At 66.7% G+C, this 57,671-nt stretch carries 42 protein-coding genes and 1 pseudogene (2 of these 43 running past the window's edge); 13 read left to right on the top strand and 30 right to left on the bottom strand.

The window, feature by feature from the left end:
- The 12 genes from HMPREF1868_RS08940 to HMPREF1868_RS08885 all read right to left on the bottom strand — a co-directional run.
- A protein-coding gene (locus HMPREF1868_RS08940; RefSeq protein ID WP_062531732.1) for a hypothetical protein crosses the window boundary here: on the bottom strand, positions 1-460 show its 5' portion. 512 nt of this gene lie to the left of the window's left edge; only the first 460 of its 972 coding nucleotides appear in the window; its start codon is at positions 458-460; the stop codon falls past the left edge of the window.
- A gap of 69 nt (positions 461-529) precedes the next feature.
- The gene (locus HMPREF1868_RS08935) at positions 530-1,111 is read right to left on the bottom strand and encodes a hypothetical protein (protein ID WP_062531731.1); all 582 of its coding nucleotides are present in this window, start codon (positions 1,109-1,111) and stop codon (positions 530-532) included.
- A 16-nt stretch (positions 1,112-1,127) separates the two neighbouring features.
- Positions 1,128-1,904, bottom strand: coding sequence for an NYN domain-containing protein (locus HMPREF1868_RS08930; protein ID WP_009278563.1), 777 nt, complete (start codon positions 1,902-1,904; stop codon positions 1,128-1,130).
- Between the two features lie 206 nt (positions 1,905-2,110).
- Positions 2,111-3,151, bottom strand: coding sequence for an NAD(P)-dependent oxidoreductase (locus HMPREF1868_RS08925; RefSeq protein WP_009278562.1), 1,041 nt, complete (start codon positions 3,149-3,151; stop codon positions 2,111-2,113).
- A 77-nt stretch (positions 3,152-3,228) separates the two neighbouring features.
- A complete protein-coding gene (locus tag HMPREF1868_RS08920; protein ID WP_062531730.1) occupies positions 3,229-4,275 on the bottom strand; it encodes a DegV family protein in 1,047 nt (348 codons plus the stop codon).
- Positions 4,276-4,285: 10 nt separating this feature from the next.
- Positions 4,286-4,873 (bottom strand): ribosome hibernation-promoting factor, HPF/YfiA family, encoded by a 588-nt coding sequence (gene hpf, locus HMPREF1868_RS08915; RefSeq protein ID WP_009278560.1) that lies wholly within the window; start codon positions 4,871-4,873, stop codon positions 4,286-4,288.
- 141 nt (positions 4,874-5,014) lie between these two features.
- Complete coding sequence (locus HMPREF1868_RS08910) at positions 5,015-6,007, bottom strand: substrate-binding periplasmic protein (RefSeq protein ID WP_156439455.1); 993 nt, start codon at positions 6,005-6,007, stop codon at positions 5,015-5,017.
- 521 nt (positions 6,008-6,528) lie between these two features.
- Complete coding sequence (locus tag HMPREF1868_RS08905; protein ID WP_062531728.1) at positions 6,529-7,311, bottom strand: ComF family protein; 783 nt, start codon at positions 7,309-7,311, stop codon at positions 6,529-6,531.
- A 98-nt stretch (positions 7,312-7,409) separates the two neighbouring features.
- Positions 7,410-8,438: a TatD family hydrolase gene (locus HMPREF1868_RS08900; RefSeq protein ID WP_062531727.1), complete on the bottom strand. Its 1,029-nt coding sequence runs from the start codon at positions 8,436-8,438 to the stop codon at positions 7,410-7,412.
- Between the two features lie 218 nt (positions 8,439-8,656).
- Positions 8,657-9,667, bottom strand: a complete 1,011-nt coding sequence (rsmA, locus tag HMPREF1868_RS08895; protein WP_197414993.1) for a 16S rRNA (adenine(1518)-N(6)/adenine(1519)-N(6))-dimethyltransferase RsmA — start codon at positions 9,665-9,667, stop codon at positions 8,657-8,659.
- Between the two features lie 9 nt (positions 9,668-9,676).
- Entirely contained in the window at positions 9,677-11,281 is a 1,605-nt protein-coding gene (gene metG / locus HMPREF1868_RS08890; RefSeq protein WP_062531726.1) for a methionine--tRNA ligase, read from the bottom strand.
- A gap of 237 nt (positions 11,282-11,518) precedes the next feature.
- Complete coding sequence (locus HMPREF1868_RS08885; RefSeq protein WP_062531725.1) at positions 11,519-13,177, bottom strand: helicase HerA-like domain-containing protein; 1,659 nt, start codon at positions 13,175-13,177, stop codon at positions 11,519-11,521.
- 418 nt (positions 13,178-13,595) lie between these two features.
- Between HMPREF1868_RS08885 and HMPREF1868_RS08880 the strand changes: the two genes are divergently transcribed.
- Positions 13,596-14,723, top strand: coding sequence for a 5-methyltetrahydropteroyltriglutamate--homocysteine S-methyltransferase (locus HMPREF1868_RS08880; RefSeq protein WP_062531724.1), 1,128 nt, complete (start codon positions 13,596-13,598; stop codon positions 14,721-14,723).
- A gap of 61 nt (positions 14,724-14,784) precedes the next feature.
- Here HMPREF1868_RS08880 and rsmI read toward each other — a convergent pair whose 3' ends face one another.
- Both rsmI and HMPREF1868_RS08870 read right to left on the bottom strand, forming a co-directional pair.
- Positions 14,785-15,783 carry a 16S rRNA (cytidine(1402)-2'-O)-methyltransferase gene (gene rsmI, locus HMPREF1868_RS08875; protein ID WP_197414992.1) on the bottom strand — a complete coding sequence of 333 codons (999 nt, stop codon included), beginning with the start codon at positions 15,781-15,783 and terminating at the stop codon, positions 14,785-14,787.
- Positions 15,783-16,826 (bottom strand): glycoside hydrolase family 5 protein, encoded by a 1,044-nt coding sequence (locus HMPREF1868_RS08870; protein WP_062531722.1) that lies wholly within the window; start codon positions 16,824-16,826, stop codon positions 15,783-15,785. The genes rsmI and HMPREF1868_RS08870 overlap by 1 nt, the downstream gene beginning before the upstream one ends.
- Before the next feature lie 519 nt (positions 16,827-17,345).
- Here HMPREF1868_RS08870 and HMPREF1868_RS09630 point away from each other — a divergent pair.
- Entirely contained in the window at positions 17,346-18,758 is a 1,413-nt protein-coding gene (locus HMPREF1868_RS09630) for a glycoside hydrolase family 25 protein (RefSeq protein ID WP_156439454.1), read from the top strand.
- Between the two features lie 535 nt (positions 18,759-19,293).
- The gene (locus HMPREF1868_RS08855) at positions 19,294-21,180 is read left to right on the top strand and encodes a heavy metal translocating P-type ATPase (RefSeq protein ID WP_062531719.1); all 1,887 of its coding nucleotides are present in this window, start codon (positions 19,294-19,296) and stop codon (positions 21,178-21,180) included.
- 407 nt (positions 21,181-21,587) lie between these two features.
- Here the strand turns inward: HMPREF1868_RS08855 and HMPREF1868_RS08850 are convergent, their stop codons facing one another.
- The 8 genes from HMPREF1868_RS08850 to HMPREF1868_RS08815 all read right to left on the bottom strand — a co-directional run bounded on the left by HMPREF1868_RS08850 (position 21,588) and on the right by HMPREF1868_RS08815 (position 33,563).
- Entirely contained in the window at positions 21,588-22,331 is a 744-nt protein-coding gene (locus HMPREF1868_RS08850; RefSeq protein ID WP_062531718.1) for a hypothetical protein, read from the bottom strand.
- A complete protein-coding gene (gene srtB, locus HMPREF1868_RS08845; protein WP_062531717.1) occupies positions 22,328-23,260 on the bottom strand; it encodes a class B sortase in 933 nt (310 codons plus the stop codon). The genes HMPREF1868_RS08850 and srtB overlap by 4 nt, the downstream gene beginning before the upstream one ends.
- Positions 23,261-24,358 (bottom strand): DUF7601 domain-containing protein, encoded by a 1,098-nt coding sequence (locus HMPREF1868_RS08840; protein WP_062531716.1) that lies wholly within the window; start codon positions 24,356-24,358, stop codon positions 23,261-23,263.
- 61 nt (positions 24,359-24,419) lie between these two features.
- Positions 24,420-25,064 carry a signal peptidase I gene (gene lepB, locus HMPREF1868_RS08835; protein ID WP_009278544.1) on the bottom strand — a complete coding sequence of 215 codons (645 nt, stop codon included), beginning with the start codon at positions 25,062-25,064 and terminating at the stop codon, positions 24,420-24,422.
- Entirely contained in the window at positions 25,064-29,257 is a 4,194-nt protein-coding gene (locus HMPREF1868_RS08830) for an InlB B-repeat-containing protein (RefSeq protein ID WP_062531715.1), read from the bottom strand. Before HMPREF1868_RS08830 ends, lepB begins: the two co-directional genes overlap by 1 nt.
- 655 nt (positions 29,258-29,912) lie before the next feature.
- Positions 29,913-30,650: a copper homeostasis protein CutC gene (locus HMPREF1868_RS08825; protein WP_062531714.1), complete on the bottom strand. Its 738-nt coding sequence runs from the start codon at positions 30,648-30,650 to the stop codon at positions 29,913-29,915.
- 21 nt (positions 30,651-30,671) lie between these two features.
- The gene (gene ettA / locus HMPREF1868_RS08820) at positions 30,672-32,351 is read right to left on the bottom strand and encodes an energy-dependent translational throttle protein EttA (protein ID WP_062531713.1); all 1,680 of its coding nucleotides are present in this window, start codon (positions 32,349-32,351) and stop codon (positions 30,672-30,674) included.
- Between the two features lie 333 nt (positions 32,352-32,684).
- On the bottom strand, positions 32,685-33,563 hold the full coding sequence (locus tag HMPREF1868_RS08815; RefSeq protein ID WP_062531712.1) for a LysR family transcriptional regulator: 879 nt from the start codon (positions 33,561-33,563) through the stop codon (positions 32,685-32,687).
- 140 nt (positions 33,564-33,703) lie between these two features.
- Between HMPREF1868_RS08815 and HMPREF1868_RS08810 the strand changes: the two genes are divergently transcribed.
- From HMPREF1868_RS08810 to HMPREF1868_RS08795, 4 genes are all read left to right on the top strand, one after another.
- On the top strand, positions 33,704-34,708 hold the full coding sequence (locus tag HMPREF1868_RS08810; RefSeq protein WP_062531711.1) for a DMT family transporter: 1,005 nt from the start codon (positions 33,704-33,706) through the stop codon (positions 34,706-34,708).
- 100 nt (positions 34,709-34,808) lie between these two features.
- Positions 34,809-35,915 (top strand): asparaginase, encoded by a 1,107-nt coding sequence (locus HMPREF1868_RS08805; RefSeq protein ID WP_062531710.1) that lies wholly within the window; start codon positions 34,809-34,811, stop codon positions 35,913-35,915.
- 249 nt (positions 35,916-36,164) lie between these two features.
- Positions 36,165-38,330 carry a phage tail family protein gene (locus HMPREF1868_RS08800; RefSeq protein ID WP_062531709.1) on the top strand — a complete coding sequence of 722 codons (2,166 nt, stop codon included), beginning with the start codon at positions 36,165-36,167 and terminating at the stop codon, positions 38,328-38,330.
- A 310-nt stretch (positions 38,331-38,640) separates the two neighbouring features.
- A complete protein-coding gene (locus HMPREF1868_RS08795; protein ID WP_009278536.1) occupies positions 38,641-40,302 on the top strand; it encodes a putative manganese-dependent inorganic diphosphatase in 1,662 nt (553 codons plus the stop codon).
- Between the two features lie 468 nt (positions 40,303-40,770).
- Here the strand turns inward: HMPREF1868_RS08795 and yfbR are convergent, their stop codons facing one another.
- On the bottom strand, positions 40,771-41,385 hold the full coding sequence (gene yfbR / locus HMPREF1868_RS08790) for a 5'-deoxynucleotidase (RefSeq protein ID WP_062531708.1): 615 nt from the start codon (positions 41,383-41,385) through the stop codon (positions 40,771-40,773).
- A gap of 347 nt (positions 41,386-41,732) precedes the next feature.
- Here yfbR and HMPREF1868_RS08785 point away from each other — a divergent pair, with 347 nt between their 5' ends.
- Both HMPREF1868_RS08785 and HMPREF1868_RS08780 read left to right on the top strand, forming a co-directional pair.
- The gene (locus HMPREF1868_RS08785) at positions 41,733-42,548 is read left to right on the top strand and encodes a tRNA (guanine(46)-N(7))-methyltransferase TrmB (protein WP_062531707.1); all 816 of its coding nucleotides are present in this window, start codon (positions 41,733-41,735) and stop codon (positions 42,546-42,548) included.
- 460 nt (positions 42,549-43,008) lie between these two features.
- On the top strand, positions 43,009-44,025 hold the full coding sequence (locus HMPREF1868_RS08780; RefSeq protein WP_062531706.1) for an alpha/beta hydrolase: 1,017 nt from the start codon (positions 43,009-43,011) through the stop codon (positions 44,023-44,025).
- A gap of 47 nt (positions 44,026-44,072) precedes the next feature.
- On the opposite strand, the gene pfkB is transcribed toward HMPREF1868_RS08780, so the two are convergent.
- A complete protein-coding gene (gene pfkB, locus HMPREF1868_RS08775) occupies positions 44,073-45,005 on the bottom strand; it encodes a 1-phosphofructokinase (RefSeq protein WP_062531705.1) in 933 nt (310 codons plus the stop codon).
- A 128-nt stretch (positions 45,006-45,133) separates the two neighbouring features.
- Positions 45,134-46,837, bottom strand: coding sequence for a RecQ family ATP-dependent DNA helicase (locus HMPREF1868_RS08770; protein ID WP_062531704.1), 1,704 nt, complete (start codon positions 46,835-46,837; stop codon positions 45,134-45,136).
- A 342-nt stretch (positions 46,838-47,179) separates the two neighbouring features.
- Here HMPREF1868_RS08770 and HMPREF1868_RS08765 point away from each other — a divergent pair, with 342 nt between their 5' ends.
- Positions 47,180-47,503: a DUF1292 domain-containing protein gene (locus tag HMPREF1868_RS08765; RefSeq protein WP_062531703.1), complete on the top strand. Its 324-nt coding sequence runs from the start codon at positions 47,180-47,182 to the stop codon at positions 47,501-47,503.
- Between the two features lie 289 nt (positions 47,504-47,792).
- On the top strand, positions 47,793-50,039 hold the full coding sequence (locus tag HMPREF1868_RS08760; RefSeq protein WP_156439453.1) for a DUF3825 domain-containing protein: 2,247 nt from the start codon (positions 47,793-47,795) through the stop codon (positions 50,037-50,039).
- 136 nt (positions 50,040-50,175) lie between these two features.
- Here HMPREF1868_RS08760 and HMPREF1868_RS09625 read toward each other — a convergent pair whose 3' ends face one another.
- The 5 genes and pseudogenes from HMPREF1868_RS09625 to HMPREF1868_RS08745 all read right to left on the bottom strand — a co-directional run bounded on the left by HMPREF1868_RS09625 (position 50,176) and on the right by HMPREF1868_RS08745 (position 54,464).
- Positions 50,176-50,745, bottom strand: coding sequence for an ATP-binding protein (locus tag HMPREF1868_RS09625; RefSeq protein WP_156439452.1), 570 nt, complete (start codon positions 50,743-50,745; stop codon positions 50,176-50,178).
- A 69-nt stretch (positions 50,746-50,814) separates the two neighbouring features.
- Positions 50,815-51,615, bottom strand: coding sequence for an AlbA family DNA-binding domain-containing protein (locus HMPREF1868_RS10065; protein ID WP_082719610.1), 801 nt, complete (start codon positions 51,613-51,615; stop codon positions 50,815-50,817).
- A gap of 82 nt (positions 51,616-51,697) precedes the next feature.
- Positions 51,698-51,925, bottom strand: a pseudogene (locus HMPREF1868_RS09765) (aminotransferase class I/II-fold pyridoxal phosphate-dependent enzyme); the annotation flags it as partial.
- Positions 51,926-52,184: 259 nt separating this feature from the next.
- Positions 52,185-53,315 (bottom strand): aminotransferase, encoded by a 1,131-nt coding sequence (locus HMPREF1868_RS08750; protein ID WP_009278524.1) that lies wholly within the window; start codon positions 53,313-53,315, stop codon positions 52,185-52,187.
- Positions 53,316-53,441: 126 nt separating this feature from the next.
- A complete protein-coding gene (locus HMPREF1868_RS08745; RefSeq protein WP_062531700.1) occupies positions 53,442-54,464 on the bottom strand; it encodes an ornithine cyclodeaminase family protein in 1,023 nt (340 codons plus the stop codon).
- Positions 54,465-54,677: 213 nt separating this feature from the next.
- Between HMPREF1868_RS08745 and HMPREF1868_RS08740 the strand changes: the two genes are divergently transcribed.
- The gene (locus tag HMPREF1868_RS08740) at positions 54,678-55,955 is read left to right on the top strand and encodes a PucR family transcriptional regulator (RefSeq protein WP_062531699.1); all 1,278 of its coding nucleotides are present in this window, start codon (positions 54,678-54,680) and stop codon (positions 55,953-55,955) included.
- A 577-nt stretch (positions 55,956-56,532) separates the two neighbouring features.
- Positions 56,533-57,671, top strand: the 5' portion of a protein-coding gene (locus HMPREF1868_RS08735) for an NADP-dependent isocitrate dehydrogenase (protein ID WP_062531698.1). The gene runs 73 nt beyond the window's last position; 1,139 of the gene's 1,212 nt are visible here — the first part of the coding sequence; its start codon is at positions 56,533-56,535; its stop codon lies beyond the right edge, outside the window.

The raw sequence follows: 57,671 nt of genomic DNA, 5'->3' as shown, positions 1-57,671 counted from the left end.
TGACCTCATCGGCAAGAATCTGCGAGCGGGCTGCGGCCAGGACGTTGTCGGCGGTGGGCATCGCGTAGCTGCCGTCGTCCTTCTTAGCGGAGTCGAGCGAGGTCTGCGACGTGAGGACGTCGCGGGCGCTCAGGTCGTGGCTCTTGCCGTCGTAGACGTAGGTGGCGACGGTGGTGTCGAGCTCGGACTCCTGGAGGGTCTTCTTGCCCAGGGCGCTGCCGGAGCCCCCGCCCAGGAGGAACTTGCCCACCAGGATGCCCAGCACGACGCAGGCAACGGCGACGGCGATCCAGGCCGGGACGCCGAGGGTCGCCAGCGCCGCGGCGGGACCTGCCTGCCCCTCCGCGGCACCCGACGCGACCTTGGCGTCCTTGGCGTCCTTGGCGACCTTGGCGTCCTTGGCGTCCTTGGCGTCCTTGCCCTGCGTCTCGACGTCCTTCTCCTCGTTCTTGTTCGCCATACGCGAACCTCCTTGAATCCTGCGGCCGCCCTCGGGGCTGCCGTCCGTTTGCACGTCGCCCGACGCCGCCTACCTGGCCAGCGCCGCCGCGATCTGCTCCGAGAAGCTCCTGATGTAGCCCCTGCCGTTCTCCGCGTCGAAGCCCACGCGGGCGGCGAGCGCGTGGCTGGTGGCCTCCGAGAGCTCGCCGTGCGCGAAGTCCAGGAGGCAGGCCAGCATGTCACGGTACTCGGGGTCGCCGTGGTAGCACTGCACCGCCTCGTCCAGGAGCGGCCACGCCTCGTCGGACATGCGCGCGCCGGTGGCCCCGAGGCGCGCGAGGAAGCGGAAGGCCGCAAGACGTACGGTAGCCGAACCCTCGTCGAAGAGGGACGACTCCGCCCCCTCGAAGGCGTCCGCCACCGCATTGGCATCTACCTGCACCATCTCTGAGAGTGCCGAGAGCACCTCCCAGCGCGTCTGCGCCTCGGGACGCCCAAGAGCCTCGATGAGCTTGCCCACATGGGGTGTCAGGCGCTCGGGGCTCACCCTGGCAATGGACTCGATGTCGTGGGCCGCGTCCTGTCGGCTGCGACGGCTCGCCGCCGACAGCTGGTCGACGAGAACCGCCAGGGCCGCCGCGGCCTTCTCTTCCTCAGTGGATTCGGACATGCGCACTTCCCTTCTGCTACTCGGCAAAGCCGTCCACCATGACGGTGCCGCTCTTCGTATCCTGGTGAATCTCGATGAATCCCAGCTTGGAGGCCTCGCGCAGGAGATTGCTGAACGAACGGTAGCCGTAACTGCGCTCGCTGAACTGGGGGCGCTTGCGCTTCATGGTGTCCTTGAGGCGCGAGGCGAGGACGGCGCTGTCGCTCTCGCCCTGGAGGGCGTCGATGGTCTCGAAGAGGAGCTGGTAGGCCTCGTGCCTCTCCTTGGGGACCTTCTGCGAGTAGTCGGGGACGCCTCCCTGGCTCACGATGTCCTCGTAGAAGATGAACTCGTCGCAGACCTCGGCCAGGAGACTGCTCGTGGACTCCTTCATGCCCACGCCGATCACCGTCTTGCCGAACTCCTTGAGCTTCGAGACCAGGGGCGAGAAGTCGGAGTCGCCCGAGAGGATGGCAAAGGTGTCGATGTGGTCCTTGGTGAGGCACATCTCGACCGCGTCCACGGCCAGACGGATGTCCGCCGAGTTCTTGCCGGTGTAGGCGCGGTCGGGGATCTCTATGAGTTCGATGCCCAGCTCGTGCAGGGGCGTGATGGCGTCGTCGAAGCGCTGCCAGTCGCAGTAGGCGCGCTTGGCCGTGATGCGGCCCTTGTCCACCAGGCGCTCGAGGATGCGCTTGACGTCGGGACGGGGGCCGGGATCCTGGTGGCCGTTGCGACGCCTCTTGCCCGTGCCAAGGGCAAGGTTCTCGTAGTCGATGAGGACCGCCATCGACCTCTGGGTCAGTTCGTTCATGTGGGGGACCTGTTCCTTTCTGCGCGATGCGGGCAGGTCTTGGGCCCGGCACGCGTGCGTGTTGGCACTAGGGGTGGGAATGCGACGCCGTCGAACGGCGCAACCCGGCCCCAACTGCCCTTTTATACCCAAAAGTCAGGCGAGAGTAACCCGGGGCGTGGCTGGCGCCCCGTCCCAGTCGCGGCAGGGCCTTCTCCCGGGCTCCCCTACTCGTGGTGATGGTGCCCGTGGCCGTCGCCGTGACCGCAGCCGCACTCCCCGTCGCCATGGTCGTGGCCGCAGGAGCACCCGCCGTCCTCGCAGTCGCAGCCGTCCTCGTCGTGGGCGGGCTGCGCCCGGGACCAGTCGAGGCCCGCCGCCGCGCCCGCCTCCTCCTCGGCATAGAGGAGCGAGAGCGCCTGGGTGCCCAGACGCGAGCCGTCCACCTGGCAGAGGAGGTCGAAGAGGTTGAAGGCGGTGTCGGTCGAAGGAAGCGAGATGCCCATCTGCTCGGCCTCGTAGAGGGACAGCCTGAGGTCCTTGAGCAGGTGCTCGGCCATGAAGCCGGGCTTCCAGTCGCCCGCGAGGGCCTTGGGCGCCAGCATGTCCATGGCAACCGAGCCGCCCATGCCCGAGCCCACGGCCTCCAGCATGGTCCGCTCGTCCAGGCCTGCCGCCTCGGCGAGGGCCATGGCCTCGGCATAGCCCATCATGCAGGACGCGAGCGAGACCTGGTTGCAGTGCTTCGCCGTCTGGCCCATGCCGGCCCGGCCGAAGTAGAAGACCTTGTCAGAGAAGCACTGGAGGAGCGGCAGCACGGGAGCCGCGGTCCCCTCGTCCGCGCCCACGAAGAGCGTGAGCGTGCCGGCCTCGGCCCCCGCCTGGCCTCCCGTGACGGGGCAGTCGAAGGCGTGCTTGTCCTCGACCTCGGAGGCGTCGTGGATGTCGCGGGCGAGCTCGGCCGCGCTGGTGCTGAGGTCGATCAGGTAGGCGCCCTTCCTGCTGGCGCGGATGATGCCGTCGCTTGCCAGGTAGACGTCCTCCACGTCGGAGGGATAGCCCACCATGGTCAGGACCACGTCGGCGTCCCTTGCGGCCTCGGCGGGGCTCGAAGCCCAGTGGGCGCCCCTCTCAACCAGCGCCCTCGCCTTCTCGGGCGTGCGGTTGTGGACGGTGAGGTCAAAGCCCGCGTCCAGGACGTGCCCCGCGATGGGAGCCCCCATGATGCCGGTGCCGATGAGGGCGACCCTCTTGATCTTGTTCGTCATGCGTTCGTGCCTTTCTGGCATGGGCATGCCACCAGGCACCTCGGGCACCCGGTGGCAGCGAACCCTGCGATCGTGCGCTAGCCCTCCTCGGGGCCGCGCGCACCTTTCTTCACCTTGCGGGCGATGCGGTCGGTGAGGGAGATCTTCTCCCTCCGGTCCTTGCCCCAGAAGACCAGCGCCACCATGCCGGGCCCCACGTGCGCGCCCAGGATGGGCGACACCGTGCTATGGATGATGGTCAGGTCCTCGCAGCCCTTCTCCTTGCGAATCTGGGCCTCGAGCCAGTCGGCGTCCTTCTGGGCGTCGGTCGACACGATGCCCACCGGGAGCGACGTGTCGTGGGCGTAGTTCTCCCTGAAGTCCTGGACTATGGCGCGCAGGGCCTTCTTGCGGCCGCGGCACATGCCGCGCAGGGAGAGGGCGCCGTTGAGGTCGTACGAGAGCTCCGGCTTGATGTCCAGCTTGCCACCCACGTTGGCCGCCGCGGGCGGGATGCGCCCACCTGCGGCAAGCGTGTCGAAGCTGTCCAGCGTGAAGTAGCCATGGATGAAGTAGCGCGCGTCCCGGGCCCACTCGTAGAGCTCCTCCGCCGTGAGGCCCAGGGACGCCTGGCGCACCACCTCGATGGCCAGAAGCTGGCCTGCCGCGGAGTCGCAGCGCCTGTCCAGCACGTAGAGCTCGAAGTCGGGATACCTCTCGCGGATCATCTGAGCCGCCTGGCGGGCGGAGTCGATGGAGCTCGAGAGCCCGGCCGGAAGCCCCATGTAGATGGTGGGCAGCCCCTCCTGTGCGGCGCACTCGAAGACCTCGAAGTAGCGTCCCGGCGTGACCGCCGCGGTGTGGAAGCGCGCGTCCGGGTTCTTGCGCATGTGCTCGTAGAACTCGTGCGGGTCCTGCTCCTGCCAGCGGTCGTCCTGGTGCTCGACGCCGTCGGCGTCCACGTAGCTGAAGGGGATCACCTCGACGCCCAGCCGCTCGGCGACGCCGGTGGCGAAGTCCGCGGTGGAGTCCATGATGATCTTGACGTTGCGCTTCTGATGGTAGGCCCTGCCCACGTTCCTCACGTCGGCCGGCGCCTCCGCCGTCTTCCCGTCCTTGGGTGAGCTCTGATCGCCCTGGCTCATGCGAACCTCGCTATGCCTCGCCGTCTTCGGTCTCGATCTTCGGCTTGATGATGCCGTACCCACCATTATGGCGGTGGTAGATGACGTTCACGAGGCCGGTCGTGGCATTCTCGAAAACATAGAAGTCGTGGCCCAGGAGGTCAGTCTGGACGAGCGCCTCCTCCTCGGTCATGGGCGTGAGGTCGACGTACTTCTCGCGCACCAGCTGGTCGTCGAGCTCCTCCCCCTCGATGAGGTCGTCCAGGTCGCCCAGGGGCACGCCCTCGCGGATGGTCTGCTGCGAGCGCTGCTTGCGGTCGATGACGCGCGTCTTGTACTTGCGCAGCTGGCGGGTGACCTTGTCCGCCGCGTCGTCGATGGCGGCGTACATGTCCTGGTTGCTGGCCTCCACGCGCACCACGTTGTCACGGACGAACACCGTGATCTCGCAGGTGCGGCGGTCGGGGTTGGAGGGGTTCTTGTCGACGCGCAGGACCACGTCGCAGCTCATCGGCTGGATGTCAAACACCTTGAGGGACTCGCCCACCTTGTCAAGAACGTGGTCGCGCATGCCATCAGAAACGGAGACCTTGCGTCCCGAGATCTTGATGTCGACCATCAGTACCTCCTCGCTTCGCGTGACTTGCGTGGGCCCTCTCCGAGAGCCCACCGTGACTCATAGATACCCCAGGAGGGGGCTCTTTGGCAGTCGCTTTCGCCAAGCGGCGGGCGCAGGCCGCGACGCCTGCGGCATCCGTCCCTACACGCTGGCCGCGTTGGAGCCGGCCTCGGCGGGAGCGGCCTCCTCGGCCGGCTCCTCCTGGACGGGGGCGGGGACTTCCCTCACCTGGCTGGTGTCACCCAGCTGGGGCATGCCGCCCAGCCAGCGCGAGCGGATGCCGTCCTCGATGCCGTTGGACTGCAGCGTGTCGAAGGCGGACTTGACGCCGCCCTGCAGCTCCGTGTTGGTGGGGAGCACGCCGATCCCCTGTGTGACGGGCGCGTCCAGCGTGCCCGCGAAGGCGATGTCCTTGCAGCCCATGGAGAGGAAGGCTCCCGAGTAGGCGTCGCAGAGCACGTAGTCGACGCCTCCCGCGTCGAGCGCGGCAAAGGCCTCGTTGAGGTTGGCGAAGGTCTTCTCCTCCATCACCAGGCCCGTCGAGCGGAGCGCCTTCTGCGACACGGAGCCGTCCTGCAGGCCCACCGTCTTGGACGAGAGGTCCTCGACCTTTGCCACGCCCGTCTGGCCCTTGTGGAAGAAGGCCGTGGCGGACTGCGCATAACCGCCCACCGCGGCTGCGGAGCTCGAGTCGCCGGCACGGGTGTCCATGACCACGTCGCAGCTCTTGCCCAAGGCACCGCTCGCGCTGGGGACGCTCACGAAGCTCACCTTGAGGCCGAGCTCGTCGGCTACGGCGGAGGCGAGGTCGACGTCAAGCCCGACGAACTCCCCGCCCTCGAGTTGCGCACAGAAGGGGATGCCCACCGACGAGGACTTGAGGCCCACGGTGAGGGTGCCGGGCGTCACGAGCGCCGCGTCCGAGACCTGGGGCGACTTGGTGGCCCGGGCGGCGAGCGCCTCCTCCACGCCGGTCTTCGCCAAGGGGTCGGGAATGCCCTGGGCGAGCCCCGCCAGGCGGTCGGGCACGGAGGCGAGCTGAGACACGTCAGGCGCGTCGCAGCCCCCCAGGGCAAGCGAGAGGAGCAGCCCGGCCATAATTGGAGCGACCACCTTTGACGTCTGGGACCTCATCTTGCACCTCTCGTCTTCTTCGAGCCCCTGCCTGAACTTGCCGACGCACGCTGCCGAGACCTCGTCCCTTGTCCCGGTCCTGGTGACGCAGCTCCGCCTTACCCAGCTGACCTGGTATTTGACCCCACACTCGCGCACTGGGGCTTTTGCCGTGACCGCCGCGGCGGCCCTGACTGGAGGCCCTCTCGCCCGCGAGGCCGTATGCCTCTGAGTATGACGGGCGGTGCGACTTACCTCTAGGACGAGCCATGCTCGCCCGGACGCGCACGCCCGGACTTACGTGGATCCCTTTGGCCTCGTCTGCCATGGACTAGGGCGCTGGCGCCCGCAACCACAGACCTGGGTAAGGCTTCGCACAGTATACCAGCATGTTTGCCCGCTTAAGGCCAGCTGGACGACGGTCCAGCTGACGGACGGGGATGCGCCGCCAGCGTGACGGGCGGGCGGGGCCTGACGGCCTTCCGCCCCATCGGGCGGCGCGTCGGGCGTCGCGACGTCCGACGCGACGGCGCTGACGCCCCTCACCAGACGCGGGCGACGGAGCAGGCGGTGACGCTCCTCGCGCCCCGCCCGAGGAGGGCCCGGGCGCACTCGCGCACGCTCGCCCCCGTGGTGATCACGTCGTCGGCGAGCAGGAACGAGAGGCCGTCCACCCTCTCCAGCACGTCAATGCTCCCCGCCAGGTTGGAGGCGCGCGCCTCTCGCCCGAGGCCTCTCTGGTCGCTTGACGAGCTGCGGCTGAGGACGTCAGCCAGCGGAAGCCCCAGCTGCGCCGCAAGCGAGCGCGACACCAGCTCCATGTGGTCGAAGCCACGCCGGAGGAAGGCCTGCGGCGTGGCGGGGACGAAGCAGACGGCATCCAGGTCGGCGCGGTCGAAGCGGGGACGTCCGTCCGCCGCGGGCCAGGACGCGGCCTCGTCGAGCGAGCAGAGCATGAGCGCCGCGAGCACGGGGGCAAGCCGCAGCTCGTGGGCGTCCTTGAGGCCCGTGACGAGACGAGAGGCGACGCCGCCAAAGGGCAGCGAGCTCACGCAGGCGCGGGTCTCCCACGCCTCGTCGCACTCGGTGCAGGTCATGAAGCCATGAGACGCCCCGCAGTTGGGGCAGGCCCAGGCCTGGGCGACCCAGGGAAGGGACGCCCGACAGTCGGGACAGAGGAGCTCTCCACCCAGGTCGCAGCCCAGGCAGCGGGTGGGCCAGAGAAGCTCCTGGGCGCCCTCCGCAAGGACGTGCGCGGCATGGGAGAGGAGCGGGCCATCGGCCCTGACGGTCGGGATGACGTGCGGGAGGCGGTCGATGCGCATGGCAGGCCTTACGCCGGGGCGCACGAGGGGTCGTTGGCTTGTGGGGCGATGGTAGCACGCCTGGGATGGGACGCGGGTGCGGAGGGTGCCGCCCTCCGTCAGGCGCGGTACCGCGCGGATGGCACGAGGAGCCCGAAGGCGTTGCGGAGCATCGCTTCGTAGCTGCGGGCGCGCGGGGCGACGCCGGCCTCCTCGCGCACGCGGGCCACGCAGTCGGCGCTGAAGGCGACCATCGCAGGTTCGCAGCGAAGGCCGCGCAGGGGGACCGGTGCCATGTAGGGGGCGTCCGTCTCGCTGAGCAGGAGCCCCTCGGGACAGGACGTCGCGGCGGTGCGGATGTCGTCCGAGCGGCCGAAGGTCACCGCCCCACCGAAGGCGACGTGGCAGCCCAGCTCCACGAAGGGAGCCATGACCTCGGGACCCTGCGTGAAGCAGTGGAGGTCGCAGCCAACGGCGGGAAGGCCGCGCTCGGCCAGGACGCGTGCGGCGAGCTCGTGGGCGAGCGTGTCCTGGGCACCGTCCCGGATGTGGAGCTCCACGGGCAGCTCGCGCTCGCGGGCAAGTTCGAGCTGGAGGCGGAAGGCGCGCTCCTGGACGTCGACGGGCAGCTCGTTGTAGGGACCGAGGTCGAAGCCGATCTCTCCCACGCCCACGGCACGCGGGCTCGCAAGGAGCTCGTCCAAGCGCGCGAGGGCCACGCCGTCCAGCTCCGCCGCGCCATAGGGATGTGCCCCGGCGATGATGCGCAGGTTGTCGAGGAGGGACGGGAGCCCCTCGTAGCCCAAGGCGTCGGGTGGCAGGATGCCGCGCGCTGCGCAGGCGTCGAGCAGCTCGCGCGCCTCGTCCACCTGGGCGTCGATCCAGCCCAGCAGCTCGCTGGCACTCCCCCACCTGCGAGGGATCTCGTCCACCGGGTCGACGGGAACCACGAGGAGCCGCAGCCCCGCAAGCGCGGCCCGCACGAGGACGGCAGGCGCGTCATGGCCGAGGAAGCCGGTCAGGTGTCCGTGGCTGTCCGCGAGGGGCGCGGGCGCGGAGGGAAGCGCCACGGGACGGCCCTTCTTGTCGTGGAAGAGGGTCCCGTCCTCGTCGACGCCCAGCCTCTGGAGCAACTCGTCTACCGCCATGCGCGTGTCTCTCTCTTGTGGTCGTTCACGGTCGTTGCGGCCGTCCGCAAGGTGCTCGGCCACCTATGCGAAAGACAGCATTCTGTGCGAAATGCTGTCGAATTTGACGTTTTCCCAGTTGAGGCGAGAAAAAGTCAGCAAATCTCACAGAATGCCGTCTCGGCGTTGCCACCGCAGCATCGCCAGAGCCGTGGAGCCTGCCGCTGCGACCCCCAACGCTACCAGCCCAGCGCTTCCGCCAGGCGCACGAAGTCGGCGGTCGCAAGCCGCTCCGCGCGAGTGGTGGGAGCGATGCCCGTGGCGGAGAAGGCGGCGTCCAGGCGCTCCCGGTCGAAGCCCGAGGCGCCCATGGAGTTGCGTATGGTCTTCCGGCGCTGCGTGAAGGCGGCGTCGATCACGGCCGCGCACGCCGCGACGTGCTCGGACGAGAGGGGCGTGCCGTCCGGTCCCAGGCAGGGACGGCGGTCGATGCGCACGACGGCGCTCTGGACGTGGGGCGGCGGCATGAAGTTGCCGGGACCCACCTCGAAGCGCCCCGTGACCTGGGCATAGAGTCCCAGCTTGGCCGTGTACGCCCCGTAGTCCCTGCCGCCCGGCGTGGCCGCGATGCGGTCGGCGACCTCGGCCTGGACCATCACGACCTCGCGGCGGACGCGGGGCATGTGCTCGAGCGTGCGCAGGATCACGGTGGCCGCGACCTGGTAAGGCAGGTTGCTCACCAGGAGGCGCGGCTCGGGGTCGATGCCCGCGAGGCCAAGCGCGGCGACGACGGACGAGAGGCCCTCCGCGTCCACGCGCAGGGCGTCCCCCATCACCAGGGCGAAACGCTCGGAGTCCCTCTCGCAGGTCTGGGCGAGCACGGGCTCGAGCGCGCGGTCGGCCTCGACCGAGACCACGGCTCCCGCCTGTCGCAGGAGCGCCACGGTGAGCGTCCCGATGCCGGGTCCGACCTCGAAGACGACGTCATCGGGACCCAGCTCGGCGAGCCGTAGGATCTTCGCGACGACCCCGTCGCTCACCAGGAAGTTCTGTCCCAGACGGTGCTTGGCGAAAAGGCCGAAGGCGTCCAGGACCTCGCGGGTCGAGCGGGGGTTGGCCAGCCAGGAGCTGGGCGTGGGATCAGACGTCGCGCCACACGACCCAGCCGCCTGGCTCGAGCCGGGCGCGCCTCCGTCCGGCAAGGCGCCACCGGAAAGGCCGACGCCCCTCTCGCCTGGCTCGATGCCCACGTCGCCCCCTTACTTCTTCGCGGCGAGGCGCGGGAAGAGGGCGTCGCCCTTGGTTACCTCGACGCCACCGACGAGCCCTCCCCAGGCGCAGGCGGCCGCGAGGTCGTCGCAGGAGGCCTCGTCTCCCAGCGCCATGCGACGCAGGACCTCGGCCGAGGTCTGGGGCATGAAGGGCGCCAGCAGGTGGGCGCAGATTCGGATGGACTCGAGAAGGTTGGTGATGATGTCGGCGAGCTCCTGGGCGCGGGCGGGGTCCTTCGCAACCGTCCAGGGGGCGGAATCCTCGACGTAGTGGTTGGCGGCGTGGACGAGCTCCATCACGACGTCCTTGGCCCCCACGTAGTCCAGGCGGTCCATGCGCTCGGAGTAGCGCCCCTCGATGCCCAGGGCGATGTCGCGCAGGGGGTTCTGGCGCTCGGCCCAGCCGTCAGCGAGCTCCGGCGTCCTGCCGTCGAAGTACTTGGCACTCATGTTGAGCGCGCGGCTCACCAGGTTGCCCCAGCTGTTGGCCAGGTCGGCGTTGTAGACCTGCTCCATGCGGCTGAAGCTGATGGCGCCGTCCTCGCCGGGGTTCACGTCGGTCATGAAGTAGTAGCGGTAGCCCTCCACGCCCAGCATGTCGATAACGTCCTGGGGCGCGATGGCGTTACCGCGGCTCTTGGACATCTTCTCTCCCTTGCCGGTCTCCTCGTTGCGCACCATGAGGAAGCCGTGGGCGAAGACGTGCTCGGGCAGGGCCTCGCCCACGGCCATGAGCATGGCGGGCCAGATAACGCAGTGGAAGCGGATGATGTCCTTGCCCACCACGTGGAACTGGGCGGGCCAGCGACGAGCCAGTTCGGCGGCCGCCTCGTCACCACCCTGGCCGTAGCCCACGGCGGTCATGTAGTTGAGGAGGGCGTCGAACCACACGTAGGTGACGTGCCTCTCGTCGAAGGGCAGGCGGATGCCCCAGTCGAAGCTCGTGCGGCTCACGGAGAGGTCCTGGAGCCCGCCCTCGACGAAGGTCCTTACCTCGCGCATGCGGAAGTCGGGCTCGACGAAGTCGGGATGCTCGTCGTACAGCCTGAGCAGGCGGTCCTGGAAGGCACTGAGCTTGAAGAACCAGGACTCCTCCTGGACGCGCTGCAGGGGACGGCCGCAGTCGGGGCAGAGGTGCTGGCCCTCGGTGTGGTTGGCCTCGTCGGACTTGCTCACCTGGGTCTCGGTGAAGTAGGTCTCCTCCGGCACGCAGTACCAGCCGTCGTAGGAGCCCTTGTAGATGTAGCCAGACTCGCGCATGCGCTCCCACAGGTACTGCACGGCCTTGACCTGGCGCGGCTCGGTGGTGCGGATGAAGTCGTCGTTGGAGATCTCGAGGGTCTTCCACAGTCCCTCGAAGAGGGGGGCCTGGGAGTCGCACCACTCCTGGGGGCTCACGCCGTGCTCGGACGCCGCCTCCTCGACCTTCTGACCGTGCTCGTCCATGCCCGTGAGGAACTTCACGTCATAGCCCTTTGAGCGGCGATAGCGCGCCTGGACGTCGCAGAGGACGGTGGAGTATGCGGTGCCCAGGTGGGGGGCGGCGTTGACGTAGTAGATGGGCGTGGTGATGAAGAAGGACGGCTTGTCCATGCGATCTCTCCTGACGACGGTCCTGATGGCGGACGCCCATCTCGATGGCGAATGCCAAAATGAGCAACTAGGCATTGTACATCAGGCGAGAGGGGCGCCCTTCGCGGCCGGACGCGACGACCGGGTCGAGGCCTGGTGGCGGCCGGGACTAGGCGGCAGCAGCGGGACAACCGCGACAGCTGCCCCCGACGGACAGGCTCGCGACACACGGGCGCGACGGCCTCGCGGCCCACCTCCCTAGCGGCGCTTCAGCGAGTTGAAGAGACCGCGGGTGAGCTGGCGCGTCGCCTCGCGGCCGAAGGTGCCCAGAATGGAGTTGGCGAAGCGACCCACCTGCTTGGCCATCTGCTCCTGCTTCCTCTGGGCCTCCCGCTCGGCGCGCGCCTGCTCCGCCACCTCGCGCTTTGCGGCGGCCTCCGCCTCGCGCTCGAGCTGCCTCTGCTGACGTTCCTGCTCCCTCTGTGCGGCCTGGGCGGCCTTCTCCTCCGCCTTCTGGCGCTCCCTCTCCGCCTTCTGCGCCTCCTTCTGTCGCTGGGCCTCGAACTCGGCCTTCTCCTTCTCGAAGGCGGCACGCTCCGCGGCGAGCTTGGCGTTGGCCTCTGCCTCCGCGTTCTGGCCCTCGATGGTCTCGTAGGCGCTCAGGCGGTCCACCGCGGTGCCGTACTTATCCATCAGGTCGCCCTGGCCGGCAAGGACGGACTGCATCACGTCGGCGTCCGCCGCGGCCATGCGGCACTGGGGGAAGAGCACCTTGGCGCGCTGCACCACGCTGGGCTTTCCCCCCTCGTCAAGGAGCGAGACCAGCGCCTCGCCGGTCCCCAGGTCCTGCAGGGCCTGGGCGGAGTCGAAGGCGGGGTTGGCGCGGAAGGAGTCCGCGGCGGCGCGCACGGCCTTCTGCTCCGCGGGGGTGTAGGCGCGCAGGCCGTGCTGGATGCGGTTGGAAAGCTGGGCCAGGACCTCGTCGGGAATGTCCGACGGGGACTGGGTGATGAAGTACACGCCCACGCCCTTGGAGCGGATGAGCTTCACGACCTGCACGATCTTGTCGCGCAGCCCCTTGGGCATGCCATCGAAGAGCAGGTGCGCCTCGTCGAAGAAGAAGACGAAGCGGGGCTTGTCGGGGTCGCCCACCTCGGGCAGCCCCTCGAAGAGGGACGAGAGCATCCACAGCAGGAACATGGCATAGACCTGCGGGCTCTGGATGAGGCGGGAGGCATTGAGCAGGTTGACGTAGCCACGGCCGTCGGGCGCGCAGGCAAACCAGTCATCGAGCTCCAGGCTGGGCTCGCCGAAGAAGACGTCGCCTCCCTGGTCCTCGACGGCGATGAGCGAGCGCTGTATGGCGCCCACCGACTGGGCGGACACGTTGCCGTACGTCGCCTGGTATTCCTTGGCGTGCTCCAGGACATAGGCGAGCATCGCGCGCAGGTCCTTGAGGTCGATGAGGAGGAGTCCCTGGTCGTCGGCCACGCGGAAGACGATGTTGAGCACGCCCTCCTGCACGTCCGAAAGGCCCAGGAGGCGGCTGAGCAGGGTGGGGCCCATGTCAGAGACGGTGATGCGCACGGGGACGCCGTCGCCGCCGAGCATGTCCCAGACGCGCATGGGACAGCCTTGGAAGGAGAACTCGTCCTCCTTGATGCCAAAGAAGTCCATGCGCTGGCGCAAGTTGTCAGAGATGGCACCGCCCTGGGCCATGCCCGTGACGTCACCCTTCACGTCTGCCATGAACACGGGGACGCCCGCGTTGGAGAAGCCCTCGGCCAGGACCTTGAGGGTCACCGTCTTGCCCGTGCCCGACGCGCCGGCGATGAGCCCGTGGCGGTTGGCCTGGTTGAGGAGCAGACAGCAGGGCACGTCCCCCTGAGCGACCCAGATTTTGTCGTTCACGAGCATGGGCATCCTCCGATCGGTGCGGGCTGGTCATGGGCCAATTGTACGACGGGGGTGGGACGCGAGTCCGGCCGGGGTCGCTGGCGTAGCTTTGACGGGTGGGATGGATGAGACGCCTGGGCAGCCGCGACTCTCGCAAAAAACTTTGTTCGTGCGAGAAGAGCCCATCTCCAACTGGACAAACGTCGGCGATGCTCACATCTTTGCGGGGATGTGCGAACGGCACGGCTGGGGGCACGGAACGGCCGCACCTCTCGCCTGGCAGACCAGCCGTCGCACCGAGTCGTTATTGCTCCAATCGATAACCAGGTGTCCCAAAAGCGATGTGCCACCATGTCTCTTGAGCTGCCACAATGTGCAGTCGAGAAGAACCGTGCGCCTGCGCGGCAGGCCCGGGCGCAAAGACGAGGAGGCACGAGCGATGGCAATTCCGTATGACAAGAGGACCCCACACCGCTTCGACGTGGTGGGCAGCTTCCTGAGGCCGGCGGAGCTCCGCCAGGCACGTGCTGCCTTCGAGGAGGGCCACCTGGGGCAAGATGAGCTCACCCACATCGAGGACGCGGCGATCCGCGAGCTGGTGGCCAAGGAGCAGGCGGCGGGCCTCGGCACCATCACCGACGGGGAGTTCAGGCGCCTGACCTGGCACCTCGACTTCATGTGGGGCTTTGCGGGCATCGGCCACAGCAAGACCAAGGACGGCCTGCCCTTCCATGGCGAGGCAGCCAAGATCGACGACACCTACCTCACCGGCAGCCTCGCCTACAAGGGGCACCACCCCTTCGTGGACCACTTCCGCTTCGTGCAGGACCTGGAGGACGCCAACACGGTGTCCAAGCTCACCATCCCCGCACCCGCCCAGTTCCTGGAGCAGCTGGCCATGCCCTTCGCGCTCCAGAACACCCGCCGCTACTACGCCGACGACCAGCGCCTCGAGGACGACCTCGTGGCCTGCTACCAGGCCTTCATCCAGGACGTATACGACGCCGGCTGCCGCAACCTCCAGTTCGACGACTGCTCGTGGGGCCTGTTGGTCGACCCCCACGCGGAGCAGTTCTTCGGCACCGACGCGGCGGGAATCGAGCGCACCAAGGAGCGCTTCCTGCAGGTCAACAACCGCGTGCTGGACGCCCGCCCCGAGGGCCTCACCATCAACACCCATGTCTGCCGCGGCAACTTCCACTCCACCTGGGCCTGCGAGGGTGGTTACGACGACGTGGCGGGCACGCTCTTCGCCCGCGAGCACGTGGACAACTTCTTCCTGGAGTTCGACGACGACCGCTCAGGAGGCTTCGAGCCCCTGGCGCAGGTCGCAGATGGCAAGAAGGTCGTCCTGGGCCTCGTCACCACGAAGTCGGCGCAGCTCGAGGACTGCGGGCAGGTCGTGGCGCGCATCCACGAGGCGGAGCGCTACCTCCCGCTCGAAAGGCTCTGCCTGTCCCCGCAGTGCGGATTCGCCTCGTGCGAGATTGGCAACAAGCTGAGCGAGGAGCAGCAGTGGGCCAAGGTCGCCCTGGTGAGGAGCATCGCCGAGGAGGTCTGGGGCTAGGCGAGACCAACGACAGGGTCGCGCGGCACTTCGTCGACGCGGGCGAGAGAGGCGGGCTCCGCTATTGTTCGGCCGTCCTCAGCACCAGATCGTAGACCTCGGAGCGGGGGCGGCCGAACTCCTTGGCGAGCCGCTTGGCAAGGCCGCTCTTGGGCTCGTCGGCCGCAAGCGCCGCCGCGATGGCGTCCTCCAGCGTCGCCGGCCCGGAGCCCGCCGCGTGAGCGCGCTCGAGGAGCTCGTCCTCGCTGGGGGCGCCTATGACCACCACGCACTCCCCCCTCAGGCCCTCGCGGTCGGCGACCTCCTCCGCGACCTGGGCAGCTGGCCCGCGCACGACCTCCTCGTGCAGCTTGGTGAGCTCACGCACCAGCACCACCTGCCGCGTCGGAAGGACCCGGGCCACCACGGCGAGCGTGGATGCAACGCGATGCGGCGACTCATACACCACGAGCGCGCCCGGCACCTGTGCCAAGGCCTCGAGACGCGCCGCCATGGCCCCCTCCCGCCGAGGCAGGAAGCCCTCGAAGAAGAAGTGCTCCATGGGAAGTCCCGAGGCCACCAGGGCACAGGTCACGGCAGAGGGACCGGGGATGACCTCGACGCGCAACCCACGGTCGAGCGCCGCGTCCACCAGCTGCTGGCCGGGGTCCGACACGCCGGGCATGCCCGCGTCGGACACGAAGGCCACGCGTTCGCCTCCCTCGACGCGCGTGAGGATGCCCTCGACGCGCTGGGCGAGGACGTTCTGGTCGGCCCTCTGCAGGGGGACGCGTATGCCAAAGTGGGCCAGGAGCTTGCTGGTCACGCGGGTGTCCTCGCAGAGCAGGAGGTCAGCCTCGGCCAGGGTGCGCACGACGCGCGGCGAGGCGTCCTCGAGGTTGCCGATGGGCGTTCCCACGACGGAGAGAAGCCCCTCTCCCCCGCCCTCGCAGCCTGTCGTGCCCGCACTCGTGCCCGCACCTGCCCCCACGCCGGGACGCGCCCCCTTGGGCGATCGGTCAGTTGCCCGGTCGTTTGGTTGGCCACCCGGCTGGCGGGACGGCCGCAAATCGAAATCCATCACACGAGCATCCTTCGCTCGAAGGTTGCCAGGGACACGCGGGCGTCCCAGCCCGAGAGGCGACCCTCCGTCTTCCAGGTCTGGAAGAACCAGGCGGGGCAGCCCTTGAACGCCGCGATCTGCTCGGACACGAAGACGCGCTCTAGGGCGATCCGGCCTTCGGGCGTGGTGGCGGAGTCCGAGAAGGGCAGCGACCCCGACCACTTGCCCACCATGACGGGAAGCCCGCTCCTGCCCGCGAGCTCCAGCGCCTTCTGCGAGCTCAGGGCGAGCTTGCGGATGCCGGAGGGCCCGGCACTCTCCACCTTGTCGAAGTAGTGGTAGAGGTGGCAGTCGAGCCAGACGTTGTGGTAGCGGCGCGGGGCCATGAAGCGACTCCAGGCGCCGTGACGACCTGCGTCCGGCACGATCACGGCGACGTCGTCGCCCGCGTTCTGACGCACGGCCTCGTATGCCTCGCGGTAGTAGTTGCGCAGGGTGTGCAGGGGGACGCCGTCCGTGAGGCTGAGGCCATGGCGCTGCTGCGCCACCGGGTCGTCCGCCACCTCGATGCCGGCGAAGGCGACGCGCAGGGCGTAGCGACGGGAGAGCGCGGCTACGACGCGCAGCATGTCGTCCTTGTAGCGCGAGAAGTCGCCCCGGTTGCGCAGCATGTCCGCCTCGGCGCTGGGCACGCCGGGAGAGATGGCCAGCGCGAGGACGATCTTGAGGTCAATCTCCTCCGCCCACTCGAAGGCCTTGTCCACGTAGTCGACGCACGAGACGAAGGGCCCCGGCTCGGGGCCGGCGTGCCCGAAGGCGTACCAGGGCACGGGCAGGCGCACGGCGTTGAAGCCGCGTGCGGCGATCTGGACGAAGTCGGCCTGCGACATGAAGCCCTCGCGGTGACGGAGCACCAGCTCCCGGTAGCACTCGCGGCCGAGGGACGAGACGAGCCGCTCCTCCTCGAGGACACCGGAGTCGGCGAAGAGGGACGGCGTGACCCAGGGCTCGAGGACGAGCCAGCCGGTGAGGTTCACACCGTGTAGGGCACGCTCTGCCATGGGACGCTCCGATTCGCAGGTAAAGGGGGCAAAATCACTTGCTGGTCACTTGCTGGTTCGAGTATAGCCCGAGGATGGGACACATTTGCCAGCGTCGTAACCACCCACTTCTCGCCTGGCGCGCGAAAGGGGCGATGTGGGTCGTTGCAAGCGCCCCTCTCGCCCAGGGGCCACCCACTTCGGACGCCTCGTGACGTCATAACCGCCCACTTCTCGCCTGCCGCGCGCGAGGCGAGAAGTGGGCGTACCAGCCCTGCGGCGCAAGCAGCCCAGCACGTCAATCCCGCGGCGCAGCTTCGCCCGCGCATCACATGGCGTGGTCGGACGAGAGATAACAGCTCTTCTCCACTCCCCGTCTTCGATTACATGGGATACTCTCCACATACGAAGCGGTGGCGGTGGCATATGCCGGCCGACCCAAGAAACCACGCCAGCCAGGGGGGGAGGGCGCATGACGCGGCACGGATGCACGCGTGGGTTCGTCCCGCGTCCAGGCTCCACGGGCGGGCAGGTGGCCCGATGAGCCCCCGCAAGCCCACCAGGCGCGATGGTGGCAGGTCCGGCTCCCGCCCGTCCAACTCCAAGCAACCCGCCAGGCGCGGCGCGAGCGGGCGGGACGGTGGGTCTCGCCGCCGGGGTTCCGGCAGTCCTAGCTCCGCCAGCGGATTTCCGCGCCAGGTCCGCGGCACCACCTCGACGCGCCATGGCTCCGCCCGCACGGAGGCCGCCCGCACGGGACTTTCCTCCCGCCGCGGCGCCACGACCCGGACCGCAAGCTCGCGGGGCATCACCACTCGCGCCGCAGGCAACCACGGACAGGTTGGCCGCGGGGGCACCAACGTCGGCCGCGGGGGCACCAGCCGGACCGACGGCCCTTCCATCACGCGCACCGGCTCCCCGCGTCGCGGCATGTCGCCCATGGCGCCGCCCACGCCCTCCGACCCGTCGGACTCCCGCCGAAGGATCAACAAGGCACGCCGGGACGCCCAGGCGAAGCGGCGCGAGGCGTCGGGGAAGAAGGAACGGCGCAAGCCGCCCAAAGAGAAGATCATGACCGCCTCGGCCATCGTCGTGGTGGCCGCCGCGCTCGTGGCGTCAATCGCCTACTACGTGACACACCCCACAAATTCGGCAAGCCCCACCGAGAGCTACGCCGAGCCCAAGGTCGAGGTCGTGAACCACGCGCCAAACGCCGTGGACACTTCCGCGGGAGACGCCTCGCTCGCGCGCGACAACAGCGTCTTCGACTGGTCAAGGCTCGACAGCTCCGACCCCAACCACTACGCCTACAAGTTGGACGGGACCACGGTGTCCAAGCTGGGCGTAGACGTATCCGAACACCAAGAGGAGATCGATTGGGAGAAGGTCCGGGCAGACGGGGTCTCGTTTGCCTACCTGCGCCTGGGCTATCGCGGGACCGTGGCGGGCAACATCGTGGTGGACTCTCTCTTCCGCAAGAACCTGCGCGACGCAAAGGCCGCCGGGCTCAAGGTGGGAGCCTACTTCTACTCCCAGGCAACGACCGCCGCAGAGGCCGAGGAGGAGGCCGACTTCGTCCTCAAGCGGCTGGACGGCAACGAGCTGGACTATCCCGTGGCGTTTGACCTGGAGCCGTCCGACGTCATGGCCGGGCGCTCCTCTCAGATGAGCGCCCAGGAGCTTGCCCAGGTTGCGCTGGCGTTCTGCAAGCGCATCGAGCAGGGCGGATACACGGCGATCGTCTATGGCAACCAGATCGACCTAGGCTATTACGACCTGGAGGAGCTCGCGTCCTACGGCTACTGGTACGCGGAGTATGGCTCCACGCCCAGCATGAGGCTGCGCTTCGCGCTGTGGCAGTACAGCAACGCGGGCACCATCGACGGCATCAACGGGCCGGTGGACGTCGACCTGGACCTCACGTCACTGCTGCACGACGGGGCGGAGGGATAGGACCGGGCCGGCGCGCAACGGGCGGCCGCGGCGGGTCGAGGACGAGCGCCTCTCTCGCCTGGCACACGCACCGTCACGCATACGTCCGCTCACGCGCGTGCTCGCACTCGCCGCGCACGCTCCCGGTCGCCGCGCACGCCGTTGTGCGCGTGACATTCATCGCGCGCGCCATTACGCACAAGACATTCATCGCGCACGCCGTTGCGCACAACGACGAGGCTTGCCAACTGGGCAAACGTCGAACGCCATGTGCGTTATGGCGTGCAAGGCGAGAGGGGCGTGCGTTCATGCTTGGAGGACGTGCCGCTCCGGACGGCAGCACGCCGGCCGTGCCCCAGTCACCCCGCACCCCCATGCGCCCCAGCCGCCCGCAGCCGCCGCCATGCACCGCCCATCCCGCAGCCGCACTCACCATGCGTTCCGGCCCCTCCATGCATCCGACGCAATTCACCCTTGACTCCCCTTTCCAAGCTCCCTACAATCCAACTCAAGTTATGAGTGATTGCTCATATACGCATCATCTAGGGAGCGCACCATGGAAGAGAAGGAAAACAGGGTCAAGCTCGCACGCATCCTGACGTCTGCGGGGCTCCTCGTGGCAGCGGCGATAGCCAGCCGCCTCGCGAGCCTCAGTCTCTGGCAGCAGCTGTTCCTATACCTGCCTGCCTACCTCGTGGCGGGCTACGACGTGGTGCTCGAGGCGCTGGAGTGCGTCGCGCACGGCGAGCCCTTCGACGAGGACCTGCTCATGACCATCGCCACCGTGGGCGCCCTCCTCATCGGCTTCCTCCCCAACGGAGAGCCCGAGTTCGCCGAGGCAGTCTTCGTGATGCTCTTCTTCCAGGTAGGCGAGCTCTTCGAAGACCTGGCCGAGGGCCGTGCACGAGACTCCATCAGCGAGCTCATGGACATCCGACCCGACGTGGCAAACCTCGAGCGCGACGGCGAGCTCGTCTCGCTCGACCCCACGGAGGTGCACGTGGGCGACGTGGTGCTGGTTCGCCCAGGCGAGAAGGTCCCCCTGGACGGCATCGTCCTGGACGGTCGCTCGAGCCTCAACACCGTAGCCCTGACCGGCGAGAGCCTGCCCCGCGACGTGGCGCCCGGCGACGACGTGGCCAGCGGCGTGGTCAACGTGAGCGGCGCCCTGCGCGTGCGCGTGAGCAAGGAGTTCGACGAGTCCACCGCCTCGCGGATCCTGGACCTGGTGCAGAACGCAAGCGAGGGCAAGTCACGGAGCGAGAGCTTCATCAGCCGCTTCGCCCGCGTGTACACCCCCATCGTGGTCTTTGCCGCCATCGCGCTGGCCATCGTCCCACCCCTACTGTCGGGCGACTTCGCGGCGAGCCTCTCGGTCTGGCTGCTGCGCGCGCTCACCTTCCTGGTGGTCTCGTGCCCCTGCGCGCTGGTGATCAGCATCCCGCTGACCTTCTTCGGCGGCATCGGCGGGGCGGGCCGGCGCGGCATCCTGATCAAGGGCTCCAACTACATGGAGGCGCTGGCCAAGGCCCAGACCGTGGCGTTTGACAAGACAGGCACCCTGACCCAGGGCAGCTTCGAGGTGGAGGCCGTGCACCCCGACGCCATCGACGCCAACAGCCTGCTGCACCTCGCGGCCCACGTGGAGCGCTACTCCATGCATCCCGTCGCCGTGACGCTGCGCAACGCCTACCCCAACGAGCATGATGACTGCGACGTGAGCGACGTGGAGGAGGTTCCCGGCCAGGGCGTGCGTGCCATGGTGAACGGCAGGCAGGTCGTGGCGGGCAGCTCTCGCCTCATGGAGAGCGTCGGCGCCCAGTGGAGGCCCTGCGACCATAAGGGCGCCATCATCCACGTGGCCGTGGACGGCGTCTATGTGGGTCACATCGTGGTGGCCGACCAGGTCAAGGCAGGTGCGAGGGAGTCGTTGGCCCGTATGAGGGCCGAGGGGGTCCAGCGCCTGGTGATGCTCACGGGGGATGGTGGCGAGGTGGCCGAGCAGATCGGCGGCTCGCTGGGCATCGACGACGTGAGGGCAAACCTCCTGCCAGGCGACAAGGTGGCCGCCGTCGAAGGACTCATCGCGAGCAAGCCCGAGGGCACGACCGTGGCCTTCGTGGGCGACGGCATCAACGACGCACCGGTCCTGGCGCGCGCGGACGTGGGCATCGCCATGGGAGCCATGGGTTCCGACGCTGCCATCGAGGCTGCGGACGTGGTGCTCATGAACGACGGCCTGGACAAGATAGCCGAGGCCATTCGCATCGCCCGGAAGACCCTGGCGATCGCGCGGCAAAACATCGCCTTCGCCATCGGCGTGAAGCTGGCGATCCTGGTGCTGGCAGCGCTGGGGCTGGCCCCCATGTGGCTCGCGGTGTTTGGTGATGTGGGCGTCATGGTGCTGGCGGTACTCAACGCGAGTCGGATGCTTCGGATCTGAGGGGCGATGACGCACTCGCGCGTGAGTCCAACAGAAGGGGCCAACTGACAGGAACCGCAGGTGAACCGGATGGGTTGCCTGCGGTTTTCTCACTTATGCCGCAGCAGCCGCCCTCGCTTGTCTACCTTTGTCTGTCCCCGCTACCGTTCTCTATGCCGATTCTTGATTCCGACATCGGTGACGACCATTCTCTATGCCATCTCCTGACCCTAGTCGCATTCTCTATGCATTTCCCTGAAGCCGTCCGACAAAAGCCCAGGTAGATTTCCGTCGGGTTCAGGAATCGGCATAGAGAAGAGGATGGAATCAGAGAGATGCATAGAGAACAAACGAACGGGGGGAGAAAGGGACGGGGGGCGGGGGGATGACTCCGGAAAGGCGAGAGATGCCAGCGGAGAGAAGCCTCCCTACCGGCGCCTGTCGCGCCGTCCGCGCAAGCCCACGACCAGCGCGACCACGCCCACGACGCAGATGGCAGCGCTCAGCTTGATCATGCCCCAGCTGGCGTCGCCGGTCTTGGGCAGCCTGAGCCCCAGGACGGTCGGACCCTCGGGCTCCTTCTCCCCCGGCCGGCCCGGCTGGCCTGGCTCCACCGCCCCCGCAAAGCTGTGACGATAGGCGATGGCGTCGGTCTTCTCTCCCTTGGAGTCCTTGACCTCGACCCAGCCGATGCGCAGACCCGAGGCGGAACCGGGGTCGCTCTGGACGCTCACGCGGACGTCGTACGTGCCATTGTCCACGCTCAGGCCCTCGGCGGGACTGGAACCGGCGACGCCCAGACAGCTCAGCCTGTAGGAGTACTCGCCCACGTGGTCGAAGGCAATCCTTCCCGGAGCGGCGGAGCCCGTGGCAGAAAGCGCGATCGACTGGGTCGCGTCGCCCGTGAGCGCGAAGCCGTACCTTCCGCCGTCCGCATCCGCGGGCAGGGGCGCGCCGTCGACGGCAGCCAGCTCGTACTCGAACGTCCCGTCGACGCCTTCGGGTACCCGGCCCGTCACCACGAAGCTCTGCGCCACGTCAATCGAAAGCGGCCCCTTGGCCAAGGCCACACGCACGGGCAGCAGGGAGACCACGAGCGCCAGCAGGCAGGAGGCAAGCGCAGGCATGGAGCGAGAGAGGCCCCGCGTCGGGTCCGTAGCGTTCTTCCTCACGAGCGATCACCCTTCCTTGCGCCTCGGCTCCCCTTGCGTCCCCGCGAGGGAGCGCCAACCACCCAGGCCAGCAGCAGGAACACCAAAAGTCCCAGGCCGATCTTCGCCCAGAGCGCGAGCCCCTTGCCCACCGTGCCCGCGAGCGTGCGGTCGACGGACTCCTCCGTGAAGTCGTTCTGGAAGGTCTGGTCGATGACCTTCGCCACCACGATGTGCCGGTCGTTGGTACCAGACCCGCAGGTGGAGAGGACGAGCATGTGGTCGTCCGGAGTCAGCGCCCCATCCACCCACTGACCCGCATGGGACTTGAGGTAGGCAAGGAACTCCTCCGTCGAGGGAGAGCTCCCCACCGATGTGCTGTACACGACCTCGTCGTACGCGTCTACGAGCAGGTAGGCGCATACCTCGACGCCGTGGTTGGCACCCCCGTAGTAGATGTTGCCACGGCGGTGCCGGTTGAAGTACTCGCCGTCCCCGAAGCGGTCCAGGTCGCCAAACATGAGGGAGTTCTCCATGTGGTGTCCAAAGACGATGGTGCTGGGCGCGGAGAAGTCCTTTGGGCTGCGATAGTCCAGGAAGAGCGAGCCCGAGAGGGCAAACTCCCCCATGGGGTTGACGTTGAGGTACTGGTCGTTGTCCTTGCCCTGCACCAGGGGGTAGTCGATCCCCGTGCCATAGAGCGTGAGCCAGCCCAGCACGTCGGGGTTCCTAGCCTCGAGCTCCTCGAAGCTGGGGTCGTCGTTGGAGCTGGGGCGGTAGGACTCGAACTGCTCGCGGTCCGCCTGCTCGACCACGCGGTTGTTGTCGAGCACCGCGTAGGCCGTGAAGCAGACGATGAGCATCAGTACGGAGAGAACCACCCCGTCGACCAGCCAGTTTGTGAGTCGGATGGCACCAAGGGCCAGCCGACGGGGCAGTTGGCGATTCATCTAGCGCTCGAGCTTCCTCTTGGCTGCGCCATAGAGCACGACGCCGGCCACGGCCACGCCGCCCATCAGGACGAAGGGCAGGTTGTTGAGGACGATGCCCGTGGGGGTGACGGACTCCTTGTTGTTGGTGACGGTGGCGCCGTTGGCAGCGTCATCGGCAACAGCCTTCGCCTCTGCGAAGACGCCCGTGGTAGTGTAGCCGTCCTTGTTGGCCTCGGACTCCTCCACGCTGTACTTGGTGCCGATGACCACGTTGTCAAAGGTGACGGTCTGGCCATGCTTCAACTTGAAGGTGACGGTGCCGTCGGCGTTCTGGATGCCCTCGACGCCACTGGCGGTGATCTGACCCACGCTCCAGCCGGCAGGAACGTTCGTGGGCGCGGTGAACTTGACCGTGAAGTTCCAATCCTTGTTGTGGTCGCCAGAGCCGCCCGTGACGTTCTTGGTGACCTTTACGGCATTCTTGGAAGGTTGGCCCGGAGTGTCTGGGGTGGTCTTCTCAGTGAAGGTGTTTTCGAACTTGACATCGCCCTGGGCAACCTTCGTGCCAACCGCGCTGGTGGTGGGATTCTTCTCGAAGGTCACGCTCTTGACGGCGACACCAGAGCCCCCGTTCTCCACGTAGACGCGCATGAGGTACTTGTCGGTGCTGTCCACCATCGTGCCACTGGCGCCGTCGGTGTTGGTGATGTCTTCCGCCTTGGTGGCGTTCTCGCTGATCAGGTAGGCATAGACGCCAGCGTGGGTGTAAGTCGGAAGGGTGACGGCCTGCGCCTGGGACTTGTCTGCGCCATCACCAGTGGCCTCGAGCGTGATGTCGCCGATCGTGGGGATGAGCCCGTCGGTCGACTCCGAGCTGCCGCCGTTGCCCGTGTCCACCGTAACGCCCTCGACCTTGAAGGTGAACTTGGCCTTGACGTGCGACCCCTCGTTGGTCTTCAGCACCTTGGTGATAGAGACGTTCCCGCCGCTGATGACCTTGCCCGCCGCATCCCCGCCGACGCCATAGCCAGGCTCCGCCGCCAGCGCGGGCGTGATCCCTCCGAGCGCGAGAGCGGCCGTCAGGGCCACTGCCGCAAGCTTGCTCTGCATCCTCATGTTCAAATCCCTTCTGTTTGCGCCTGCTAGACGCATCCTACCCTTGCTATGTACGCGGCCGCTAGAAGTTCCTCCTCCTGACGACCGTCATTACCTCGCCCTCGGTGCCCGTGTCGATGTCCACCAGGCCGTAGATCCTGCTGTCCTTCGACTCGGGGCGGTTGTCTCCCATGACGAAGACCTGTCCCTCGCCCACCGTCACCGGGTACGTGATTCCGGCCGAGAACGGCAGCGTCTGGGTGTAGATGCCGTCCTCCGCCTGGCGGTACCCGTTGAGGACCAGCCCGTCCTCAGAGAACTCGACCTTGTCACCGGCCACGGCTATGACACGGCGGACCTCCTTCTTGCCCTCGTCGTTGACCACTATGAGGTCGCCTGCGGAGTAGTCCTTCTGCAGGCGGTAGTACACGATCAGGTCACCCTCCTTGAGGGCTGGGCTCATGCTCTGGTCCGGGGCCTGGAACAGGCCAAAGAGGAAGAGGAACACCATGGCCACGAAGCCCAGGACGAAGGCCAGCTTGAGCACCAGGAGGACGAGCTCTGCGACCAGGGGCGCCTGAGGCTCGGACCCGGCGTCGGACGTGGAGGCATCGGCACCTTCCACGGGCTGCGCGGCAACGGTGACAGCCGCGCCCTGCGTCGTGGGCTCGCGTCGCAGGTGCGCCTCCTCGCCTGGGAGGGGACTCTGTGCGTAGTGCCTCGGCATCACGCACCCCACCCGGCATTCCTGCGACGGGTGACGATCACTCCGGCGATGGCGATCGCCCCGCCAACGCCAAGTGCCAGGGGGAGAGAGGCCCGGCCCAGCGTCGCCGCAGCGATGCCGGTGACGGGAATCGGATTCTTGGTGTTGGTGAAAGTGACCTTCGAGGTAATTGTGTTATCCGAAGTGTTGTTCACCGTTACATTAGATTCCGTCAACTTGTAACTGCAGATTATTCCGTCTCCAGCAGTGACATCCTGGATAGTCCACCTAGCCGTATAGCCAGGCGCCTCCGCTTCCTTAACAGTCACCTCGTCTCCGTAATGGAGGTCATAGGTAAGCCCATTCGAATCAGCAAGCTTTGCGAACTTGCCGGCTTCGCCATTGCTCAGTTGTGCATTGGCAGAATATGTCTTGCCGTCGTGGGTAACGCTGACCACAAAGTCGAACTTCTTGGTGAGGTCAGCCTGCTTGCCCTCAATCTCCTTTTGAACAATTAACTCGACCGGCCTTGGCTCCCACACTGCATAGAGAACGTTGGCATCCTGCCCCGCGTCCCACGCCAGACCAGAGAGATTATCAGCGGCATAGCCCTTTTCGGATGCGAGCTTGGGATCGGACGCAACCGCGAAAGCAGTCGAATCGGCAGAGGCGCCCCAGCCTACGAAGTCGTAGCCCGTACGCGTCGGGGCGGCGGGGACGGTAATTCTGTCGTTGAGGTTGGTCACACCCTTGATTTTGGTTCCCTCGCTGAAGCTTCCGCCGTTGGCGTCAAAGATGGTCTTTACCGTCGAAGGACTGCCCTTGTCGCCGTACTCAGCACGCAGCTGCACGGTATAGGTGTAGCTGGGATGCTCTGGGGTGTTGTCATCGTTTTCAGTGACTCTCGCGTTGTCCTTGAGCACCGTGAACGTGTCGCCGGGGAACACCGTCTGCTTTGTGCCAGACACGTCCGTCACGTCGACATACCTACCCTGGCCCTCGTCCCACGTCTGGATGACCCAGTACATGAACAGCTTGCCGGCGGGTGCCGTCGACGCTGCACCGGCGACGGCCATGGAATTATCAAGGTAGAGCATGGTGTCGCTGGGAGCATTCTCGCCGCCGTTGCTGTCGTATGTGACCCCGATGCCGTTGGCGCCCGTCAAAGTCTTGCGCCACTTGGCATACAGGTCGAGCTTGCGCATGACCCAGGGACTGTCGACGTCCTCGTTGGTCGTCGCGCCATTGCCCCACTTGTCCATGGGGTCGGTCATGTCGACGTTCTTGTCGTAGGGGATGGTCACGGCATCGCTGAGCAACGTATCCGCACTGAACACCTGGGTGCAGCCGGGGTCCGTATACCAGCCCACGAAGTCGTAGCCCTCGCGGATGCCCGTAGGCAGCGACACCTTTTCACCGTATGTGATGAGCGAGGTCATGGGGACGTCAGAACCCCAGTCGAGCGTGTTGTCCGTTCCCGCGTTGGGATGAAGGAAGACACGATAGCGGTTCCTGACCCACTTGGCATAGACGGTAACGCCGTTCTCAGGCATCGTGCTGAAGGTGTAGGGGCGCGTGCACCGCTCGTCCAGGTACCACCCAGCAAACGAGTAGCCCGCATGGGCAGGAGTGGGCTGGTAATAGTTGCTTCCACCCGCGTTGTAGGAGCTGAGGTCGTCACCGTAAGACATGGAGTCCGTGACTCTCAGCAACGTGTGACTGATGTTCTCGAGCACGATGTTGTTACTATCCACGTACACGCCATCCATGTACTGGACGTTGTAGGTGTCACGGGAGTAGTAGAAGCGTATCGAGTAGCCGTTCGACACGTTGAGGGACACTTTATCGCTGCTGCCGAAGGACGGGTCGGACGTGAGTTGGGTGAATCCAGCAATGTCGTGGAAGTCCTCCGACTTTGTGGAGTTCAAGGTCACTCGGCTCGCAATCTGCAGGTGCAGGTGCTGGTTGTACTGCTTGCCCCGATAGGTAACGTCGCCCGTCTCGCCGGGAGCCACCTCGGTGTAGTAGTACAGGTGATTCATGTGGCCCGCACCGTAGCCACGGAGCCTTAAGGTCGTGTTCTCGGCCGGCATGATTTCGAGCGAGTGAACGTCGCCCGTCGTGAACACCTGACTGTTCCGTGGCGTCCAAACGTATCCGTCATAGCTCGTCCCGTCATTCCCAACAATGGGGAAGTTCTGCGAGATGTCCTGCCCGTACAGGGCCGTGATGGTCTTGACCGTCTGGATGCTCTTCTGGCGGACATAGCGCTGGCCGGTGTAGCGGTAGGTGTTGCCACCTTCCGTGTATGTCCAGATATAGCCGTAGTAGGGGTAATAATCGTAGGTCAGAGGGACATAGCTGCCGTTCACATAGCCGTACTGCTCGCCGTAGGCGCCGAAGGTCGGACTGTAGGTGTCGACGGGAGCTTGGAACGACAGGGTGTACTCCGTGCGGTCGTAGTACACGTTGAGAACCGCGGTGCCCTCGGGCGTTATCCTGACGCCCTGGTCGAAGTGGTCCAAATGAAAGCCGGCATAGGTTTCGGGGTTGCCATCGATTGTCGCGTATGCCGCGTTGCCGCTACCCCTCTGCACGACCGTGTCGATGACACTGCCCACGCTTCCGTTGAGCATGACGTACTTACTGAAGTCATAGCCATTTCCCGCCACGTTCTGCTTCCACACGACCACGGTGTAGTCGGCCGTGTCGCTGTGGTCCCACTTGGCATAGATGGTCGTGTTGTCCTCGATGGAGCTACCGAAGTGGAACTCGTTTCCGGGAGTGCAGTCCTTGTCCGTGTACCAACCGGAAAAGGTGTAGCCGGCACGCTTGGGTGCGATGCCCGGTTCCTGGGTTGGCTCGCCGCTCTTCACGAACTGGGGTGCGTTGTAGGTGGCATCCTTGCCGTTCTCGTCAAAGACGAGCCAGTGACCTTCGGGGGCATTGACAGAGAACACCACATCGCCGGTCAACGTGAGCGGCGAACCGTTTGGATAGCAGGCACCCGGCGTATAGTCCGCGATGTACGTACTTCCGGAGCTCACGTCCCAGCCTTCGAAGTTCTGAGAGGAGCTTGCCGGCGTGTACGCCATGTTGACGGTATAAGAGAGGGAGTCCTCATTGCGGTCGAGGTAGGTCGTCGTGGAGCCAAGCGACACGTTGTGCTCGTCGAGGTACGAGACGCTGATGGACTTGAGGACGATGGGATACAAATCTAAGGTGTCACCGTCTTTGAAGGTCTCGCTCGCGAGTGCACTGGTCGCAAGCGAACGCACGTCAGCGATGGTCTGGGGCGCCGTGTCCTTCGTGTAGTTGGCATCCGTCGTCCAGCCGCGGAAGCTCTTGCCCTGCGGCACCGTGCCCGCGCCCGGATCGTACACGACGGAGTCCACGTCATCGGTCTTCTTGACCAGAATGGACGTGACGTCATCGGAATCCGCCTTATGGAACCTCACCTCGAGACGCGCGACGTCGCCCGTGTCCACAATCGCATAGATCGAGAAGTGGTTCGCCTCGAAGACCTGCTCGTCAGCGTCGGCCTTGATGGTCTTGACCTCCTCGACCTTTAGGGGTGCCTCGGCCGTGAGTCCAACAGTCGAACCCGTGGGAGCGGGATCCTCGGTGCTCTCGCGCTGCTGGCCCTCGCTCTGCGGACTCGCGGGCGCGGTACTCTCGCCTCGGTCATTTCCTTGGTCCGTGGCAGCCGTATCGGCTGCACTGGTCGCGTCAATCGCACCGGCCGAGGCTGTCGTGTCGTTCACATCTGTCGCGTCAATCGCATTGGCCGAACCGGCCGCGTCGGTCACGTGGTACACCAGGACGCCATCGTTCTGCATGCCAGTCTTCGAGAAGGTCACCTTCACGCTTCCGTTGGGCTGGACCTCGTTGCCATTGGAATCGCGCAGGGTGACGTCGATCGCCTTGATGGACGTGGCGCTGTTGCCGCCGTCCTGGAGCTTGCCGTTCACGGCGTCGATGACCTTCTGGTCGTCAACAAGCCGCGCCTCGACGGTGGTTCCCTGCGGCAGCACGTCTGCCTGGGCCTCGATGGTGACGACGGTCCCGTCGTCCATGGTGGTACCAAGCGTGTGTGTGCCGGTCTCCTCCGCACTTGCGAGCGTCGAGACATGGCGGCCGAAGCCCAGCGCCGCCACGAGGCAGGCGATGATGACCGCGGCAAGAAGCCCGGGAGCCCTCTTGTTCGAAACCATATCCACCGTCCAAGCGTCTGCGTATATGCTGTGGCAGACGGTATACGATCATTACAATATGCTCTACGCGAACCCTTTAAGGGACTTTATAGACACTCCCATATTAGCCATACGAACCGCGGTTTTACTGCATTTTTTCTCAAACTCATAGTAAGAGTCACTTAAATAGTAGCATTTACACTGCTTACCTTTGACAAAATATTATAAGAATAATATTCATTGACTTCGCAACGCGAGTCAGGACTTGGCCGTATGACTGGCCCAGAAAGTCGTCTGCGCACCTGCGTCATGCGCAAACGACGCATGAACTGCACGCCACGTCACAAGAGGCCAGGTCAAGCGAGAGTGGCGCGCATGCCACGGATCGTTTGCGCGCCGCATGCCGGACCCGAACACGGCCCCGCGCCCCCGTCCCAGCAAGCGTTCTCTATGCCGATCCCTGACCCAGCGTCGTTGGCGGCCGTTCTCTATGCCTTCTCCTGAACCTGCCTGCGTTCTCTATGCCTTCTCCTGAACTCGGCAGAAATCTACCTGGGCTTTTGTCAGAAAAAGTCAGAGAAATGCATAGAGAACGCAGGGTGAGAGGGGTGAGGCAAAGAGGCAGAGGAGCGAAGCAGCGGAGAGGCGAGGAAGCCGACGTCGGAGCAATCTTCGGCTATGCCGTCTCGGTCGCGACCAGCGCCCGAACCAGCTCCTCGCTCACCTGGTAGCGACGTGCGACGTCGGCGCCCCCCTGCACGGCGAAGCTCACGTCGCGACCCGAGGCGGCGGCATCATCGACCAGCGCTCGGCAGGAGGAGTGTAGCTGCCCCACGCCCGTGAACTCCCTCAACTCCCGCGCGTTCCCCGCATTGACGCCGGACCCGGGCAGTATCTGCAGCTCGTCTCCCAGCTGCACCTGAAGCTCGCGAATCAGCTCGCGCCCCTCCCAGGCCGTGTGCCTCTGCCCGCTGGTGAGCAGGCGGTCCACGCCCAGCCCAACCAGCAGCCGGGCCGCGGCAAGTGGCTCGTCCACCAGGTCGAAGGCCCTGTGAAAGACTACCGTCGCCCCATACGAGTGCACCAGGGACACCATCTGCGCCGTTCTCGCCTCGTCAAGGTGACGCGGCGCGTCCAGCACCCCGAAAGCGATGCCGTCCGCCCCCTCCTCGAGCAGCATCGTGGCCTCGTCCAGGAGCTGCCGCCACTCAAGCCCCCCATAGCAGAAGCCCCCGCCTCGTGGCCGTGCCATCACCACGACCTCGAGGCCCGTGGACTCCCTCACCAGCCTCAGGCTGGCCACGCTGGGGGTGAGCCCGCCCAGCTCGAGGGCCGAGTTGAGCTCGATGCGCCGCGCGCCCCCGCGCCAGGCGGCAAGGGCGTCCGACGCGCTCCCGCAGCAGACCTCGATCATGGCAGCGACAGCCCCTCTCCCCTAGTCCCTCGTCAGCTTGCGATGGATGCGGTGCGGACGCGCCGCGTCCGGCCCCAGGCGTGCGATGCGGTCGCGCTGGTAGTCCTCGAAGTTGCCCTCGAACCAGGTCCAGGCGCCGGGGTTCTCGTCCGTGCCCTCCCAGGCCAGGATGTGCGTGGCGATGCGGTCCATGAACCAGCGGTCGTGGCTGGTGATCACCGCGCAGCCCGGGAACTCGAGCAGCGCCTCCTCCAGCGACTCCAGGGTCTCGGTGTCGAGGTCGTTGGTGGGCTCGTCAAGCAGGAGCAGGTTGCCGCCCTGGCGCAGCGTGAGGGCCAGGTTGAGGCGGTTCCTCTCACCGCCAGATAGCACTCCCGAGGGCTTCTGCTGGTCGGTGCCCTTGAAGCCGAAGGCGCTCACGTACGCGCGGCTGGGCACCTCAGTCGTGCCCACCTGGATGAAGTCGTTCCCGCCCGAGACGACCTCCCAGACGTTCTTGTCGGGGTCGAGCCCCTCGCGCCCCTGGTCGACGTACGAGAGCTGGACGGTCTCGCCCAGCTCGAGGGTGCCGGAGCTGGGCCGCTCCTGACCCACGATCATCTTGAAGAGCGTGGACTTGCCCACGCCGTTGGGGCCAATGACGCCCACGATGCCGTTGCGGGGCAGGCTGAAGCTGAGGTCGTCGATGAGCACTCGGTCGCCGAAGGCCTTGTGCAGATGCTCGACCTCCAGGACCTTGGAGCCCAGGCGCGGGCCCACGGGGATGTGGATGTCGGTGAAGTCGACCTTGGTGGCGCGGCGCGCCTCGGCCTCCATCTGCTCGTAGGCGGCGAGACGGGCCTTGCTCTTCGCCTGGCGGGCCTTCTGGGAGCTGCGCACCCACTCGAGCTCCGACTTCATCTTCTTGGCGCGGCGGGCGTTCTGCTTGGACTCCATCTCGAGGCGGGCGGCCTTGGTCTCGAGGTAGGTGGAGTAGTTGCCCTTGTAGGGATACAGCGTGCCGCGGTCCACCTCGCAGATCCACTCGGCCACGTTGTCAAGGAAGTAGCGGTCGTGGGTGATGGCCAGGACGGCGCCAGGGTAGCCCTTGAGGAACTGCTCGAGCCAGAGGACCGACTCGGCGTCGAGGTGGTTGGTGGGCTCGTCGAGGAGCAGCAGGTCGGGCGCCTCGAGGAGGAGCCTGCAGAGCGCGACGCGCCTGCGCTCGCCGCCCGAGAGGTGGCTCACGTCCTCGTCGGGGTCGGGGCACTGCAGGGCGTCCATGGCCTGGCTGAGCTGGCTGTCGAGGTCCCAGCCGTTGGCGGCGTCGATCTGGTTCTGGAGCTCTCCCATCTCGGCCATGAGGGCGTCGAAGTCCGCATCGGGGTCGGCCATCTCGTTACCGATCTGGTTGAAGCGGTCTACCTTGGCGATGATATCGCCGAAGGCCTCGCGAATGTTCTCCCCCACGGTCTTGGACTCGTCCAGCGGCGGCTCCTGCTGCAGGATGCCCACGCTGAAGCCAGGCGCCAGGCGTGCCTCTCCGTTGGAGATCTCTTCCATGCCGGCCATGATCTTGAGCAGCGTGGACTTGCCCATGCCATTGGGGCCCACGACGCCGATCTTCGCGCCGGGATAGAAGCCCATCGTGACGTCATCGAGGATGACCTTCTCGCCAAACGCCTTGCGGACCTTGTACATCTGGTAGACGAATTCTGCCATGGGGACTCCTTGGGTTGGGGGTGGGGACGCGGCCTGCCGGCGCGTGCGCGCGGGACGGCGCATATCTTTCTTGCGCGACCGCCTGCGGTCGACCGGTCGGTTGCTCGTTCACCATTCTATGTGAGGTCGGCCATCTGGGCGAGAGGGGCGCAGCGCACGGGGGCGCAATAGGCGCAGCGCACGGGGGCGCAATAGGCGCAGCGCACGGGGGCGCAATAGGCGCGGCGCACGGGGGCGCGAGGCCGGCACTGGACGGGCGCTGGAAACGGGCTACGGACGAGGTCGCGCGCCGCTCTCGTCTGCGGCCACTCGGGCCTGCGGAAGCCGCTCGCCTCAACCGCTGCGGTAGTCGAGGTAGCCGAGGAAGCGCTTCGCCGCCAGGGGCAGGCGGTCGAGGTCGCGATAGACCACGTTGATCGAGCGGTGCGCGACCGGGTCGAGCTGCCGCACCGCGACGTGGTAGGGGTTGCGACGCAGGATGAGCGCGGGAAGGATGGCCAGGCCCAGGCCGCTCTCGACCATGGACATGATCGCGTAGTCGTCGAAGGTGGTGAAGCGGACGCGCGGCGTGAGGCCTGCGCGCGCGAAGACGGAGCGCACCTCCTCGTCGCCCGACTGCTCCAACATGATGAAGGGCTCCTCGCAGAGGCGGGCGAGCGGCACGGGGGCGGAGGTCGTCGCGAGCTCGTGGCCCTCGGGAAGGACGGCTAAGAGCTCGTCATCCTCGAGCCAGCGCGCGCCCAGCGACGCGGGGGCGGGCGCGTAGGGCAGGAAGCCCAGGTCGACGCGGCCGTCCTCGCACCAGCGCTCGATTTCGGGGAAGTCGCCCAGGAGCATCTCGTACTCGATGTTGGGGAAGTCCCGCTGGAAGCGCTTGATGATGCGCGGCAGCCAGTGCGTGGCCACGCTCGAGAAGGTGCCGATGCGAACGGTGCCCGTCTCGAGGCCGTTGATGTCGTCCACCTGCATGCTCAGGCGGCGCGCGCCCTCGCAGACCTCCTCCACGAAGGGCAGGAGTCGCTCGCCCTCGGCGGTGAGGCGCACGCCACCATGGCCTCGCTCGAGCAGGCTCACGCCCCAGGCCCGCTCGAGGTCGGCGACCATGCGACTGACGCCCGACTGCGAGTAGTCGAGCGACCTGGCTGCCCGGGTGATGCTGCCCAGGCGGACGGTCTGGAGAAAGGCCTGGTACTTCTGGATGTTTGACTCCACGGCGACCCCGCTTCCGGCACTCGTCCATGCATCACAAACCTGCATGCCAAACATGATAAACATTCGCTTTTAATATGGTCCGACGCGTGCGAAAGTTTGATGGCTGATTTGTTCGCACGAGCTCGGAGGACCCTTCCACCATGTCGCGAGATTTTGGGAAGTACCTGGCATCGCTTCTGCTCTTTGGGTTCAACGGGATCATAGCCAGCCAGATAGACCTGCCCAGCGGACAGGTCGTCCTCCTGCGCACGCTGCTCGGCTCGCTCGCCCTGTGCGCGGCACTCGGCGCGAGCCTGTGGCGGCGGCGCTCCGGTGCAGATGGTGCCGCGAGCCAGGCCGTGGCACCTCTCGCCTGCCTGGAGCATCCCCGGCAGGCGGCGGCGCTCGCGCTCTCCGGGGCCGCGCTGGGAGTGGGCTGGATCTTCCTCTTTGCGGCATATCGCCTGGTGGGCGTGGGGGTGGCGTCGCTCGCGTACTACTGCGGGCCGGTCATCGTGATGCTGTTCTCCCCCCTCCTCTTTGGCGAGAGGCTCACTGGTCCCAAGCTCGCGGGCTTTGGCTGCGTGGTCTTGGGGGCCTTTCTCGTGGTCGCGCAGTGCGGCGGCAGCGCGCCCGACCCGCGCGGCCTCGCTCTGGGCGGGGCCTCCGCCCTCATGTACGCGGTGATGGTCGTGTTCTCGAAGCGGGCGCCCGAGGTGGGCGGCATGGAGGCGGCCTGCGTGCAGATGCTGGCGAGCTTCGCCGCGGTCGCCGCCTGGTCGATCCCGACGGGCGGACTCGTGACACCCGGCCAGGTCGCAGGTGCCAACCTGCCGGCCGTGCTCGTGCTGGGACTGGTCAACACCGGGCTGGGCTGCTACCTGTACTTCTCCTCGCTGGGCAGGCTGCCGGTCCAGCGCGTCGCCGTATGCGGATACCTCGAGCCCCTGAGCGCGGTGGCGCTGGGAGCGCTGCTCCTGAGAGAGTCCCTGACCCCCGGCCGCATGCTCGGGGCCGCGCTCGTGGTGGGCGGTGCCGCGGCGAGCGAGCTCGTGGGCGGCGCGGCGTTGGGCGGCGCCATCGATGCGATGCGCGACGCAGCTCGTCTGGCGGCGACGCGTGGCAGGCACGCACTCGTCCGCAGGAGGGCGGTGCTCGCGCGGTAGGCCCGTCGCTGGCAGGCGCCAACGACAGCGACGGCGCGTCCCTCTCGCCTTCCGCTACCATGACCCCGTCGGCTTGGCCCAAGACGGGAGCATGCGCGCCATGAAGAGGATCCTGATCGTCGCCACGGGAGGCACCATCGCCTCGCTGCCCCAGGGCGGCGGGCTCTCGCCCGCGCTCAGCGGAGAGGAGCTCGCGGCCTTCGTCCCGCAGCTCGACGACCTCTGCGAGCTCAGCATCGTCCAGCCGATGAACATCGACAGCACCAACATGCGGCCCATGGACTGGCTGCGCATCGCCTCCATGATCGAGGGCGCCTACGACGACTTCGACGGCTTCGTCGTCCTGCACGGCACGGACACCATGGCCTACACCTCTGCGGCGCTGAGCTACCTCGTGCGCGGAAGCAGGAAGCCCATCGTGCTCACGGGATCCCAGCAGCCCATGTCGAACCCCTTCACCGACGCCAAACTCAACCTGTACCAATCCGTCCTGTATGCCTGCGACGACGGGTCGCGGGACGTGAGCGTGGCGTTCAACGGCAGCGTCATAGCCGGAACGCGGGCGCACAAGCAGCGGACGCTGAGCTTCAACGCCTTCACCAGCGTGAATTACCCTCCCCTGGCCGTCATCAGGTCGGAGCGGATCATACGGCAGGGCGGTGGAGCGAGCGATTGCGCGGCAGTGGGCGGGGACAGGCGTGCGGCAGGCGACTGCCTGGCAGTGGGCAGGGGCGAGCGTGCGGCGGCCACGGACGGGAACGCGACGGCAGCGGACGTGCCCGCACGCCGACCGGACTTCTACCACGAGCTGGACGAGAGGGTCATCGTCCTCAAGCTGACCCCCGAGCTCAGGCCCAGCATCTTCGACCTGCTGCGACGGGACTACGACGCCGTGGTACTGGAGACCTTTGGCATCGGCGGGATACCCGAGTACGACGGGAACGCCTACCAGCGGGCCATCTATGGCTGGGTCGCATCGGGCCGGACGCTGGTCATCACCACCCAGGTGCCCGAGGAGGGGCTCGACCTGGGGGTATACGAGGTCGGTCGAGCATACGCAGACCACCCGGGCATCCTGCGAGCAGATGACATGACCACCGAGGCCCTGGTGGCGAAGACCATGTGGGCCCTCGGCCAGACGCGCGACCAGGACGAGGTGGCGCGCCTCTTCTACGCGCCTGTGAACCACGACCGTACGCTGGGATAGGCGGGCGGACACACGACGGACACCCTGGCGGGCGACGCGAGGACGATTGGGAGGCAGGACGGGAACCGTCCAGAGGGCTGCTGCACGAAAAGTGCGCACGATTCCTGGGATGCCCTTCGCGTAACTGGGCTTTTGTCGTTTCTCTCCACAATTCGGAGCTTCCATGCGCAGTTTTGCACCACAGCGCGCAATTCCTCAAGTTTACTTGTGTAAACTCAGATGAGACACAACGCGACAGCTGGAGGAACCATGGCCAGGCGCTTCCCGAAGACCAACCACACCCACCCACGTCACCTGAGGGCCGCCGCGTTCTCGGCCGTCGCCGGCCTCTCGCTCGTGGCTGCGCTCGCGATGCCCGCAGCCGCCCTCGCGACAGGGGGTGCCGGCATCGACAAGAGCGAGACGGTCTACGTCTCTGCGGACAGCAGCGGAAACGTGCGCGAGACCACGGTGAGGGAGACCCTCAGCAACGACGGGAAGGCGGCAACCCTCCCCGACCGCAGCGACCTGAGCGACATCAAGCCCTCCGACGACAAACAGGGCTTCAGCACCAATGCGGACGGGAGCCTGAGCTGGACGGCAAACGGAAAGAAGGTCTCGTACAGCGGTCGCAGCGACAAGCCGCTGCCGCTGGCCATCAGCGTGAGCTACACGCTGGACGGCAGGCCCATCGAAGCCAGCGAGCTCGCCGGCAAGAGCGGCCACCTCGTCATGCGCTTCGACTACAAGAACGAGTCCTCGGCAACTCGCTCCGTGCAGGGCAGCCAGCGGGAGCTCTTCACGCCCTTCGCTGCCATCACCACCGTCGACCTCGACGAGGACGTGTTCCACGACGTGAAACTCACCAATGGGCGACTGGTTTCGGGCGACACGCCCATGGCGGTAGGCTACGCGCTGCCGGGACTCCAGAGGAGCCTCGACCTAAGCCGAGACCAGATCGAGCTCCCCGAGTACTTCGAGCTCGAGGCTGACGTGACGAACTTCAGCCTGGGCTCCGTGACCACCATCGTCACCCCCAGCCTGCTCTCGGACCTCGACACCAGCAAGATTGACGCGGAAGACAACGGCGAGACCGTCGACCTGCTACGGAGCTCCATGAGCCAGCTGATGAGCGGCTCGGACGAGCTTGCCAGCGCCCTGCAGAAGATCTCGGACGGCAACACCGCGCTCTCGAGAGGCGTCGACGTCTTCCGCGCCGAGGCGGGGCTCCTGCCGCAGGCGACGGGACAGCTCGCCGACGGCGCCAGCAGCCTTGCGCAGGGCGTGGGCCAGGCGCGCGATGGCGCGGAGTCCCTGGCGGCAGGCGGACAGGCGTTGTCGGAAGGCCTGGGCAGGCTCAACGGGGGCGTCACCGGCCTGCAGGGCGCCTCCGCCGCACTGGGCGCCTCCCTTGGCGACGTGCGAGACGTGCTCACGCGCGCCCAGAGGCAGGCAGCCTCGGCGAAGGACGCCGCCTCCGAGGCCGCCGACATGGCGACCCAGGTAGGCCAGTCGGCCGACGACGCGCAGGTGGCGGCCACGGCCGCTGGTGACGCGGCCGAGAGGCTCGGCAGCTCGGCAGACGCCCTCAAGGCCTACGCGAGTGCGCAGGAGGGCGTGCGCAACCAGGTCGCCGAGGCGCGAGAGGCGCTCATGGGCATCGACCAGACCGGCATGACCGACGCGCAGAGGCAGGCCGTTGCCTCCGCACTCGAAAAGCTCAACGATGCCGCGGGCACCGCGAGCACCGTCCCCCAGCCCGAGGACGTCTCGGCACAGGTCACGAAACTCGAGGAGAAGGCCACGTCCCTCTCCTCCGCCGCGGCGTCGGCACAGTCGATTGCACAGAGGTCCGGCGCCGCTTCCGCGGCAACAGACGCATGCGGCGATCTCGTGGCCGCGGCACGTGGGAGCGAGGAGCAGGCCACGGGGCTGGCGGGCGTCGCCGCCCTGGCACACCAGCTCGACCAGGGCATCGTGAGCATCCATGGGGCGCTGGGGAGCGCGGAGGACGCGGGCAGCCTCCTGGGTGGCGCCGCCGCAAGCAGCGCCGGGGCACAACAGCTAGCCCAGGCCCTGGGCCAGGCCGCCAGCGGTGCGGGCGAGCTCGCGACGGGAGCGCGCCGGATCGACCAGGGCGCCGGACAACTCGTGGGTGGCATCGAACAGCTACAGGACGGCGCCTCGGCGCTTGCGACGGGCTCGTCCGCTGCCGCGGTGGGCTCCGACCAACTGACGGATGGCCTGAGGGCCTTCGACGAGAAGGCCGTCTCCAAGATGGTCGAGGCACTCGACGGCTCCTCGATGAGGAAGCTCGTCGCACGCCTCGACGCCGTCAGCGAGCTCGCCGACGAGTACGAGAGCTTCGCCGGCATCGCCGAGGGACAGCATGGCACAACGAAGTTCGTCATCCGCCTGGACGCAATTGGGGACTGACGACGTCGGGACGCGCCGCGCGAGATGCCGTTGCCAAAAACTGCGCATTGGATTTTGCGAGGCGATGGCCCAACTGGGCCTTTGCCTCACCGTCTCCACAATTGGACGCTACCGTGCGCAGTCTTTTGACGCGCTCCCGGGGGGGCAAAAACCGGCGTCCGGTGACGTGCGTGCCCCGCACGACCGGCACACGGGCCCCGCACGCCCGTCACGCCAAGCCCACGCGCCCCAAGACGCCTGCGTAGTGGCACAATTCAGGGTGAACGTTCCGACTCCCGCGCCCACGAGCGCAAGTTCCAAGGAGAAGTCCATGCCCGAGACCATCCGCAAGGTCAACGTCATCGGCCACCTGCATCCCGATACAGACAGCATCTGCTCGGCCATCAGCATGGCCTACCTCAAGAACCAGACCGAGGACGTGCAGTACGAGGCGCGTCGCGCCGGCACCATCAACCGCGAGACCGCCTTCGTCCTGAGGCACTTCGGCTTCGAGGAGCCCCAGCTCATCACCAGCGTGCGCCCCCAAATCAAGGACATCATGATCCAGCGCACCGACGGCATCGACCGCGAGATGAGCCTCTTCGCCGCCTGGAACCTCATGGGCTCCAGCAAGGCCGACACCCTCTGCATCACCAACGAAAAGGGCGACCTCGAGGGCCTCATCGCCGTGAAGGACATCGCCAACGCCAACATGGACATCTTCGACACGCGCGTCATCGCAGAGGCGAAGACCAAGTACTCCAACATCATCCAGACCCTGAAGGGCAGCATGGTCCTGGGCGACCCCGAGGCCCGCGTCGAGACGGGCAAGGTCGTCGTGGGCACCACACCCGAGATGATGGAGGGCGCGATCGAGCACAACGACACCGTGCTCGTCACCAACCGCTACGAGACCCAGCGCTTCGCCGTCGAGTCCGGCGCCGGGCTGCTCATCGTGTGCAACGGCGCCCAGCTCTCCAACGTCGTCGTGGACGCGGCCCGCGCCAACGGCTGCACCGTAATCACCACGCCCTACGACACCTACGCCGCCGCCCGCCTGATCAGCATGTCCATCCCCGTGCGCGCCAAGATGCTCGACGCCCAGGACGTGCTGCGCTTCAGCGTCAACACCACCGTGGACGACGCGCGCAAGACCATCACCCAGTCGCGCCACCGCTTCTTCCCCGTGCTGGACGAGGACGGCCACTACTGCGGCCTCGTGAGCACGCCCAACCTGCTCAACGTGACGCGCAAGCACGTGGTCCTCGTCGACCACAACGAGCGCTCCCAGGCGGTCGACGGCCTCGAGCAGGCCGTGATCATGGAGATCGTCGACCACCACCGCATCGGCAGCATCGAGACCTCCGCCCCCGCGCGCTTCCGCAACGAGCCGGTGGGCTGCACCTGCACCATCCTCTACAGCATGTACCAGGAGCAGGGCGTCGAGATTCCCAAGAACATCGCCGGCCTCATGATGAGCGCCATCCTCTCTGACACCCTGGCGTTCCGCTCCCCCACCTGCACCCCCCGCGACAAGTATGCCGGCGAGCAGCTCGCGAAGATCTGCGGCGAGGACATCGACGAGTACGCCGACGCGATGTTCGACGCCGGCGCGGAGCTCACAGGACGCACGGCCGAGGAGGTCTTCCACCAGGACTTCAAGGTCTTCTCACGCGGCAACGCCCGCTTCGGCGTGGGCCAGGGCAGCTTCATGACCAAGAACAGCCGCAAGGCGGCCGAGGCGCTGGTGGGGCCCTACCTCAAGGAGGGCGCCGCCGCTGACGAGCTGCCGCTGGTCTTCTACATGTTCACCGACGTGAAGAGTCAGACCACCGAGATGCTGTACTACGGCGCCGGCGCGGAAGAGATCGTCGCGCGTGCCTTCGGCGTGGAGCCCGTCGACGGCATCGCCACCCTGCCAGGCGTCGTGAGCCGCAAGAAGCAGGTCATCCCCGCGCTCATGACCACCCTGCAGGACACCCAGGAGGACTAGCTCCCAAGCGAGAGTGGCGCGCATACCCGGCAGCGGCAGGGCCCCGCGGCAGACGACGCCGCGGGGCCCCTTTCGTGGCTGCGGTTTGAGTGGCCGCCCACAGCCCGACTGCTCGGCACGAGCTTTTCGGGCATGGGGCAGCCAGACGCAAGGCGGCGCGCCATGGGAGACTGGAAGTCGCGACGCGAGGCGGCACCATGGGGACGCTCACGTCCGAGGAGGGCAGCCTATCTGCATGCGGTTCAAAGATTTTGTATGCGGTTTTTTCTCTCCTTGTTGGCGTATTACAAAGTTAGAATCCATATAACAGCAGGTAGATGAAGCGCATGGAAATCACGTTGTGTGCGGAATCCGCATACAAGTGCGGGAGTCCACGCAAGAGCCTAGCGGCAGGGCCCGCGGCGAAGCTGACTCTCCCCCACCCCGTGTACCTGGACACCCTGGCTGCAGTACCTCTGACGACCGTACCTAGAGGAGCTGGTCCAGGGTGTGTCCGTAGGAGGGCAGGAACTCGTCCATGAAGTCCCGGAGCTCGGGGAGACCCTCGGCCATCCGCTCGAGCGAGGCGCGCGTCGAGGCCTCCGCCGTCACGAACTCGGAGTTGCCGGCAGAGCGCTCCTCCAGGCACTTGATCAGTGCCGAGAGCTTGTCTGCCGCCTTCACGAGCTGTCGCAGATGCGCCTCGTCCTCACGCTCGACCGCATCCGGCTCGCCCTCCCCTGCCAGGCCGAACGCCGACCGAAAGCTACCCTGCAGGTCGGCGGGCAGGGTGGAGAGGAGCGTCTCCTCCGCTGCGGACTCGACGCCCTTGTAGGCGTCGCGAATCTGGGGGTTGAAGTACTTCACCGGCGTGGGGAGGTCTCCCGTAATGATCTCTGACGCGTCGTGGTACATGCCCATGAGCGCGGCACGGCCTTCGTCGAGCGAGCGGCCGTAGCGCACGTTGGCGATCACGCAGAGCAAGTGGGCAATCATGGCGACCTCGAGCGAGTGCTCGCTGAGGTTCTCTGGCCGGGAGCTGCGCATGAGGGCCCAGCGCTCGATGTACTTGAGCCGCGCCATGATCGCCGTGAACTGAGACATGCTGCCTCCCTCGTCGAAACCTACGAGGACCATCGTAGCCAAGGGACGGGACGGATTGCCCGACTCCGGGGATGTGGGCCGGGCACGCAAGTGGCGGAATGCCACTGTTGGCGCAAAAAAGTGCGCACGGAATTCCGGGCCGGGGAGGCAATCCTGGGCAAACGCCGAACGTCTCCACAATTCGGAGCTACCGTGCGCAGTTTTTCCGCACAACCAGCCCGATACCGCGGCGGTGCGATAATGCCAAGCGCCCTATGAGGCCGTCTAGGCGCGTCACCACACACAGCAGCACGCGGCGCCCCCCCGACGACCAGACCGGCCCCCGACCACCAGCACGAAGAGGTCTCATGCACGGACTGCACGCACGTCTCCCCAAGAACTTCGTCCTCGAGGAGCGCCTCGAGCGCTACGCCGACGCCATCGAGCTCGAGCCGCGCCGCCTGGCCGGGCGCTGGCTCGAGGGCTGCAGTCCCGTGGGCGGTCCTCGACTCCGCGAGCTGCGGCTTGACCTGGGCTGCGGCAAGGGCGGCTTCGCGGCCGAGTCCGCCGCGCGTGAGCCCGACGTGCTCTTCGTGGGCATCGACTCCGAGCCCATCTGCGTCGCCTACGCCGCGCAGAAGGCCGTCGAGGACGGCCTTGCCAACCTGGTCCTGGTACCCGCCCTGGGACGAGACGTCGCCGAGCTCTTCGCCCCGGGCGAGGTGGGCCGCATCATCCTCAACTTCCCCACGCCCTTCCCCAAGAAGAAGGAGGCGGCGCGGAGACTCACCCACCTTGACCAGCTTCTCCTGTACCGCCAGGTCCTGGCCCCAGGCGGAAGCGTCGTCTTCAAGACCGACAGCCAACCCCTCTTCGCGTTCTCGCTCACGCAGTTCGAGCTCGCGGGATTCGAGCTGACGTGGAAGAGCGAGGACGCCCGTGCCGACAGGCCCGACGACCCCGTGAGCTGGTACGAGGAGCGCCTGGGCAGGCAAGGTGCCACCGTGTTCGGCCTGGAGGCGACGCCAGGCCCGCTGACGGGCCAGGTGGAGCAGACCGCCGAGCTGAGCCTGGCGGAGTACCTGCCCGAGGACCTGACCCAGCTCTCCTACGTGCCCCACGGGATGCAGGGCACGGTCACCAACCTGCGGAACCTGCGCGCCAAGCAGGGCGCGCGCCACTAGGCGCCTCCCCCTAGGGCAGGAGTGGGGCGCCGCCTCGGCCCGGACCGGGTCGCTGCGGGCACGCGGTCGCCTGGTCGCTGCGGGCACGCAGTCGCCCGTTTGCCTGCGGGCACGCAGTCGCCCGTTTGCCTGCAGTTCAATAATTTGTGTGCGGTTTTTTCTCTCCCTATTGGCGTATTACAAAGTTAGAAATCACATAACAGCAGGTAAAAGCATCGGACGAGAATCGTGCTGTGTGTGGAATCCGCATACAACTCTGGGATGAGAGGCAGGGACGGCACCGGAGCGAATGCGGCCCCGTGGGCGAGGCGCGTGTCGGCGTCGCCATGTCGGCACGTCGGCGTCGCCTTGTGTAGACCTGCCGTCCGCAGACGGGCCGACATGCCTCATGCACGCTTCTGGGTAAACTGGAGAGCATGCCTCACGCAGATGAATCGTTGTCCCAGGTAGGAGGTTCCCCATGAAGGACTCGCACAGGAACGCGCTCATGGCCGCCGGCATCGCAGCGGGAACGGCGGCTGCGGCAGCCGGCTTCTCCGCCTTCTCCAAAATCAGGTACGGCCGCAGCGCCCAGGCGTCCGTGCTCGCCGGCGCCCTCAGGGCCTTCGCCGGAAGGGGCGTCCTCCTGGGCAAGGACCTCGGCCGCTTCGAGGACTTCGTCGAGGCCTGTCGCCAGGAGAACGAGGTCGAGTACCACATCCCCAGCTGGCTGCGCCTCAGGTCCCTGGTCTTCGAGGAGACCTGCGACGGTATGAAGACCTTCCACCTGGGCACCACGGGCAAGAACGCCCGTGCCGTGCTCTACCTGCACGGTGGCGCGTACGTGAAGCAGATCAGCTGGGTCCACTGGCTCTTCCTGGACGACCTCTGCCAGCGCACCGGAGCGGAGGTCTTCGTCCCCATCTATCCCCTGGCGCCCGCCCACGACCACGACGAGGCCTACTCGCTGCTCACCGACCTCTACGAGGGCATGCTGCGCCGCTACGAGGCCAAGGACGTCACCCTGATGGGGGACTCCGCGGGCGGCGGCCTGGCGGCGGGCCTGGCCGAGAGCTTCTCCCACTACGACCTGGAGCAGCCAGGGCAACTGGTGCTGCTCTCTCCCCAGCTTGACATCACCATGCGCAACCCCCAGATCCACGACTACTTCGACGTGGACCCGGCGTTGGCACCCTGGGGCCTGGCGCAGCTCGGCGACCTCTGGGCCGATGGCGACGACGTGACCGATTACCGCCTCATCCCCATCAACGGGGACGTTCGGCCGCTGCGCAACGTGACCACCTTCGTCGCCACGCGCGAGATCTTCTATCCCGACTGCGTGGCCTTCGACGCCAAGCTGGGCGAGAACGGCGTGAGCCACGAGCTGGTGGTGGGCACGGGGCAGGCCCACATTTGGCCCCTGTATCCCACACCCGAGGGTCGCAAGGCACGTCGCCTCATCGAGCAGCTGGTGACCAAGGAGGTCCCGCGAGGCTAGGCGACGCAGCGTCCTGACGCTTCGCGTTGGCGCCTGGCCAGCGAGCGCTAGATCCTCCTGACCTCGACCTCTCCCAAGAGCGACTCCACGAGCTCCCGCGGGGCGGCCTGGGTCCCCGACTGCATGACGTTGGCGGCACCGGTGGCCATGGCCAGCCGAAGCGCGTCCTCCAGGCCAAGCCCGCGCTCCTCGGCGAGGGCGAGCGCCGCGACCACGGAGTCTCCCGCGCCGACGGTCGACCCCACGGGCACCTTGGGCGAGCTCGCGCGCCACGCCCCGTCGCCGCCGAGGTAGATGGCACCGTCACCACCCAGGGACACCATGACCCGCGCCACGCCGCGGCCTTGCAGCTCGCGAGCGGCGTCCAGGACGGCATCCTCGTCAGGCAGCGCGCGGCCCACGAGCTCGGCAAGCTCTGCGTCGTTGGGTTTCACGAGGTCGGGACCGGCCTCGATGCCGCAAGCCAGGCGCTCCCCGTCCGCGTCCAGGAAGACCGTGGCGCCGGCCGACTTGCAGGTGCGCACCCACCCCGCGTAGCAGCCCGTCGCAGCCCCGCGCGGGAGGGACCCCGCAAGCACCACGACGTCACCTGGCCGCACGCCGGCCACGAAGTGCTCGAGCATGCGAGGGAGGAGCCCCTCCTCCAGCAGGGGGCCGGGCTCGTTGACGTCGGTGTGCGTGCCCGCCGTGGGATCTATGAGCTTGAGGTTGCTGCGGGTCTCTCCCCCCTTGGACCAGAAGGCGTCGACCTCGATGCCCTGGTCGCGAAGCAGGCCCTCGAGCGCGCGGCCCGCCGACCCGGCGAGCAGGACGCAGGCCACGCTCGTTCCGCCCAGGGCCCGCACGACCTTGGACACGTTGACGCCCTTGCCGCCGGGGTCGACGCGCAGCCCGCTGATGCGGTTGACGGCGTCCAGCGTGAGCCCGGGCGCCGTGGCGGTCTTGTCCAGGGCGGGGTTGAGCGTGACGGTACGAATCATGGGGCCTCCTTCTACATGGGGTCGGGGAGCGCCTGGGTGGCGTGGCGCGGGCGTCAGCGGCAGACGGGCGGGGCGGGACCGCTGCGTCGCGAGCGGCAGGCGTACGCGGACGCGCCTCGTCGATTGCCCTACTCCACCCGACCCGCGATGACGTCGAGGAACTGCTCCCCGTAGCGCCTGAGCTTGGTCTGTCCCACACCCGAGACCTGCAGGAGCTCGTCCTCCCCCTGGGGCCGCAGGCGAACCATGCCCCTGAGGGTAGCATCCGAGAAGACCACGTAGGGCGGCACGCCGGCATCGTCGGCGAGTTGCTTGCGCAGGGCGCGGAGGCGCTGGAAGAGGCGCTCGTCCTCGTCGGTCACCTCGCGCTCGCTAGGAAGCTCGCGCGTGCGCGCGCCTCGGCCGAAGGAGCCTGGCGCGCGTCGGGTGCGCAGGTAGCGCTCGGGCGTGCGGCCGCAGCAGACGGAGCAGGAGCCGCAGCCCTCCCGCCCCTGGAAGGCGGCAGAGGCGCCGACGCCGCTCTCGCCTGGGCGTGCCGCATCGACGCGCGTCCCCGAGCCCTGGCCGAAGTAGCCCAGGATGCGGGCGCGCAGACAGGAGTCGCTCATCGCGTAGCCGATCATCTGGCCCAGGAGGCGCTCGCGGCTCTGGGTGAGCGCGGCGCACTCGGCCTCGTCCAGCTCGGGCGGGAAGTCTCCGGAGTCGATGAGGTAGTGGCAGGTGCGGATGTCACCCCGGCTCCAGAGCAGGTAGCACTCGGCGGGCTCGCCGTCGCGGCCTGCACGGCCCGCCTCCTGGTAGTACTCCTCGAGCGAGAGCGGCAGGCCGCAGTTGATCACGTAGCGGACGTCCGACTTGTCGATGCCCATGCCGAAGGCGTTGGTGGCCACCATGACGCGGGCGTCGTCGCGCACGAAGCGCGCCTGGGCCTCGCGGCGCAGGCCGTTGTCGTAGCCGGCGTGGTAGGCGACGGCGGGGACCCCGGCCTCGCGCAGGGCCTCCGCAAGGGAGTCGACGCGCTTGCGGCTGGTGGCATAGACGATCCCGCTCTGCCGGGCGTGGTCGCGAACGTAGCCCAGGACCCAACGCTCGCGTTCCTTGGGCGTGAGCTCGAAGCTGTGAAGGAAGAGGTTGGGACGGTCGAAGCCGCTCACCTGCGTGAGCGGGTCGCGGAGGCCCAGGAGGCCCACGACGTCGGCACGCACGCGACTGGTCGCCGTCGCGGTGAGCGCGGCCACGACGGGGCGCTGCGGCAGGCGTCCCACGAAGTCGGCGATGCCCCGGTAGGCGGGGCGGAAGTCCTGTCCCCACTGGCTCACGCAGTGGGCCTCGTCCACGGCGAGGAGCGGGACCCGGGCACGGGTCGCGAAGTCGAGGAAGCGCGGGTCCTGCAGACGCTCGGGGGCGACGTACATGAGGTCGTACCAGCCGGCCAGGGCGCGCGCCATGACGACCTCCTGCTGGCGCGGGTTGAGGCTGGAGTTGAGGTAGGAGCCGCGAATGCCGGCGGCCTTGAGCGAGCGGACCTGGTCGCCCATGAGCGAGATGAGCGGCGACACCACGAGCGTGAGGCCGCCCAGCAGCACGGAGGGAACCTGGTAGCAGACGGACTTGCCGGCGCCGGTGGGCATGACGGCGAGTGCGTCCCGACCCTGGAGGATGGCCTCGACGACCTCGCCCTGGCCAGGCCGGAAGCCCTCGTAGCCAAAGTAGTGGCGCAGGGCCTCGCGGGCGCCGTCCATGGTGGGCGGGAAGGATGGGCCCGGCGCGGGTGGGATGGGGGCATGGCGGGAGGGGATGGACGACCTGCGGGAGAGGGTGGCGTCTGTCATGTTGCGTTGCTCCTCTCCCCCGGTCATGCCGGACACGAGTGGCCCGTAAGTGGGTCTAACCGCGCCGTCTGTCGCGCTGGCCGCGCGGAACGAGCGCAAGTCAGCAGAATTTCAAATTCTGCTGACCGGATTTTATCTACCTGCAGTTTTGCCAATGAAGTCAGCATTATCTCAAATTTTGCCGACTTGGCGCCTTGATCACAGCACGACGTGCGGCCATACCCTCCCCAATGGCAGGGCAATTGGGGACGCTTGCCGTTGACGCGCCACCTTCCGCGCGCGGCCTGCTACAGTCCCACTTACGTACGCGCACGGGCGCGCACACCACCCAGGGAGGTACCCATGAGCGAGCACGAGCACGACGAGGAAGAGGTCGACTTCATCGAGATCGACTTCGACGACGGCAGCACGGTGCGCTGCGAGGTCCAGGGCATCTTCGAGCTGGACGGCGACGAGTACATCGCCCTCCTTCCCGATGACGACAGCGACGAGGTCTACCTCTACGGCTACAAGGAGTATCCCGAGGAGGGGACCTACGAGCTGGTGGACATCGAGTCCGACGAGCTGTTCCAACGCGTCTCGGACCGCTACGACGAGGCGGCAGCCGAGGAGGAGCTCGAACTCGCCGAGGCCGAGGGCGACGCCGAGGAGGAAGACGCGGAGTAGCGTCCCCTTGAGGCACGGCGGCATGCAGGCTCTGGCCCGGCAGTGGCTCGTTCCGCTGTCGGGCCTCCTCATGCCGCGCGCGGTGGCACGCCCCTCTCGCACAAAACTGTATTCGTGCGAGAGGAAATCGCGTCGTCCCAGTTGCCGCCTTGCTTCGCTCGCACGCCAGGCCGATCGTGCGAACGCCGCATGGCACCCGCGAGCGCGTGGACGCCGGGAGCGGAACCCTCGGGTAGTAAGCTAGGACGGAACACGAACGCCCCGCCGGCGCCCACATAGGAGTCCAAACATGCCAAAAATGACCGCAGGCAACCGCCTGTACTTCTACCAGCTGCTCTCCACCAGAATCGGCACCCTCAGGCAGGTCCCGCTCGCACAAGTCGAGGAGCTCTTCGAAGCGGAGGACCTGCGGCCCGAGGACGTGGGCGCTCCCGACATCCAAGGCGTGATGGAGCTCCTCCACGACTTCGTCCGCCTCACCGTATTCAAAAAGGGTCGCGTCTACGTGACGGTCCAGCCCCAGGAGGATTGGGACGCCGTCCTGGCACGGGCGGCAGGGCAGGTCGCGGGCGAGAAGGCCGCGCCGGTGGCGGGCGCGAGGTCTTGGAAGCACAAGAAGAGCAACAAGGACCCCAAGCCAGCGAAGCCGCGGCACCAGCGCGCCAAGAAGAAGTCCACGGCAGGGCCGGAGCCGGAGGTCGCGGCGGAGCCGGCAATCGTGGCGCTACCGACAACCGCATCGCTACCGACAACCGCGACGGAACCGGAGGTCGCGGAAGTTGAAGGGCCCGCGAACGAAAGCATGCCCGCAGCCATGGCAAAACCCGAAGTCACGGTGGCCACAGAGCCCGAAGGCGTGACCACGGCAGCACCAGAGGCGGCGACAGAGCCCATGGATGCGGCGGAAGTCGCAGACAAGGACGAGACGCGCCTCTCCATCGCGGACCCAGGGGCAGGCGAGAGGCCCGTCGCCCCCTCGCCCGAGCCCACCATCAGGCTCACCATCACCTATGACCCCTACGACGGCCTGGAGGAGGAACTTGCCCGGACCGCCGACGCTGCGGAAGGACAGGTCGAAACGGAGCGGGAAGGCACCACGATGGCGGCCGAGTCGCAGCCCGACCCTACTGCCGTAGCAAAGGCCGAGCCAGTTGCGTCGCGAAGAGGACACCCGGCCGAGCCCTCAGCTGTGCCCGCACGGCCTGCCGCCGGCGCTTCCGCAGTCACGCAGCCTGCGACACCCGCGCCTGCGCCCAGTCACCCCGTCGCCGCCAAGCCCATCGTCGTACCCCGACCGACGACCGCGGCGGTCACAAGCCCTGCCCCCGTCCAGCCCGTACCCGCACGCCCCGCGCCGACACCAAGCGAGCCCGCAGGTCCCGTCCGCGTCAACCCGCTGCCTCCCGTCCAGCTGCAGGCAGACCTCCCACGGGACTTCCAGGCCGAGGTGAGCTGCAAGCTCGAGGCCCTCGAGCGGCTCTATGCCCTGCTTCCCACCGACGTGGACGTGCTCGCGACGCTCGACGAGGACTGGCGCGTGGCCCGCTCCACCGGAAGCGTCCACGGCAGCCGCAGCCAACTGTGCTTCCCCCTGCGCTACCTGCGCACCGACGGCTCGGCACCACTTGAGGTGACCCTGCGTCGCAACACCCGCACGCCCTCGGGCAAGCGTTGGAGCATGACGGGGGTAGACGACGGCAGCTCCCAGGAAGGGCTTCCCGACGTCGGCCTCGAGGGTCTCTCCCCCGCTGAAGAGGGTGCCTGGCAGCTGCTTGACTTCGCAGCCGCCACCAGCGCGAACGTGAGTCCCGAGCGCGAACTCACCCAGTTTGCCGTCATCGGACCTTGGGAGCCCCTGCTCGCCCAACTTGCGGCAGCGGCTGAAGACGAGCCCTGGAGCCTTGCCGGCAAGGAGGACCTCGGCGTCCTGCGCGAGTACCTCTGCCTGACCTTCTGGCGCGCCAGGCATGCCGGCCTCGTCGTCGTGGCAGACGACGGGAGCCTCGCCGGCTTCAACACGGGCCTCCTCACCGCATGCGGGCAGTACCTCTGCATGAGCTTCGTGCCACACGAGGGAGACATCCCCTGGCAGTTCGCCGGCTGGGTCGTCGATGGAGACGAGCGTCTCTCCGCACTCGAGCCGGCGGACGCGACGGGTGAGAGGCACGCGCTGCCCCTGCCGGAGCCACTCAGCCTGCCCCAGACGCTCCCCACGCGCGCAACCCTGGACCTTACCCCCGGGCTCGGTGCGAGGCTGGCGGAATCGGACGACGACCTGCTTGAGCGCTCGCTCAGACGGGTGAGGCAGAGCCCGTACCAGCTTGCAGCGGCATACGACCCTCGCCGTGACGGAATCGCGCTGTTGCTGCCACTCTGGCCCGCGAGCGGGTCTACGCCCGAATCGGCGCTCGCCCTGGCACCTGAGGGTGACGGTCGCTGGCGCGGCTGCGCGATCCTCTCGCTTGCGAACGCATACACCTGCGCTCGCAGCCTGAGCCGTGACATGCCCTCCTGGCTGGCAGGCGCACTGGGATAGAAGAATTCGGCCATCGACGAGGCCTGTTCGCCGATGGCCGAATTGACCTTGTGCCTTGGTGGCTGTACACAGCAAATAAAGGGGAGGCACATGGCATCTTCAACCCATATAACTCCCCTTACTCCGTTCTACTCCGTTATTTTGGGAGGGAATAGAACTGGGATGGGTCGTTTTTACTATTGCCATGCCACTCAAGGATTCCTTTTGCGGCAAGTCCCCTCAGAGTTTTTGAGCTAAGAGTAAGGCCCTTGCCAATAAGTGATGACAGTTCGCGAGTAGTGATTTTTCCCTTCCCGTATATCCATTGCACAGCAGCCAACTCATACTCGCCCAGCGAACCATACGCGTCCCCGACCCTATCTTGCATGGATTCGCTCCGCCTAAGCACGCGTGATGTAATGTTGTTTTCGAGCACCATCCTCACTGCGGCAGAGTTTGGCTCAGAGAACTTAGGATCGTTCAAAAATAACGCCTGCATTTCACTATAGATACGTTTGACGCCTTCATTGAGCTCCCTAACCCAGCCAAACTCCACCAGGGTTCGCGCAATCCTGGGATTGCGCGAATAACGAGTGGAACGCATGTTATCGAGCGTCACGATGTTGGGAAGTCGTCCAGGGCTCTGGATTTCAAGCCTGTCGTCATACATGGAGACACGAACGTAGTCTCCCGAAAACGCATAGTCCCTATGCGTTACCGCGTTCACCAGGCCTTCGAACCAAGCAAACTCTGGATACTCCGGTATCACCCTAAAGCGTCCGTCGGAACCCAGGTACTAAAACTCTCGAAGCATGCTCCCGATAAGAGCCGAGGCGCCATCAACGGTCTTGGGTATCGGTCCGTCGAATGTGACATCCTTCACCACGTTTAATCTCTGCCCCGTGGCCATTTCCGTGCCTTCATATCTAAGGACGCGGACGCGAGCCTGAGGCATAAATCGTGAAGGATTTTCTGAAAATAAGAGGATGCCCGCATTCGTCAGATAGCCGCCTATCAGAAAGCCACGACTCTTTAGGACCTGTTCACCCGATGCATCGGTTCCCAGGGCCTGTCTATAACGATTGACCACCTCTTGGTCAACATCTTGAATCGTAGCCTGCCGCGACACCTCATCCTCAAAGAGACGCTGGTTCTTGTCATACTCAAGCGCACGAATCTCACGATTGCCCAGCCGGAGACTCTTGTCTCCCTGCCGCAGGAAGACTGCATCATCGCCCTTGCGCCTTATTACAGAATCCGTCGATGGGGAAATGTCCAGGACGAGCACAACGTCATCTTCACCCTGGATATTCTTGATATCAATCCGCTCACAGCTAACAACCGGTGCCGGAACGCACTCAAAGATGACCAGCTGCTCGAACTCTTCCATCGAGCCCGCGCCGACGCACTTGAAGCCAGTTACAGCACCATCGTCCTCAATTCCCACAACAAGATTGCCTCCTGCCGCGTTGGCGAAGGCGATGACGGTCTTTGCAAGGTCTCGGACTTTGATGCGAGCGCTCTTGCGATCAAAGTAATGATTCTTGTTCGAGCTGCATAGAACGTCAATGTTGTTTGATGAAACTGGAGTCTGCATGCAAATCCATTCGGTGTCGTAGCGCTCAGTACACGCATGTTGAGTTCACATGCCCCTGAGCCACATTGGCGCCAATTGTCGCCTACAGCCCCAGTTCGGCCATGACCCCGTCCGTCGCCGCGAGGAAGGCGTCCATCTCGTCCCGCGTACCGATGGTCACGCGCAGCCAGTCGCGCGTGCGCGGTGCGTCGAAGTGGCGGGCCAGGACCCCGCGCTCGCGCAGGCCGGCGTTCCATGCCTTGGCGTCCAAGCCGTCCCTGCGCGCAAAGACGAAGTTGGTGTGCGAGTCGGTGAGCTCGAAGCCGCGCGCACGGCTGGCGAGGGAGACCCGTCTCGTTTGCGTTGAGCTTCACGTAGGTACGGTCGTGTGGCTGCTCTCCCGGGACGTAGGGATGCATCCCCGCGTAGCGCGCGTTGAGAAACGAACTCATGACAGGCCTTCCTCCCAAAGACGGGAATCGATGCTAGAGCAGGACCATCGCAGCGGTCAGCACCACGGCGAGCGTGTCCTGGAGCGAACGGGCCTCGGTAACGAACGGTCCTCGGCGATGTAGCCAGGCATCTCTCGCCTACTCCAGCGTGCGCAGGTAGGCGCTGATCGCGGCGAGGCCCTCACGCAGGTCGTCCACGTTGTCGCTGTAGGCGTAGCCGATGCGCATGCTCCTGGGCTCCTCGAAGCAGTCGCCCGGAGTCACGAGGGCACCCGTCTCCTTGATCATGCCGATGCAGAAGTCGTATGAGTCGACGTCGTAGTCGTAGTAGACCAGCGCCGTGGTGCCCGCCTCGGGCCTCACGACGGAGAGGTGCGGCTCAGACTCCACCCACTCCATCAGCGCGGAGAGGTTCTGGCGCACGATCTTGCGGCTGCGCTCCAGGATCTTGTCCGCGTGCTCGAGCGCGTAGGCGGCCACGGCCTCGTCGAACATGCCGCAGCTGATCAGGTTGTAGTCGCGATGGCTCAGGAGGGCACGCCTGAGCTCGGGGCTCTTGGTGACGCACCAGCCCAGGCGCAGGCCCGCCAACGACCAGACCTTGGACATGGAGCTCGTCACGACGCCCTTGTCGTAGAGGTCGACGACTGACTCCTGGTAGGAGCCGTCCTGCGTGAGCAGGCGATAGACCTCGTCGCAGACCAACCACGCATCGTGCTTGCGGGCCACGGCCACGATCTCTTCGAGCTTCTCCTTCGAGAGCAGGGCACCCGTGGGGTTGTCGGGGTTGTTGATGCAGATGACCTTGACGTCGTCACCACAGAGCTCGTCGAGACGCTCGACGTTGACGTGGTAGCCCTCGTCCTTCTCGAGGTGCAGGATGTCCACCTTGGCGCCGCACATCTCGGGGATGGAATAGAGCTGCTGGTAGGTGGGCATGATCGAGACCACGTGGTCGCCCGGCCCCACCAGGGTGGAGAGCACGAGCGCGTTGGCGCCGGCGGCACCGTGCGTGGGGACGACGTGCTCGGGCGCGACGGTCTTGTACAGCCCGCAGATGCCTTCGAGGAACCTGGGCTGGCCCTCGATGTCGCCGTAGGTCAGGCGGCGGGAGGCGAACTCGTCCATGAACTTCCTGCGGTCACCCCCGCAAATCTCGAAGAGCTGGTCCAGGGTGACCGAGTAGGTGCAAGTCTCGGCCACGTTGTACCTGCACTTGGTCTCCCACTCGTTCATCCACTGCTCGACGGCGAAGTCCTTGATCTCCATGTCGGTTCCTTCCTTCTGCTCGTGCCCCGCCCTGCTTGGACCGTGGCATCACTGCCCCTGCGTTCGTGCGAAGGCGAGAGGAGCGTCCCCTCTCGCCCGTCGAGCTCTCGTACCGCCGCGCCGCCCCTAGAGCTCGACGGTCGTGCCCAGGCCGAGCTCCACCGCGCGGTCGTAGGCCATCTTCGACGCGGCAAGGTCCTGTGCGGCGATGCCCGAGGTGTCGAAGAGGGTGACCTCGTCGTCGGAGGTGCGGCCCTGGGCCCTGCCGACGATGACCTCCCCCAGCTCTGCGACGATGTCTGCCGACGCGATCACGCCCTCCTTGCAGGGGACCTCGAGCTCGCCGGAGGCGACAGACTGCGCGCGGTCGTCGCAGAAGAGGCGGGCGCGAGCCGCGAGCGCGCTCTGGACCTCCTGCTTGCCCTCCATGTCGGCCCCCACGCACGAGAGGTGCGTGCCCGGGCGCACCCAGTCCGCCTGGACGAAGGGCGTCGTCGCCGGCGTGATGGTGACGATGGCGTCTGCCACGCGCACGGCCGCCTCGCCGTCGGCCACGGCCTCGATGGTGGCGTCGCTCGTCAGGCCTGCCGCGGCGAGGAGCGCCTTGGCCTCACGCGCCACCTGCGCCACGCGGGCGACGGGAGCCTCTGCGCTGGTGGGGTCCCACATCTGGACGCAGCCGATCTGGGGGCAGGCGGCGAGCGCCGCGGCGACCTGGAAGCTGCTCTGGTGGCCACAGCCGCAGACCAGGAGCCGACGCGCGTCCTTGCGGGCGAGGTACTTGACGCCCAGGGCACCAGCGGCACCCGTGCGCAGGCCGGTCACCGCGCTGGCGTTGACCAGCGCCAGGGGACGCCCGTCGCGGTCGTCGCAGAGGAGGGTCGTCCCATAGATCTCTGGCTGCCCCTGGGAGGGATTGCCGCTGAACCACGCGGTGAGCTTGAGACCGAAGAGCCCCGCGCCCTTGAGCTCCCCCGAGCGGATGTCCATGTCCGACTCGCCGGGAACGAATTGCTCGTAGACCATGGGCCAGGCGCTTGCCTCGCCCATGGCCTTCTGCCCGTACGCGTCCTCGACCGCATCGAGCGCGTCCTTGATGGTCAGGACCTTCCTGACGTCCTCCGCCGAGAGCACCAACAGCCGTGACATCCGCAACCTCCCCTTCCGGGATTCTCACTCGTATGCCCCAGAGCTTAGCGAGGCGTCAGAGACAGCTCCAAGGGCACTTGTTATGAAAACCTACAACCACTTGAGAAAGGCATTCTCACCACTTATCTCTTTTGGACCTTTCCATCTTGTCTTTCTGTACGTTTTTCCATCTATAGTTGAGAAAAACTGTTGCTTTCAACAAGATTGGTGGCCATGCTCTACACGGTTTCCGACTTCCAGCGCCTCTATGCGGACTCGCTGCGGCTCGTGGCGGGACAAGGCGGGCTCGCGCGCACCATCGATGAGGTGGGGATCCTCGACTACGAGCTCATGCCCGGGCTGCGCGACAAGTACCAGCACAAGAACCTCGCGCCTCGTCAGCTCGTGCTCTCGACCTTCCTCTATGCCAAGGACGACCCCTACCTCATCGGCGAGGCAGTGCGCACGCTGGTCGCCGAGGGCGCGAGCGCGCTGGTCATAAAGAACGCGCTGCACCTGCCCCTGCCGGAGTCAGCCCTGCGCTACGCCAACGCGCGCAACCTCCCCCTCTTCGTCGTCCAGTCGGACGGCTTCTTCTTCGACCAGGTGATCGTGGAGGTGACCGGTCGCATACGCGACCTGGGGTCGGCGTCGTTCGCCGCAAACCAGATCGACCTCGCCCTGCGAGAGGACGCGAGCCCGCGTGAGGTGAGGGAGTGCGCGCTGGCGATCAACCCCTCCTTCGAGGAGCGCGTCGCCTGCCTGTACCTGCGTCTCGACGAGGAGCCTGACCCCCAGGAACTGAGCCGGATCGAGGCCGCCTTCCTTCGCAGCTCGCTCGCAGGGGTGGGCAGCGCCCTGGTCTGCTACCACAGGGGAATCCTCGCAATCGTGACGACGGACCCGGAGGAGAGGATCGACCTCGCCGGTTGCATGGAAGTGCTTCGCTCCGAGGTCCTGGCCGGTGCGGGAGCGTCCGCTGGCGGGCGGCCGCAGCCACTGGGGGTGACGGCAGGCGGGTCGCTGCCGTCAGAAGCGACGCCCGGCAACGGGCGGCCGCAGCCGCTGGGGACGAGCTCCGTCCACCTGGGACTCGAGGACTTTGCCCAGGCGCTCCACGAGGCACTGTGGGCGAGCGCCTTCGCAGGACAGGACGACATGCACGCGGGCAGGAGCCTCCGCTTCGACGCGCTTGGAGTTGAGAAGGCCCTGCTTCCCTTTGTGGGAAGCAGCCAGATGGCGGGTTACTCTCACTCGCTGATGGAGCCCCTGAAGGAGTTTGACGCCGCCCACGAGGGGCAGCTCATGGCCACGCTCGCCTGCTTCCTGAGGGAGGGGCAGAGCGTGGGCCGTTGCGCTCAGGCGCTGGGACAGCACCAGAACACGATACGCTATCGACTCGACCGGATTGCCCAGGTGACGGGACTCTCGCCCCGGAAGTCGGAGCAGATGGAGCAGCTCGCGCTCGCCTGGCGCGTCATGCGCTGCCGAGAGGTGCTGGGCCTGGACTGAGGATGCGGCGCCTCTCGCCCGCCGAACCATTGCCAACCACCCACTTTGCGGTCCTTGCGCGGGAAGCTTGGTGTGGGTTGGAGATGTACCGCGGGAAGCGCGATGTGGGTTGGAGATGCGTCGCCGCAAGCGAGATGTGGGTCGTTTCTCACCTGCACGACCACCGTGAACCACCCACTTCGGCACTCCCGCGCGAAAAGGTCGAAGTGGGTGGACAAGCTGCCATGGCAGGCGAGAAATGAGTGAATTCTCACCCGCACGCACCTCGTGAACCACCCACTTTGCGGTCCTCGCGCGGGAGGGGCGAAGTGGGTGAGAGGAACCGCCGCCGCAATCCCGAAGTGGGCGATTGAGACGGCACCGCGGGCGAGGAGCGAGCGGATTCTCGCTCGAGTCCACCGCAACCGACCCCTCATCCCATTGCTACCATCGCGCAACGTCACCGCCGCACGCCGCGACCCTCTCCCCCGCTGCGGCTACACTGGGAAGCAGCCCGCACGCGAGGGCGCTCGCAACCCCTGCCCCGCCCCTCGCCCGGAACCATCACAGCCCACGCGCGAAGCCCCCGGAGGCAGACATGTCCAAGATCCGCATGACCACCCCCCTCGTAGAGATGGACGGCGACGAGATGACCCGCATCATCTGGCAGATGATCAAGGACGACCTGATCCTGCCCTTCGTGGACCTCAAGACCGAGTACTTTGACCTCGGCCTCAGGAACCGCGACCTCACGGACGACCAGGTGACCATCGACTCCGCCGAGGCCACCAAGCGCCTGGGCGTGGCCGTGAAGTGCGCCACCATCACCCCCAACGCCCAGCGCGTCGAGGAATACGGCCTCAAGAGGATGTGGAAGAGCCCCAACGGCACCATCCGTGCCATGCTGGACGGCACCGTGTTCCGCGCGCCCATCGTGGTGCGCGGCATCGAGCCAGTCGTCCGCAGCTGGAAGCGCCCCATCACCATCGCCCGCCATGCCTACGGTGACGTCTACAAGAACGCCGAGGTCCGCGTGCCCGGGACCGGCCGCGCCGAGCTCGTCTTCACCGCCGCCGACGGCAACCAGACCCGCGAGCTCATCCACGAGTTCGAGGGGCCCGGCGTGATCCAGGGCATGCACAACCTGGACTCCTCCATCACGAGCTTCGCCCGCAGTTGCTTCGAGTACGCGCTAAGCACCAAACAGGACCTGTGGTTCGCCACCAAGGACACCATCAGCAAGACCTACGACCACCGCTTCAAGGACGTCTTCGCCGAGCTCTATGAGGACGAGTACCGCACGCGCTTCGAGGCGGCGGGCATCGAGTACTTCTACACCCTGATCGACGACGCCGTCGCACGAGTCATGAAGGCCGAGGGTGGCTTCATCTGGGCCTGCAAGAACTACGACGGGGACGTGATGAGCGACATGCTCTCCAGTGCCTTCGGAAGCCTTGCCATGATGACGTCCGTGCTGGTCAGCCCCCACGGCTACTACGAGTACGAGGCCGCCCACGGCACCGTGCAGCGCCACTACTACAAGCATCTGGCAGGCGAGAGGACCTCGACCAACTCGGTCGCGACGATCTTCGCCTGGAGCGGGGCGCTGCGCAAGCGCGGCGAGCTGGACGGGCTGGACGGGCTCTGTGGCTTTGCCGACCGCCTGGAGGCGGCCACCATCGAGACCATCGAGGCAGGCCAGATGACGGGCGACCTCGCACGCATCACGAGCCTGCC

This window comes from Olsenella sp. DNF00959, assembly GCF_001553055.1.
Lineage (GTDB): Bacteria > Actinomycetota > Coriobacteriia > Coriobacteriales > Atopobiaceae > Olsenella_I > Olsenella_I phocaeensis.
Note: the sequence above shows the minus strand (reverse complement) of the source record. Positions and strands in the feature narration are given on the sequence as shown.

Coding starts and splice junctions, on each gene's coding strand:
- HMPREF1868_RS08935 (WP_062531731.1), bottom strand. CDS start 1,111: ATGTCCGAATCCACTGAGGAAGAGAAGGCCGCGGCGGCCCTGGCGGTT.
- HMPREF1868_RS08930 (WP_009278563.1), bottom strand. CDS start 1,904: ATGAACGAACTGACCCAGAGGTCGATGGCGGTCCTCATCGACTACGAG.
- HMPREF1868_RS08925 (WP_009278562.1), bottom strand. CDS start 3,151: ATGACGAACAAGATCAAGAGGGTCGCCCTCATCGGCACCGGCATCATG.
- HMPREF1868_RS08920 (WP_062531730.1), bottom strand. CDS start 4,275: ATGAGCCAGGGCGATCAGAGCTCACCCAAGGACGGGAAGACGGCGGAG.
- hpf (WP_009278560.1), bottom strand. CDS start 4,873: ATGGTCGACATCAAGATCTCGGGACGCAAGGTCTCCGTTTCTGATGGC.
- HMPREF1868_RS08910 (WP_156439455.1), bottom strand. CDS start 6,007: ATGAGGTCCCAGACGTCAAAGGTGGTCGCTCCAATTATGGCCGGGCTG.
- HMPREF1868_RS08905 (WP_062531728.1), bottom strand. CDS start 7,311: ATGCGCATCGACCGCCTCCCGCACGTCATCCCGACCGTCAGGGCCGAT.
- HMPREF1868_RS08900 (WP_062531727.1), bottom strand. CDS start 8,438: ATGGCGGTAGACGAGTTGCTCCAGAGGCTGGGCGTCGACGAGGACGGG.
- metG (WP_062531726.1), bottom strand. CDS start 11,281: ATGGACAAGCCGTCCTTCTTCATCACCACGCCCATCTACTACGTCAAC.
- HMPREF1868_RS08885 (WP_062531725.1), bottom strand. CDS start 13,177: ATGCTCGTGAACGACAAAATCTGGGTCGCTCAGGGGGACGTGCCCTGC.
- HMPREF1868_RS08880 (WP_062531724.1), top strand. CDS start 13,596: ATGGCAATTCCGTATGACAAGAGGACCCCACACCGCTTCGACGTGGTG.
- rsmI (WP_197414992.1), bottom strand. CDS start 15,783: ATGGATTTCGATTTGCGGCCGTCCCGCCAGCCGGGTGGCCAACCAAAC.
- HMPREF1868_RS08870 (WP_062531722.1), bottom strand. CDS start 16,826: ATGGCAGAGCGTGCCCTACACGGTGTGAACCTCACCGGCTGGCTCGTC.
- HMPREF1868_RS09630 (WP_156439454.1), top strand. CDS start 17,346: ATGAGCCCCCGCAAGCCCACCAGGCGCGATGGTGGCAGGTCCGGCTCC.
- HMPREF1868_RS08855 (WP_062531719.1), top strand. CDS start 19,294: ATGGAAGAGAAGGAAAACAGGGTCAAGCTCGCACGCATCCTGACGTCT.
- srtB (WP_062531717.1), bottom strand. CDS start 23,260: ATGAATCGCCAACTGCCCCGTCGGCTGGCCCTTGGTGCCATCCGACTC.
- HMPREF1868_RS08840 (WP_062531716.1), bottom strand. CDS start 24,358: ATGAGGATGCAGAGCAAGCTTGCGGCAGTGGCCCTGACGGCCGCTCTC.
- lepB (WP_009278544.1), bottom strand. CDS start 25,064: ATGCCGAGGCACTACGCACAGAGTCCCCTCCCAGGCGAGGAGGCGCAC.
- HMPREF1868_RS08830 (WP_062531715.1), bottom strand. CDS start 29,257: ATGGTTTCGAACAAGAGGGCTCCCGGGCTTCTTGCCGCGGTCATCATC.
- HMPREF1868_RS08825 (WP_062531714.1), bottom strand. CDS start 30,650: ATGATCGAGGTCTGCTGCGGGAGCGCGTCGGACGCCCTTGCCGCCTGG.
- ettA (WP_062531713.1), bottom strand. CDS start 32,351: ATGGCAGAATTCGTCTACCAGATGTACAAGGTCCGCAAGGCGTTTGGC.
- HMPREF1868_RS08810 (WP_062531711.1), top strand. CDS start 33,704: ATGTCGCGAGATTTTGGGAAGTACCTGGCATCGCTTCTGCTCTTTGGG.
- HMPREF1868_RS08805 (WP_062531710.1), top strand. CDS start 34,809: ATGAAGAGGATCCTGATCGTCGCCACGGGAGGCACCATCGCCTCGCTG.
- HMPREF1868_RS08800 (WP_062531709.1), top strand. CDS start 36,165: ATGGCCAGGCGCTTCCCGAAGACCAACCACACCCACCCACGTCACCTG.
- HMPREF1868_RS08795 (WP_009278536.1), top strand. CDS start 38,641: ATGCCCGAGACCATCCGCAAGGTCAACGTCATCGGCCACCTGCATCCC.
- yfbR (WP_062531708.1), bottom strand. CDS start 41,385: ATGTCTCAGTTCACGGCGATCATGGCGCGGCTCAAGTACATCGAGCGC.
- HMPREF1868_RS08785 (WP_062531707.1), top strand. CDS start 41,733: ATGCACGGACTGCACGCACGTCTCCCCAAGAACTTCGTCCTCGAGGAG.
- HMPREF1868_RS08780 (WP_062531706.1), top strand. CDS start 43,009: ATGAAGGACTCGCACAGGAACGCGCTCATGGCCGCCGGCATCGCAGCG.
- pfkB (WP_062531705.1), bottom strand. CDS start 45,005: ATGATTCGTACCGTCACGCTCAACCCCGCCCTGGACAAGACCGCCACG.
- HMPREF1868_RS08770 (WP_062531704.1), bottom strand. CDS start 46,837: ATGACAGACGCCACCCTCTCCCGCAGGTCGTCCATCCCCTCCCGCCAT.
- HMPREF1868_RS08765 (WP_062531703.1), top strand. CDS start 47,180: ATGAGCGAGCACGAGCACGACGAGGAAGAGGTCGACTTCATCGAGATC.
- HMPREF1868_RS08760 (WP_156439453.1), top strand. CDS start 47,793: ATGCCAAAAATGACCGCAGGCAACCGCCTGTACTTCTACCAGCTGCTC.
- HMPREF1868_RS10065 (WP_082719610.1), bottom strand. CDS start 51,615: ATGCAGACTCCAGTTTCATCAAACAACATTGACGTTCTATGCAGCTCG.
- HMPREF1868_RS08750 (WP_009278524.1), bottom strand. CDS start 53,315: ATGGAGATCAAGGACTTCGCCGTCGAGCAGTGGATGAACGAGTGGGAG.
- HMPREF1868_RS08745 (WP_062531700.1), bottom strand. CDS start 54,464: ATGTCACGGCTGTTGGTGCTCTCGGCGGAGGACGTCAGGAAGGTCCTG.
- HMPREF1868_RS08740 (WP_062531699.1), top strand. CDS start 54,678: ATGCTCTACACGGTTTCCGACTTCCAGCGCCTCTATGCGGACTCGCTG.